Origin of the sequence: Kitasatospora sp. NBC_01246 (assembly GCF_036226505.1) — a bacterium.
GTDB lineage: Bacteria > Actinomycetota > Actinomycetes > Streptomycetales > Streptomycetaceae > Kitasatospora.
In genome coordinates, this window is record NZ_CP108484.1 from 5,076,966 (window position 1) to 5,134,636 (window position 57,671).

Below are 57,671 nucleotides of genomic sequence, written 5' to 3' on the forward strand. Positions count from 1 at the left end.
GGTGCGGTCGCGGTCCAGCAGCAGGAAGCCGAACGCGGCGAGGATCCAGAACATCACCACCAGGTCCAGCAGCGCCGCCCGGCTGAGCACGAAGTGCAGGCCGTCCACGGCGAGCAGCAGACCGGCGACGCAGCCCAGCAGGGTCGAGCGGAACAGCCGGCGGGCGATCCGGGCCACCATCAGGATCGACAGCGTGCCGAGCAGCGCCACCGCGAACCGCCAGCCGAAGGGGTTCATCCCGAACAGCTGCTCGCCCGCGCCGATGATCCACTTGCCGACCGGCGGATGGACCACGTAGCTCGGGTCCGGCCGGTACGGCACGGCCGACCCCGCCATGATCTGCTCGTTGGCGCCGTCCGGCCAGCTGATCTCGTAGCCGCCGTGCCAGAGCGCGTACGCGTCCTTGGCGTAGTACGTCTCGTCGAAGATGATCGCGTTCGGCTCGCCGAGGCCGCTGAACCGGAGCAGTCCGCCGAACAGGGCCACCAGGAGCGGGCCGAGCCAGCCGGCCCAGCGGCAGAGCCAGGACCAGAGCGGCGCCGGCACGGCTACGCCGAGCCGCAGCAGGACCGGCGAGGGGGCGACCCGGGCCGGCGTCACGCCCGGGCCGTCCGGCATCGGCGGCACCAGCCGCTCGGCGAGCGTGGCCTTCGGCGGCGGGGTGTAGCCGTGCCGGGCCAGGCGCCGCAGCCAGGACGGATCCGGGCGCTCCTCCTCCCCGGACGCGCGCGGGGCGGGGACGGCGGGGGACGCCTGGTCCGTCAGGACCGGCACGCCGACGCCACCCTGCGCGGTGTGGTCTGTACCAGTGGGCGTCTGCGCCGCCGTGTCGCCGTTCATCCGCCACATCGTAGGGGCGCTTCCCTCGGGGAGGACGGCTCCCTCCGAAGCTGCCCGAATCGTCACCAAAAACACCCGGGGCCCGGTTACTGCAAGGATGGGGCCCGTGACAGGAGTACTCGTTCTCGCAGGCACCCCCATCGGCGACGTCTCGGACGCCCCGCCCCGGCTGCTCACCGAGCTGGCCACCGCGGACGTGATCGCGGCCGAGGACACCCGGCGGCTGCGCCGGCTCACCCAGGCGCTCGGGGTGACCCCGGCCGGGCGGGTGCTCTCCTACTTCGAGGGCAACGAGGTCGGCCGCACCCCCGAGCTGGTCGAGGCGCTGCTGGGCGGCGCCCGGGTGCTGCTGGTGACCGACGCCGGGATGCCGTCCGTCTCCGACCCCGGCTACCGGCTGGTGGCCGCCGCGGTGGCCGCCGACGTCAAGGTCACCGCGGTGCCCGGCCCGTCCGCGGTGCTCACCGCGCTGGCGCTGTCCGGCCTGCCGGTGGACCGCTTCACCTTCGAGGGCTTCCTGCCGCGCAAGACCGGGGACCGGGCGCGCCAGCTGGCCACGGTCGCCGCCGAGCCGCGCACCATGGTCTTCTTCGAGGCCCCGCACCGGATCGCCGAGACGCTGGCCGCGATGGCCCTCGCGTTCGGCGCCGACCGCCCCGCCGCGGTCTGCCGCGAGCTGACGAAGACCTACGAGGAGATCAAGCGGGGCCCGCTCGGCGAGCTGGCGCAGTGGGCCGCCGACGGGGTCCGGGGCGAGATCACCGTGGTGGTCGCGGGCGCCCCGCCGGCCGCCCCGGCCGAGCTGACCCCGGCCGAGCTGGCCCGCCGGGTGGCTGTCCGGGAGGAGGCCGGGGAGCGCCGCAAGGAGGCCATCGCGGCGGTCGCGGCGGAGCTGGCGCTGCCCAAGCGGGAGGTGTTCGACGCGGTGGTGGCGGCCAAGAACACGCCGGCCGGCCCGGCCTGAAAGCCGCAGGTGCCGGGCGTGACGGGGGCGCGTACCTTGGAGTGAAGGCCCCGGTAAACGCCCGCCGAGCTGAAGCTTTGGCCGTGGTTTTCGGTCAGGATCCACCCTTTCGTATAGGGATTCCCAATCCGCGTCCAAGTCTTCACAAGAGGGGCATCGGCCGGGGCGATCCGGGCATTTCCTGGGATGGAAAGACCCAGCCGGGCGAGCGTCCGGCGGGCGCTGGGAGACTGCTATGAGCGAGACGATCGGTAGCCCCCGCGGTGGCAATGCGCTGAGCGACCCCGGCCTGACCGGCCGGCCGCAGACCCCTGTCGAGACCGTCCGGGAGGCCTACTCCTTCGCCTGCCTGAGCTGCGGATACGGCTGGGAGCAGGCGTATGACATCGAGCACCACATGGCCCGGGACGGGCACGTCGTGTTCGAGTACCACGCCAACGGTGTCCGGGTGCCGTCGCCGCTGCTCAAGCCGACCTGCCCGGGCTGCGGCGGCCACACCGTCCGGATCATGCGCGAGGGCCGGGTGGCCAGCGCGGACAAGTCCTGGCAGCACGCCCCGGGCTACTCGGCGCACGCCGAGCCGGCCGGTTCCCAGCCGGTGGCCGCGCCCGCCGCGCCGCGCGGACGCCTGGCCCGGCTCTGGGCGCGCGTGACGGGCTGAGCCCGGGAGGACGGTTCGGCGGCCGGTCGGCGGACCGACGGCCGGACGACCCGGTGGAGCGGGAGCCGACCGGGGACCGGCGCGAGGCGCCGGCGGGCGGGCGGCGCCGGCCCCCGGTGGGCACGGGTCGAGGGCCGCCCCCGTACCCGATTAAGCTTGCCGACCATGGCGGCCACTGCAGAACACAGCACCACCGGGGACGCGACCCCGGCGTACTACGTCACCACCCCGATCTACTACGTCAACGATCGCCCGCACCTGGGCCACGCCTACACCACCGTGGCGGGCGACGTGCTGACCCGCTGGCACCGCCAGCGCGGCGAGAAGGTCTGGTACCTGACCGGCACCGACGAGCACGGTCAGAAGATCCTGCGCACCGCCGAGGCCAACGGCGTCACCCCGCAGGAGTGGTGCGACAAGCTGGTCGAGGAGGCGTGGAAGCCGCTCTGGCAGCACCTGGAGATCGCCAACGACGACTTCATCCGCACCACCCAGGAGCGGCACACCGACCGGGTGCAGGAGTTCGTCCAGGACCTCTACGACAAGGGCGAGATCTACAAGGGCGGCTACTCCGGCCCGTACTGCGTCGGCTGCGAGGAGTACAAGCTCCCCGCCGAGCTGCTGGACGGCGCCACCGAGGGCGAGAAGCTCTGCGCCGTGCACAAGCGGCCGGTCGAGTGGCTGGAGGAGGAGAACTACTTCTTCCGGCTCTCCGCGTACGGCCCGAAGCTGCTGGAGTTCTACGCCGCGAACCCGGACTTCATCCAGCCCGCCACGGCCCGCAACGAGGTGCTGCGCTTCGTCGAGCAGGACCTCAAGGACCTCTCGATCTCCCGCTCGACCTTCAACTGGGGCGTGCCACTGCCCTGGGACGAGAAGCACGTCCTCTACGTCTGGGTCGACGCGCTGCAGAACTACATCACCGCGGCCGGCTACGGCACCGACCCGGAGCGCTTCGCCGAGCTCTGGCCGGTCTCCGTGCACCTGGTCGGCAAGGACATCCTGCGGTTCCACGCGGTGATCTGGCCGGCCATGCTGATGGCCGCCGGACTGCCGCTGCCCAAGCGGGTCGTCGCCAACGGCTGGCTGATGGTCGGCGGCGAGAAGATGTCCAAGTCCAACCTGACCGGCATCGCCCCGCAGGACCTCACCTCGCACTTCGGCGTGGACGCCTACCGCTACTACTTCCTGCGGGCCATCCCGTTCGGCACCGACGGCTCGTTCTCCTGGGAGGATTTCACCGCCCGGTACACCTCCGAGCTGGCCAACGACTTCGGCAACCTGGCCTCCCGGGTGGCGGCCATGGTCGGCAAGTACTTCGACGGGGCGCTGCCGGCCTCGCCGGCCCACGGCCCGGCCGAGCAGGCCGTCGCGGACGGCCTGACGGCGGCGGTCGCGACCGCCGACCGGAAGATCGGCGAGGAGCTGGACTTCGCCGGCGGCCTCGCGGCGGTCTTCGAGTTCGTCAAGCAGGTCAACGGCTACCTCACCGAGCAGGCGCCCTGGAAGGTCGCCAAGGACGAGTCCGAGGAGGGCCGGGCGCGCCTCGCGACCATCCTCTACACCGCCGCCGAGGCGCTGCGGGCCACCGCCGTGCTGCTCAACCCGGTGATGCCGGCCACCGCCGAGAAGCTCTGGGTCTCGCTCGGGGCCGAGGCCGCCGGTCTCGGCGCGCTGTCCGCGCAGACCGTCGCCACCGCGGCGGACTGGGGCCGGCTGCCCGCCGGCGCCACCGTCACCAAGGGCGAGATCCTGTTCCCGCGCCTCGAAGAGAAGCCCGCCGCCTGATGGCGAAGAAGGACGACGACCGGTCGACGCCACCGCCGCTGCCCGCCCCGCTGGCGGTGGCGGTCGCCGACTCGCACACCCACCTGGACATGCAGTCCGGCACCCCCGCCGAGGGCCTGGCGCGCGCCGCCTCCGTCGGCGTCACCACCGTCGTCCAGGTGGGCTGCGACGTGCCCGGCTCGCGCTGGGCCGCCGATCTGGCGGCCGAGTTCGAGCAGGTGCACGCGGCCGTCGCCCTGCACCCCAACGAGGCGCCGCGGATCTTCCTCGGCGACCCGGACGGCTGGTCCGGGCAGCAGCGCCCGGCCGGCGGCGCCGCCGCGCTCGACGCCGCCCTCGCCGAGATCGACGCGCTCGCCGCGCTGCCGCAGGTCCGCGCCGTGGGCGAGACCGGCCTGGACTACTTCCGGACCGGTCCCGAGGGCGTGGAGATCCAGAAGGAGTCGTTCCGCCGGCACATCGAGATGGCCAAGCGGCACGACAAGGCCCTGGTGATCCACGACCGCGACGCCCACGAGGACGTCATCGCGGTGCTGCTGGCGGAGGGCGCCCCCGAGCGGACCGTCTTCCACTGCTACTCCGGCGACGCCGCGATGGCCAGGACCTGCGCCGAGCACGGCTGGTACCTGTCCTTCGCCGGACCGGTCACCTTCAAGGCCAACCAGCCGCTGCGGGACGCCCTCGCCGCCACCCCGCCGGACCGCGTGCTGGTCGAGACCGACGCGCCCTTCCTCACCCCGCACCCGTACCGCGGCCGCCCCAACGCGCCGTACCTGATCCCGGTCACCGTCCGCTCGATGGCCGCGACGCTGGGGCTGCACGAGGACGAGCTGGCCACCGCCATCGCGGCGAACACGGCCAGGGCCTTCGGGTACTGACCCGACCGGACCGGGCGCTCCGCCGGGACATGCGCGCCGCCGCACCCGGTGGTGAGCGCCCCCGCCGCGGTGGCCGAACCCCGGGGGCTCCCCGCGCCCGTATCCTTGGCGCGTGAGCACCACCGATCCCACCTCTGACATCCACCTGCTGGGCGCCGCCGACGTGCGGGAGCTGGCCGCCGCGTTCGGTGTGAAGCCGACCAAGCAGCGCGGCCAGAACTTCGTCATCGACGGCAACACCGTCCGGCGGATCGTCCGGGCGGGCGGGGTGACGGCCGAGGACTCCGTGGTGGAGGTCGGGCCCGGGCTCGGGTCGCTGACGCTGGCCCTGCTGGAGGTCGCGCGGCACGTCACCGCGGTCGAGATCGACCCGGTGTTGGCGCGGCACCTGCCGGACACCGTCGCCGCCCGGCTGCCCGGCAAGGCGGACGCCTTCGACCTGGTACTCAGCGACGCCATGGAGGTCACCGAGCTGCCCGGCCCGCCGCCCACCGCGCTGGTCGCCAACCTGCCCTACAACGTGGCTGTCCCCGTGCTGCTGCACATGCTGGCGACCTTCCCCAGCATCGAGCGCACCCTGGTGATGGTGCAGAGCGAGGTCGCCGACCGGCTCGCCGCCAAGCCCGGCAACAAGGTGTACGGCGTCCCCTCGGTCAAGGCCAACTGGTACGCCGAGGTGAAGCGGGCCGGCGCCATCGGGCGCAACGTGTTCTGGCCCGCGCCGAACGTCGACTCCGGGCTCGTCTCGCTGATCCGCCGCGATCCGCCGCGGACCACCGCGAGCCGCACCGAGGTGTTCGCCGTCGTCGACGCCGCGTTCGCCCAGCGCCGCAAGACCCTGCGCGCCGCCCTCGCCGGCTGGGCCGGCTCCCCGGCCGCGGCCGAGCAGGCGCTCGCCGGCGCCGGCATCGACCACAAGCTGCGCGGCGAGATGCTGACGGTGGAGCAGTTCGCCGCCATCGCCGAGCACAAGCCCGTGAAGCCGGAGTCCGAGTGATCACGGTACGCGTCCCCGCCAAGGTCAACGTCCAGCTGGGAGTCGGCGGGCTGCGCGCCGACGGCTTCCACGACCTGGCCAACGTCTTCTTCGCGGTCGCCCTCGGCGACGAGGTGACGGCGAGCGCCGCCGGGCCGGGCGAGGGCGTCACCCTCACCTGCTCCGGCCCCGACGCGGCCGCCGTCCCGCTCGACGACAGCAACCTCGCCGCCCGCGCGGCCCGGCTGCTCGCCGCCCGGCACGGCCTCGGCGACCCGGACGTGCGGCTGCACATCGCCAAGGCCATCCCGGTGGCCGGCGGGATGGCCGGCGGCAGCGCCGACGGCGCCGCCGCCCTGGTGGCCTGCGACGCGCTGTGGGAGCTCGGCACCCCCGCCGGGACGCTGCTGGAACTGGCCGCCGAACTCGGCTCCGACGTGCCCTTCGCCCTCCTCGGCGGCGTCGCCCTGGGCCGGGGACGCGGCGAGATCCTGGACCCGCTGCCCGTCACCGGGACCTTCCACTGGGTCTTCGCCGTCGCCGACGGCGGACTCTCCACCCCCGCCGTCTTCCGCGAGTGCGACCGCCTCCGGGAGGAGGCCGGCACCGGCTCCGGCGACACCGAGGTGCCCACCCCCGACGCCGACCCCGCCCTGCTCGCCGCCCTCGCCGACGGTGACCCCGTCGCGCTGGCCGGTGCGCTCGCCAACGACCTCCAGTCGGCCGCCCTCTCGCTGCGCCCGTCGCTCGCCGCGACCCTGCGGGCCGGCACCGAGGCCGGCGCCCTCGGCGCCCTGGTCTCCGGCTCCGGCCCCACCTGCGCCTTCCTGGCCAAGGACGCCGAGGCGGCGGCCGCCGTCGCCGAGGCCCTGCGCGCGTCCGGCACCTGCCGCACCGCGCACGCGACGTACGGCCCGGTCCCGGGGGCTGGCGCACTGCCGTAGCGGGCCCCGCCGGCTTCCCCGTTAGGCTGGGGAGATCGGGGCGACCCCGAATGGGGTGCGTACCGGGAGATCGGCGCGGCCCCGACCGCCGAATCCAGGAGCGCAGCACACGTGGCCGTCAACCTCGCCACCATCGAGTCCGTCACGAAGGTCTACGGCACCCGGGCCCTTCTGGACGGGGTCAGCCTCGGCGTCAGTGAAGGGGACCGGATCGGCGTCGTCGGCCGCAACGGGGACGGCAAGACCACCCTGATCCGGATGCTCGCCAAGCTGGAGGAGCCGGACGGCGGGCGGATCACCCACGCCGGCGGGGTGGAGATGGCCGTCCTCACCCAGCACGACTCGCTCGACCCGAAGGCCACCATCCGGCACGAGGTGATCGCCGGCCGGGCCGACCACGAGTGGCTCGGCGACGCGCGGATCCGCGACATCATCGAGGGCCTCTTCGGCGGCCTCGACCTGCCCGGCTTCGCCGAGGGCCTGGACACCGTGATCGGCCCGCTCTCCGGTGGCGAGCGTCGCCGGATCGCCCTCGCCAGGCTGCTGCTCGGCTCGCCGGACCTGATCGTCCTGGACGAGCCCACCAACCACCTCGACGTCGAGGGCATCGCCTGGCTCGCCAAGCACCTCCAGAACCGCCGTTCCGCGCTCGTCTGCGTCACCCACGACCGCTGGTTCCTGGACCAGGTCTGCACCCGGATGTGGGACGTCCAGCACGGCGCGGTGCACGAGTACGAGGGCGGCTACTCCGACTACGTCTTCGCCCGCGCCGAGCGCACCCGGATCGAGGCCACCGAGGAGCAGAAGCGCCAGAACCTCGCCCGCAAGGAGCTGGCCTGGCTGCGCCGCGGCGCCCCCGCCCGGACCTCCAAGCCGCGCTACCGGATCGAGGCCGCCAACGCCCTGATCGCCGACGTGCCGGACCCGCGGGACAAGAGCGAGCTGATGAAGTTCGCCAACGCGCGGCTCGGCCGCACCGTGTTCGAGCTGGAGGGCGTGACCGTCACGGCCGGCCCGAAGCTGCTCCTGGAGAACCTGACCTGGCAGCTCGGCCCCGGCGACCGGATCGGCCTGCTCGGCGTCAACGGCGCCGGCAAGACCTCCCTGCTGCGGGCGATGCGCGACGCGTACGCCTCGGAGGGCGACGTGCAGCCCGCCTCCGGTGTGATCAAGGTCGGCAAGACGGTCCGGCTGGCCTACCTCTCGCAGGAGGTCGCCGAGCTGGAGCCGGAGACCCGGGTGCTGCAGGCGGTCGAGCAGGTGCGCTCCCGGGTGGACCTCGGCAAGGGCCGGGAGATGAGCGCCGGTCAGCTCTGCGAGCAGTTCGGCTTCGGCAAGGACAAGCAGTGGACGCCGGTCGGCGACCTCTCCGGCGGCGAGCGGCGGCGGCTGCAGCTGCTCCGGCTGCTGATGGACGAGCCCAACGTGCTGTTCCTCGACGAGCCCACCAACGACCTCGACATCGAGACGCTGAACCAGCTGGAGGACCTGCTCGACGGCTGGCCCGGCTCGATGGTCGTGATCAGCCACGACCGGTTCTTCATCGAGCGCACCACGGACGTGGTGCACGCGCTGCTCGGTGACAAGAAGCTGCGGATGCTGCCCAACGGCGTCGACGAGTACCTGGAGCGGCGGGCCCGGATGGCGGCCGCCGCTGTGCCGGCGGCCGCGGCCGGCGTCGTGGCGGCGGCGTCGGCCGGCCCGTCCGCCGGGGACGTGCGGGCGGCGAAGAAGGAGATGCAGAAGCTGGAGCGGCAGATCGCCAAGCTGGACCAGAAGGAGGCCAAGCTGCACGCCCAACTGGCCGAGCACGCCGCCGACTTCTCCAAGGTCGCGGAGCTGGACACCGAGCTGCGCGGTGTTCGGGAGGAGAAGGAGGAGCTGGAGATGAACTGGATGGAGCTGGCCGAGCAGGTCTGAGGGCCGGTCGGGCCAACCTGGCGGGCCGGGCTGGCCCAGCCGGTCGGGGACGGGTGGCCGGTCGGCCTGGTCGGCCTGGTCGGCCTGGTCGGCCTGGTCGGCCTGGTCGGCCCGGTCAGCTTGGTCGGCCTCGGTCGCCGAGGAGCGTTTCGAGTTCGTCCGCCGCACGGCCCAGCGCGCTGCGCGCCGGGTCGTGCGGCCGGGTCGGACGGGCCGCCGGCCGGGTCGGCGGCCGGTGCGCGCGGGCGGCCGCGGTGAGGTCGTCCAGGGCCCGCCGGACCCGCTCCACCTCGCCCGGGTCGGGGACCCGGCCGCCGTACCGGATCTGTGCCGCGTACGCCGCCACGGCGCCGCTGAGGCGCTCCAGCGCGGCGGTCGCGGGCAGCCACCGTTCGGCGAGCCGGCCGGTGGGCGGCGGCTCGGTGAGACCCTGCTGCACCTCCCGGCGGGCGTCGGCGAGGGCGCGGTAGGCGGTGCGGCGGAGCCAGACCTCGGCGACCGGCGTGGCGGGGGCTTGTGCGGTGGCGGGGGCGTGCGCGGTGGCGGGGGTTTGGGTGGCGGCGGCCGGGGCCGGCCGGGTCTCTCCGGTGACCGAGGCGAGGTAGGCGTGGAGCGCGGCCGTCGCGTCGACCAGACGGGGCTCGATCCGGTGGCGCGGGCGTTCCGGCCAGAGCAGGTAGCCGAACAGCAGCACGATCGCACTCGCGAGCGCGGTGTCCAGGACCCGGGGCCAGAACTCGGCCGCGCCGCTCTGCCCGCCGAGCTGGAGCAGGATCAGCGCCATGGGGGTGATGGCGACGGTGTTCAGGCCGTAGTGCGCCGCCGTCGCGTACGGCAGCAGGGCCACGCAGAGCGCGGCGATCACGGTCAGCGCCCACGCGTCGGTGGTGAGCAGGAGCACCCCTGCCGTCACCGCCACCCCCAGTACGGTGCCGACCGAGCGGCTGACCGCGCGCAGGAACACCGAGCCGAGGTCCGGCTTGAGCACGAACGCGATCGTCATCGGCACCCAGTAGCTCTTGCTGAGCGGCAACGAGGCGGTGGCGGCCGAGCCGACCGCGATGCAGAGCGCCACCCGCAGGCCGTACCGGACCGACTCCCGGGAGAGCAGCCGCACGCGCAGCCGCCACGGGTCCGGGGGCGGCGGTGGCGCCGTCCCCAGGGCGGCCTCGCGCCCGGCGACGGTCTCGGCGGCCGCCCGCAGGGCCGCGTCCAGCGCCTGCCGGGACGGCGTGTCGGGCTGCCAGTCGGGCACCGCCACCTCGCCGCCGCCGCGCTCCACGGCCCGGGCGAGGAGCCCGGGGACGGCGGCGGCCTCCGGCGGGACGGGCCGCCAGGCCCAGAGCAGTCCGCTCGCCGCCTCGGTGGCCGCCAGCGCCGCCTCGTACATCCGGCGGAGCCGGACGGCGCGGGGGGCCTCGGGCACCCCGGGGCGAGGCGGCGGGAGGAGGTCCTGGAGCTGGTTCAGACGGGCCGTCAGGACCTGGCGCGACGCGGCGCCCCTCGGGGTGCCCAGGTCGGCCAGGGTGGCGCCGAGCGCGTCGTACGCGGCGGCGAGCGCCCGGGTCCGCGGGTCGGCGCGCGGGCGGCGGTGGCTGCGGCCCGGCAGGCCGAGCAGGACCACGAAGGCGGCCCCGGCCAGCATCATCGGCGCGGCCGCCCACCACGGCCGGGCGAGCGGCATTCCGCTCCCCAGCGCGGCGGAGACCAGCAGCAGCATCCCCGCCGCGGACCCGCGCGGCCCGGTGGCGCTCAGCGCCCCGGACACGAACGCCGTGGCGGTGAGCGCCGCACCGATGGCCAGGGCGGTCGACAGGAGCCCCCGGGGGTGGAACTCCTGCAGGGCGGTGCCGATCAGCATGCCGAGCGCGGAGGCGGACACCGCCGAGGCGATCCGCGGGGCGCGCAGCCGGGTGGGCTCGACGCGGTCGTTCATGGTGGCGTGCATCGCGCCGAGACCCGCGAAGACGCCGAGGTCCAGGTGGTGGGTGAGCAGCCCGAGCGCGAGCGGCACCGCCATGCCGACCGCCGCGCGCACCGTCGGCGCGAGCGGCAGCGGGGGCCGGGCCGGGCGGGCGGCCCGCGCCCACCAGGAGGTGCTCCGCCGTACGGGACCGGACGACCGGGACGGCACGTGATCACATCCATTCCGCTGCGAGCCGCCTCGCACGCGGGTGGGCGGGGCGGAGGGTCGCTGCTGTGCGACATTGCGCGGCAGATGAGGTCGTACCCGGCCGAACCGGACCCGGCCAGTCTAGCGGTCGGCCGGGTGGGGGCCGCCGGGACCTGTACGTGTCAAGTTCGTACCGATCGCACGCCCCTGGGGCACCGGCCCTGCCGACCTGACGGAGCGGGTGGCTACGATGGCTCAGGCGACTGCTGTCCGGACGGCGGGCGGTACGCCGAGTACGACTGTAAGACCGAGAAGTTGACGGTGTGTTGCGGTGCGGCGGCCCACGGGCCGCCCCGCACGCGGGGGAGAGGTGGATTTGCGGTGGCTGACGCACCTGTAGGCGGAGAAGCCGGGACGAACGGCGTGACGGCGCCTCCGGACGACAAGCCGTTCACGCTCGGGACCCATGGCGGCGGCTGGTTCGGCGGCATGTTCGGCGTGGTCGACAACGTCGTCCGGGCCGTGGAGACGAACGTCAGCGCCTCGGCGCTGGTGTCCGCCTTCGGAAGCAAGAACGTCAAGATCGAGCTGGACACGCTGACCGCCTTCGCGAAGAAGATCGAGGCGCTGCTCCAGGCGATGGAGGGCTCGGAGGCCGCGCCCTACAAGCTCCAGGAACAGCGGCTGCACGCGGACAACTTCGGCAAGGGCTTCACGCAGTCCACCGACCTGACGGCCGCGTACGGGAAGACCCACGACGCCCTGGTCAAGCTGCACAAGGACTTCGTCTCCCAGATCGAGGCGATGAAGACGGCGGTCGCGCAGACGGCGGGCAACTACGCCGGCAACGAGGAGAACACCACCGCCGCCCAGCAGGCGGTCGCGAAGAACGCCGGTGTGGTCAACCCGGCGGCGGGGCCGAACGGGCCGGGCCCGAAGGTGGCCTTCTGATGCCGGTCAGGGGCAGGAGTTTCGGTAGGACGGGGAGTAAGTAATGGCAGGCGGAACAGACTTCGAAGGCAAGAAGCACGAAGAGCTCAAGGCCATGGTCGCCGGCACCGACCCCGGCAAGGTCCTCAGCCGGGGTACCCAGCTGCAGGCGGCCGGCAAGGTCCTGAAGGAGCTCAGCCAGGCACTCAAGGCGCATGTCGACCAGATCTCCTGGGAGGGGCCGGCCGCCGAGAGCTTCAAGACCTGGGCCGGGAACTTCCACAAGTCGGCGGCGCTGATCGGGGACTACTCCACCGGCGCGGGCGATGCCATGCACCAGGCGGGCGAGGCGCTCAGCACGGCCAAGACCGCGGTGCCCGACGTCCCCAAGGCCGAGGTCGAGACGGTCAACAAGCACAACAGCCAGCCGTGCCCCACCATCACCCCGCTGCTGGAGATCAAGTACGGCGGTGTGGGCAGTTCCGCCGACCAGATCATGAAGAAGGTCGACTCCAACTGGGTCACCGCGACCGAGGCCGCGGCGGCGAAGAAGAAGGTCGACCAGGAGCACCAGGAAGCCATCAACCAGATGGTGAAGCTGGGGCAGGCCTACGAGGCGGCGACCACGAAGCTGAACTCGCTGGAGCTGCCACCCCTGCCGGGGACTCCGGGTGAGGGAGGCGGCGTCGGCAGCAGCGAGGAGGTCGGAACCGGAGGCGGCGGCGGAACGGGCTCCAGCCACTACGCCCCCAACCCCAACGGGGGCGGCGGCGGTGGCGGGAGCTACAGCCCGCCGCCCGGGGGCGGAGGCGGCGGCTCGGTGACCCCCCGTCTGCCCACGCCGGTCCCGACCGGGCCCGGGCACATCGACCCGGTCCCGCCGCGCCCCAGCCCGACGCCGGTGCCGCTGCCGGGTGACCCGGGCATCCCGGGGCCGACGCCCGACCCGTCGTCTCCGGTGATCCACCGACCGGGGACCGGCATCGACAGCGTGCCCACCCTGCCGACCTCTCCCACCGGTCCGGTGGCGCCGACCGGGCCCGGCGGTTTCCCGCCGAACGGCCCGGGAGGTACGCACGGGCTTCCGGTCGGCCCCGGCGGTCAGCCCGGCGGGTCCCTGCCGTTCAACCCCTTCGGTCCCGGTGGCGGTTCGCTCCCCCCGAAGGGGAACAGTCAGACCATTCCGACCTCGGGCCGGACGAACCCGTTCGGTGGCGGTGGCGGTTCGGTCCCCCCCAAGGGAACCCCGTCCGGGCTGCCCGGCGGCGGACAGCCCTTCGGATCCCGCGAGGCCCAGGGCGGCAGCGGCCGGTCCGCGGCCGGCAACGGCATGGGCGGTTCGGGCGGCGGCATGCACCCGGGCATGGGCGGCGGTCACGGTGGCGGAGCCTCCGGTGGCAGCTCGCGCGGTCGAGGCCTGACCTCGACCACTGGTGGCACGGTCGGCGGGACCAAGGGTCCGGCCGCGGGGGGTGCGTTCACCCCCGGAGGCACGGGCCTGCGGAGCCGGGCGGGTGCCACGGGCGGTGCGGGCGGGGAGAACGGGCCGCGCTCGGGCCAGAACGGCATGGCGGGCGGTCCCGGCATGTCGGGTCACGCGGGCAAGAGCGAGCGCGACCGCCGCAAGCGTGCGGACTACCTGCACGAGGACGAGGAGACCTGGACGAGCGGTACGCCGCAGAGCAATCCGGGCGTGATTGAGTAGGACTGTGACGACTGCCCGGCCACTGGGCTCCCCCGGTGGCCGGGCAGACCTGTCCGGGGCATGGTCCTCGGTGACGGGGCGACAACGAGGAGCGGGAATGCGGCGGACGGGCAACGGGACGCGTAGGTGGTGCTTCGCCTCCGCGTTCTTGGCAGCAGGTGTGATCACGGGAGTTGTGGCGGCTCCGGTCGCTGTGGCCGACTCAATCCGGGAACAGCAGTGGCATCTCGATGCCATGAAGGCATCGGAGATGTGGAAGGTCAGCAACGGCCAGGGTGTCACCGTTGCCGTGATCGACAGCGGCTTCAAGCTGGACCACCCCGATCTGGCCGGGCAGTTGCTGCCCGGAAAGGACTTCAGCGGCCTTTCCGGTGGGGTCGGAAGCTACACCGAGAGCCACGGCACCGAGATGGCCGCGCTGGTCGTGGGCTCCGGCAAGGGGATGAACGGCAACGGAGCCTACGGTCTGGCTCCCGGCGCCAAGGTGCTGCCGATCAAGATCAAGAACAATGACAACGCGGCCGGCGTCAGCTCGTCGGAGTTCCTCAACCAGATCGACCAAGGCATCGTCTTCGCGGCCGACCAGGGCGCGAAGGTGATCAGCATCTCGCAGGCGACATCGGCCGGCCGGCTGTCGTCCGACGACATCGCCGGACTCAAGACAGCTGTGGAGCACGCGCGGGCCAAGGGCTCCCTGGTGGTGGCGGGCGTCGGGAACTCGGCGCAGTCGGGCAATCCGCTGCAGTACCCCGCAGCGCTTCCAGGAGTGCTCGGAGTCGGTGCCGTGGACCGCGAGGGGAACGTCACGGCGGAGTCCGAGCAGGGCCCCCAGGTGGACCTCGTCGCACCGGGGATCGACATCTACAACGCCTGTACCGCCAATTCGGGCTACTGCAAGGGGCACGGCACCTCCGACGCGACCGCGCTGGTCTCCGCGTCGGCGGCGCTGGTCTGGGCGGTGCACCCCGACTGGACCGCCAACCAGGTGCTGCGGGTGCTCATCAACACCGCGGGGAAGCCGAGTGACGGGGCCGCCCGGGCCGACAACGTCGGCTACGGCGCGGTCCGGCCCCGGATCGCGCTGACCACGCCGGGGGACCCGGGGCCGGCGGACGTGTCCCCGATCCCCGAGAAGGCCGTCGAGGCCCCCTCGGCTTCGCCGTCGGCCGCCCCGTCGCCCTCGGCGAGCGCGTCCACCGGTGCTTCGGCGGCGGCGAGCGCGCCGCAGACCGCGAACAGTGCCCCCGTGGCGGCCCCGCCGGCCGCGCAGCCGCCCGCCGCCGAGGCGTCCGACTCCGGCAGCGCGCTGCCGATCGTCGTCGCCGTGGTGGTCGGGCTGGTGCTCGTGGCGGGCGTGGTGTTCCTGGTGCTGCGCCGGCGCGGGGCGGCCACCGCCGCGCCGGCCGTCGAGGCGCCGCCCGCTCCGGTGGGGTACCCGCAGGCTCCGCCGCAGGCCGGGCCCGGGGTGCCGCCGGGGCCGCCGTCGTACGGGCCGCCGGCTCCGCCGAGCGACAATCCGTACGCCCGCTAGGGGAGACGGTCCGACTGCCCGGCCGCTGGGGTGAGCCCCGGTGGCCGGGCAGTCGTCGTCGGTGGTGGCCGTGGTGCGGGGCGGGCGTGAGGTGCCGGTTGTGCGCCGTCGTCACCCGGGTGGGCGCTGTCGCGGGGGTGCGGGGGTCGCCAGGGTGGCGGTATGGATACGCAGGAAGCCCGCCGGTCGGCGCAGTTGCGCAGGGCCGCGGCGGCGGCGCTGATCGGTACGGCGATCGAGTTCTACGACTTCTTCATCTACGGGACGGCGGCCGCGCTGGTCTTCGGCGGGGTGTTCTTCCCGGGCCTGGGCACGGTGGGAGCGCTGCTGGCGGCGTTCTCGGTGTACGCGGTGGCGTTCCTGGCCCGGCCGCTGGGGGCGGTGGTGTTCGGGCACTTCGGGGACCGGCTGGGGCGGCGGGCCACGCTGGTGGTGTCGCTGCTGCTGATGGGCCTGTCGACGGCGCTGGTCGGTGTGCTGCCGGGGTACGGGGCGTGGGGGTGGTGGGCGCCGGCCGCGCTGGTGCTGCTGCGGGTCTGCCAGGGCGTCGGGCTCGGCGGGGAGTGGGGCGGGGCCGCGTTGCTGATCGCGGAGAACGCGCCGGCCGGGCGGCGCGGGCGGTACGGGGCGTTCCTGCAACTGGGGCCGACCGTCGGCTTCGCGCTGGCCAACGGCATCTTCCTGGTGCTCCAACTGGCGCTGAGCGAGCGGTCGTTCCACGGCTGGGGCTGGCGGGTGCCGTTCCTGGCGTCGCTGGCGCTGGTGGCGATGGGGCTGTTCGTGCGGCTGCGGATCGAGGAGACGCCGCTGTTCCGGGCCGGTGAGGCGCGGACGCGGCCGCCGGTGCTGGAGGTCCTGCGCGGGCACTGGCGGACGGTGCTGATCGGCTGCGGGGCGATCACCGTCGGGTACGCGCTGTTCTACCTGACCACCACGTACGCCCTGGCGTACGCGACGACCGGGCTCGGGGTGCCCGGCACGGTGGTGCTGTCGATGCTGTTGACGGGCGTCGCGGGTCAGGCCGTGACGGTCTGGGTGAGTGCCCGGCGCAGTGACCGGTGGGGGCGCCGGCGGATGCTGCAGGGGGCGACGGGGCTCGCGGTGTTCTGGTCGCTGCTGCTGTTCCCGCTGCTGGAGACGGTGAGCCGGCCGCTGATGTTCCTGGCCCTGGCCGGGTCGATGGTGGTGCTGGGGTGCCTGCTCGGGCCGCTGGCGGCGTACCTGCCGGAGCTGTTCCCGACCCGGGTGCGGTACACCGGCGCCGCGCTGACGTACAACCTGGGCGGGGTGGTGGGCGGTGCGACGACGCCGCTGATCGCGACCAGGCTGACCGACGTCTACGGGACGGCGGAGCCGGTCGGCTGGTACCTGGCGGCGCTGGGGCTGGTGTCGCTCTGCTGCCTGCGGCTGCTGCCGGAGACCAGCGGTGCGGACCTCGCGCTGGCCGGGGCCGACGGCGGACGCCGCCGGGCGCCCGTCCTGGGGGCGGACCCGGCGGCGTAGCGCGCGGTGGTGCTGCCGGCCCCGGTGGGCGGCTCGGCACCCCCGGTGACTCGGCTCACTGTCAGGCGGCGACGGGGGTCAGGGCGGCGCGGCCGGCCAGCAGGATCGCGGTGTGCTTGGCGACGCGGTCACCGAGGTGCTCGGCGGTGGCGATGTCGGCCAGGTGGACGGCGTCGGTGCCGCCGTCGGACGGGGTGGAGGCGGCGGCGCCGGCGAAGAAGCCGAGGCGGTTGAGGTCGTGCTCGGTGCCGGTCGAGGAGTTCCAGCCCGGCTTGAGGCCCAGGTTGACCCAGTTCATGCCGTGCTGGGCGGCGAGGGTCTGGAAGAAGCCGAGGGTGCCGGACTTGTCGCCGCTCTTGGAGGCGGAGTTGGTGAAGCCGGCGGCGACCTTGTCCAGCCAGGCGTCGCCGAACCAGCGCTTGCTGCTGGCCTCGGCGAAGACGTGGAAGGCGCCGGAGGCGGTGCCCATGTAGGTGGGCGAGCCGAAGACGATCGCGTCCGCGGCGTCCAGCCGGGCCCACTGCTCCTCGGTGATGGTGTCGACGGCGACGGTGACGACCTCGGCACCGCTCGCGGCGGCGCCGCGGGCCACGGCCTCGGCGATGACGGCAGTGTGGCCGTAGCCGGAGTGGTAGGCGATGGCGACGGTGGGGCGGATGGCGGTCATGGCTGGGTGCTCCTCGGTGGGACGCGCGAAAAGGGAACGGCAGGGGAGGCCGGGGACGGCGGCTGGGCGCCGCCCCGTCCAATGGTCTCTAATGTAGACCAGGTCTCCATGAGTTACCAAGAATGGATTGGAGACCAAAGGGCTACCCTGGAGGGCATGACGACGCAGGAGCGGTCCCCGGCCGGGCCGGAGCAGGCCCAGGACCTCGATGTCTTCGCCCAGCTCTGTCCGAGCCGCGCCATGCTCGCGGACCTGGCGGACAAGTGGACGATGCTGATCCTGATGAGCCTCGGCGAGTTCGGTCCGCAGCGGTTCTCCGAGCTGCAGCGCGCGGTGGACGGGGTCAGCCGCAAGATGCTCACCCAGTCGTTGCGCACCCTGGAGCGCAACGGCCTGGTGCGGCGCACGGTGTACCCCGAGACGCCGCCGCGGGTGGTCTACGACCTGCTGCCGCTCGGCCGGGAGCTGTCCGCGCTGCTGGCGCCGGTCGGTCGCTGGACGGAGGAGCGGACCGCGGAGATGCTCGCCGCGCGCGAGGTGTTCGACGGGGCTCACCCCGACGCCTGACCGGCTGTACGACGCCGGTGCGGCACCCTCGGGCGGGGGTCGGCGAGGGGGTCGGATGTCCTCGATCGGGTGGTCGGAGCCGATTTCCCTTCCGGGCCGTCGGCCGTGTAATGTCTTCCTTGTTCGACCGGTTCGCCCCTATAGCTCAGTCGGTAGAGCGTCTCCATGGTAAGGAGAAGGTCTGCGGTTCGATTCCGCATGGGGGCTCAAAGTGAAAGACCCTCGCCCAACGGCGAGGGTCTTTTTCGTGTCCGCCCGCCGTCGCGGGGCCGGAGGCGGGCTAGCGGGCCGGGCGCCGAATGCGCTGTGATGGTGCGTCATCGGCCGCCCGCCCCACCGGGTGCGGGCGCGGGCCGGACCCCGACGGGGAGGGTGTCATGGGCGTTCGACTCGTGGTGGTCGACGACCACCGGCTGCTGGCCGAGGCGCTGGCCACCGCGCTCCAGCTGCGCGGTCACCGGGTGCTCGCGGTCGGCTCGCCGGCCGGGTCCGCCGCCGACCTGGTGGCCGGGCGCCGGCCCGAGGTGTGCCTGCTCGGGGTGGCCGGTCCGGCCGATCCCGGGGCCTTCGACGGGCTGCGCCGGATCCGCCGGGAGCGGCCCGAGGTGGCCGTCATCGTGCTCGGTCCGGTCGGTGAACTGCGGGGCGTGGCCGGTGCGTTCGCGGCGGGCGCGGCGGGCTACGTGCCCAGCGACGAGCGGATCGAGGTGGTCGAGCGGGCCATCGGGCGGGCCCGGGCCGGGGAGGCGGCGGTCGCGGTGGACGTGCTCCGGGGCGCCTTCGACCAGTTGCTGCGCCCGGCCGCGGAGCCGGACGACGAAGCGCTCCGCCTGCTGCGGCTGCTGACCCGCCGTGAGGTGCAGGTGCTGGCCCGGATCGCGGACGGCGAGGACACCGCGGCGATCGCCGCCGGGATGCGGATCGCGGCGAGCACCGCCCGGACGCACGTCCAGCGGGTGCTGATGAAGCTCGGCGCGCGGACCCGGCTGGAGGCGGCGGCGGTGGCCGCCCGGACGGGACTGCTGGAGCGGATGGCGCGGGACTGATCGGGCGGTCCGGCCGGCGGTCCGGAGCACTCCCGCGGCCAGGGACAATAGGCCCCAGTCGTACGTACGTCACCGATGGCCGCCCACCGGCGGACCATCGCCCGCTGGAGGTCTCATCATGAGTAAGTACCTGGTCACGGGTGGCGCCGGCTATGTCGGCAGCGTGGTCGCCGCCCACCTGCTGGAGGCGGGACACCAGGTGACCGTCCTGGACGACCTCTCCACCGGCTTCCGCGAGGGTGTGCCGGCCGGCGCCGAGTTCGTGCGGGGGCGCATCCAGGAGGCGGGCGAGGTCCTCGACGCCTCCTTCGACGGGGTGCTGCACTTCGCGGCCTCCTCGCAGGTCGGCGAGTCGGTCGCGGACCCGGAGAAGTACTGGCGCAACAACGTGGCCGGCTCGCTGGAGCTGATCAGCGCGATGCGCGCGGCGGGCGTGCGCAAGCTGGTGTTCTCCTCCACCGCCGCCACCTACGGCGAGCCGGAGTCGGTGCCGATCGCCGAGACCGCCCGCACCGCGCCCACCAACACCTACGGCGCCACCAAGCTGGCCGTCGACCACCTGATCACCAGCGAGGCCGTCGCGCACGGCCTGGCCGCCGTCTCGCTGCGCTACTTCAACGTGGCCGGCGCGTACGGCGCCTACGGCGAGCGGCACGACCCCGAGTCGCACCTGATCCCGCTGGTCTTCCAGGCCGCGCTCGGGCAGCGCCCGCACATCGCGGTCTACGGCGACGACTACCCGACCGAGGACGGCACCTGCGTCCGGGACTACATCCACGTCGCGGACCTCGCCGACGCCCACCTGCTGGCGCTGGACGCCGCCGAAGCGGGCGAGCACCTGATCTGCAACCTCGGCAACGGCAGCGGCTTCTCGGTCCGCGAGGTCATCGAGTCGGTCAAGCGCGTCACCGGCCGCGAGATCCCGGTGGTCACCGCCGAGCGCCGGGCCGGCGACCCCGCCGTCCTGGTGGCCTCCGCCGAGCGCGCCCACCAGAGGCTCGGCTGGACCCCCAAGCGCCCCAACCTCGACGACATCGTCGCCGACGCCTGGAAGTTCACCCTGGAGAAGAACGGCCTCTAGGCCTCGGCCCGCGGTCGTCGGCCCGCGGTCGTCGGCCCGTGCCGTGAACGAAGCGCCGCTCCCCGCCCCGGGGGCGGCGCTTCGCCGTTCCCGCCGCTCGCCGGTGCGCCCGTCGCGAGCAGTGTGCCGGTCTGTCGGTGGTCAGTGCGCCGGGCGCGCGGCATAGGCGCGCAGGAAGGCCCGCACGCCGGTGGTGACGAGCTCCTCGGTCTCCGCCGGGGCGAGCGGGAACGCCCCCCAGTAGGAACGCTGGGTGATCTCGCTGCCGACGAGCAGGACGAAGTGCTGCGCGGCGCGCTCCGGATCGGGGGCGTCCAGCAGTCCGCGGTCGGCCAACCCACCGAACCGGCAGCCGAGTTCGACCACGGCTCGACGCGGCCCGGCGGCCTGCCAGGCCTCCAGCAGGTCCTTCGGGAGGTGTGCCGCCTCGGCGTTGATCTGCCGGACCAGCGCGAAGTGGTCGGAGAAGGCCGTCAGCGATCCCACCCAGGCCAGGCCCAGCGCGACGAGGTCCGACTCCAGGTCGGTGACCTTGGCCAGGTGGCGGTCGATGACCTCCAGCTGGGCGTTCCCGACCTGTCCGGTGCTCTCCTGGACGACGGTCCGGAAGAGCAGCTCCTTGCCGGCGAAGTGGTTGTAGATGGTGCGGGTGGACACCCCCGCCTCGGCCGCGATGGCGTCGATGCCGGCGCGGGAGTAGCCGTCCCGGCCGAAGACCGTCCGGGCGGCCCGGGTGATGGCCTGTCGCTTCTCGGACAGTCCTCGGCGGGGCGCGGTCGGGGTGTCGTTCTCACCGGTCATCGAGGGGCTCCCGAGAGGTTTGCCATAAGCGTTGTACCTAGTGCCACGAACGTTGTACTTTACCTGACGGGCCGTCCGATCGGGCGGTGACCATGGAGACCAACTCCCGGAGACCGTCATGTCCGAGACCCCGTACCGCGTCGCCGTCATCGTCGGCAGCAACCGCCCGGGCCGCGTCGCGCCCACCGTCGCCGAGTGGTTCGTGCGCACCGCCGGGCAGCGGGCCGATCTCGATCTCGATGTCATCGACCTGGCCGACCATCCGCTGCCGCACCTGGGCGAGGAGCCCACGGCCGAGCAGGCCGAGTGCCTCGCCGCGCTCTCGCCCCGGCTGGCCGCCGCCGACGCGTTCGTGGTGGTCACGCCCGAGTACAACCACAGCTTCCCCGCCGTGCTGAAGAACGCCATCGACTGGCACCGCGCCGAGTGGCAGGCCAAGCCGGTCGGCTTCGTCTCGTACGGCGGCCTCGGCGGCGGGCTGCGCGCGGTCGAGCAGCTCCGGCTGATCTTCGCCGAGCTGCACACCGTCACCGTCCGGGACTCCGTCAGCTTCCACAGCGTCTGGGGCGCCTTCGGGGAGGACGGCGAGCCCGTCGACCCGACCGTCCCGACCGGCGCCGCCAAGGGCATGCTCGACCAGCTCACCTGGTGGGCCCACGCGCTGCGGGACGCCCGCGCCGTCCGCCCCTACGGCGCCTGACCGGCCGCCGGTCGCTGGGACACCCGGGCCGCCCCCTCCGCGGCGTCGCCCGGGCCGCCACCACTTCGGTCACCGCCGCCCGCCGGGAGGCACCGCCGTCGCCGAATCACGCCAAGTCCGCACCTCCTGGCGAAACTTCACCAAACCCCCACCGGGCCGCCCCCCACCCCGTACGCTGATTCCGGTACCGGTGGGGGTCGGTGCTTTGGTCCTCCCGGGAGCCGGGGGGTGGGCGGCGGAGCAGGACCCGGGCCACGGCGGTGGTCCGCGCCGGCGCCCCGGGCGCAGCTCGGCCGAACAGGGGGGAGTGACGATGGGGCGGATCCGCGTCCTGGTGGTCGACGACCACCGGATCTTCGCCGAGGCGCTGGCTGCGGCGCTCGCCGCCGAGCCCGACGTGGAGGTCGGCGCGGCCGGCAGCGCGGCCGCCGCCGAGCGTGCCCTGGAGCGTGCCGCCACCGAGGGCCGGGCCTTCGACGTCGTCCTGATCGATGCCGACCTCGGTGCCGACGCCGACGGAGCGCGCGCACCGCGCCAGCCCGGTGCCGACCCGCCCGAGGCCCTGCGACGGCGCCCGCCGGTGACGCTGCCCGCGCCCCGCCGCCCGGCCGCCGCACCCGGGCCGCCCGCCGGCCCCGGTGTCCCGGCCCGCGGCGCCCCTGCCGCGGCCTGCTCGACCGCCCCGTACCCGCCCGGGCCGTACCCGCCCGACCGGTACCACGCCGCCCCGGCGCCCGACGGGATCACCCTGCTCGCCCGGGTCCGCCGCCACCATCCCGCGCTGCGGGCGATCGTCCTGGCCGCCGCCGACGACCCGCTGCGCGCCGCCCGCGCCCTGCACGCCGGCGCCACCGGGTGGGTGGCCAAGGAGAGTTCGCTGGCCCGCCTGCTGGCCGTGGTCCGGGGCGTGCTGCGCGACGAGACGCACCTGCCGCCCGCCCTGCTGACCGGTGTCATCCGGGAGCTCACCACCGCCCGGCGGGACCGCACCGAGAGCGAGCGCCTGGTCGACACGCTCACCCCCCGGGAGAAGCAGATCCTGCGCTGCATGGTGGCCGGCCTGGGCCGGCAGGCCGTCGCCGAACGGCTCTACCTCTCCCCGCACACCGTGCGCACCCACATGCAGAACGTCCTCGGCAAGCTCGGGGTGCACTCCACCCTGGCCGCCGTCGCGGTCGCCCGGCGGGCGGGCGTCAGCCCCTCCGAGCCGGCCGCGCCCACTGCCCCGCCGTCCGTCGCCTCGACCACAGCTCCCGGCGCCGGCTGATCCGCCCGTCACACCCAGGTACCGGCTCAGGTCCGTCAGGTCAGGGAAATCCGGAGGACAGATGTCGCCGCACAGCACTTCCGCACGCCCGCACGCAGCCCGGTCCGGCCCGAGCGGGGGCGGGGAGGCCCCTTCGCCGGCCGCGGCCACCGCGGCCGCGACACCGCCGACGGGCCTGCGCACGCTGATCGTCGGAGCCGGTGCGGCCGGGACGGCGCTGGTCCGCGACCTCGGCCGGACACCGGAGTTCGGCCTCGACCCGATCGGCCTGCTCGACGACGACCCGGCCAAGGCGGGCCGGGTCGTGGGCGGCGTCCCCGTCCTCGGGACCCTCGCCGAGCTCACCGAGCTCGCCGTCCGCCACCGCGTCCAGGTGGTCGCGCTCGCCATCCCCGGCCTGGCCCCGCAGCGGGTCCGGGCGCTGGCGGCCGCCGCCGCCGCGGCCGGCGCCGCCGTCCGCTACCTGCCGTCCTTCCTGGCCGCGCTGCGCCGCGAGGTGGTCGGCTCGGACATGCGCAGCCTGGACGTCAACCGGCTGATCGGGCGGCGCGAGGTGCACGTGGTCTCCGCCGACGTGCGGGACGTGATCGAGGGCCGCCGGGTGCTGGTGACCGGGGCCGGCGGCTCGATCGGCAGCGAACTCTGCCGCCAGGTCCACGCGTTCAATCCGAGCGCGCTCTACATGCTGGACCACGACGAGTCCAACCTGCACCGGCTCCAGCTGGAGATCTGGGGTGAGGCGCTGCTGACCGACGAGTCCCTGGTGATCGCGGACATCCGGGACCGGCCGCGGATCCAGCAGATCTTCCGCGATCTGAAGCCCGAGGTGGTCTTCCACGCGGCCGCGCACAAGCACCTTCCGCTGCTGGAGCGTCACCCCAGCGAGGCGGTCAAGTCCAACGTGCTGGGCACCGACCACCTGGTGGAGGCGGCGCTGGCCACCGGTGTCGAGCGGTTCGTGCTGATCTCCACCGACAAGGCGGCCGATCCGACCTCGGTGCTCGGCGCCAGCAAGCGGCTGGCCGAGCTGATCGTGCAGGCGAACGCCCGGGACGCGCGCAACCTGGGCACCGGGGTGTTCTCGGCGGTCCGGTTCGGCAACGTGCTGGGCTCGCGTGGTTCGCTGCTGTCGGTGCTGGCCGAGCAGCTGCGCAGCGGCGTCCCGGTGACCATCACCCACCCCGATGTGACGCGGTTCTTCATGACCATCGAGGAGGCCGTCGGTCTGGTGCTGGAGTCCGGCCGGATGGCCCGCGGCGGTGAGGTGTTCGTGCTCGACATGGGCGATCCGGTGCGGATCGTCGACCTGGTCCACAACTTCGCCGAGCAGGTGCAACTGGGCCGGGACGAGGTGGAGATCCGCTTCACCGGGCTGCGGGCGGGCGAGAAGCTGAACGAGGCGCTGTTCTCGGAGGGCGAGGAGCGGCTGCCCACCGCGCACGCCCGGATCTACGCGACCGTGGCCGGGTGCGGCGGCGGCCCCGAGGACCTCGCGGGCGGTCTCACGGGCCTGTACGCGGCGGCGGTCGGCAACAGCGACGGGGAGGTGCGCCGGCGGCTGGCCGAGCTGCTGCCCGGCTACCGCACCGCGGAGGCCGAGCCGGTCCCGGTGCCCGCGCTCAGTTCCCCGTACCCGGACGGCTTCTGACGGCGGACCGGGCGGCGGTCAGCTCGGGATGTTGTCGAAGGGGGCGACCAGCTGCCGCAGCAGTCCGGCGAGTTCGCCCTGCTGGGTGCCGGTGAGCTGGGCCAGCAGCTCGCGTTCGTGGGCCAGCAGCCCGGCGAGCGCCTGGTCGGCCCGGTCGCGGCCGTCCTCGGTGAGCCGGACCAGCACGCCGCGCCGGTCGTCCGGGTCGGGCAGGCGCTTGACCAGGCCCTTGCCGGTGAGCCGGTCGATCCGGTTGGTCATGGTGCCGGAGGTGACCAGGGTCTGGGTGAGCAGCTGGCCGGGGGAGAGCTGGTAGGGGGAGCCGGCGCGCCGCAGCGCGGTCAGGACGTCGAACTCCCAGGGCTCCAGGCCGTGCTCGGCGAAGGCCGTCCGGCGGGCGCGGTCGAGGTGCCGGGCGAGTCGGCTGACCCGGCTGAGCACCTCAAGTGGTTCCACGTCGAGGTCGGGGCGCTCTCGGCGCCATGCTGCGACCAGGCGGTCGACCTCGTCCTCCATGACGATCAGTGTATCGGGGGATGTGTCGATGTGAAGTCTCTTGACATCGAGAAATGTAACGTGGAACCTGCGACTGGATATCTTGATGTCGAGATACTTGCGAGGTCGACCATGAGCACCCCCGTCTGGGACCCGGAGCAGTACCTGCGCTTCGCCGACGAACGGACCCGCCCGCTGCGCGACCTGCTCGCCCGCGTCCCCGTCCTCCCGCACGAACCGGCCGCCAGGATCCTGGACATCGGCTGCGGCCCCGGCAACTCCACCGCCGTCCTGCGCGAACGCTGGCCCGGAGCCCGGATCACCGGCCTCGACAACTCCGCCGAGATGCTCGCCACCGCCCGCGCCGAGGGCGAGCCCACCGCGGACTACCTGCTCGCCGACGCCCGCGGCTACGACCCGGCCCCGGCCGCACCGGACCTGATCGTCTCCAACGCGGCGCTGCAGTGGATCGGCTTCACCCCGGAGCACGGGGCCGCCGGCCCCGCCGGACACCTCGACCTGCTGCCCCGCTGGGCGGCGGCGCTGGAGCCGGGCGGCGTGATCGCCTTCCAGGTGCCCGGCAACTTCGACTCGCCCAGCCACACCCTGCTCGCCGGGCTCCGCCGCAGCCCCCGCTGGCGGGACGCCCTGGGCGAGGGCGCCACCCGGGCCGGCGTCCACGAACCCGGCGCCTACCTGGCGGCCCTGGCCGGGGCCGGCTGCGCCGCCGACGTCTGGGAGACCACCTACAGCACCCTGCTCCCCGGCGCGGACCCGGTCCTGGAGTGGGTCAAGGGCACCGCCCTGCGGCCGGTGCTGACCCGGCTCACCGACCCGGCCGAGCGGGCGGCCTTCCTCGCCGAGTACGGTGCCCTGCTCCGCGAGGCCTACCCCGCCGGCCCGTACGGCACGGTCTTCCCGTTCCGGCGGATCTTCGCCGTCGGGGTGAAGCGGTAGCGGCCGGACGGCGGCGGCCCGGGCCTAGGCCTTGCGGTCGCCGACCAGCTTGGGGTGCCGCTCCATCCCCTCCAGGCCGTGCCAGGCGAGGTTCACCAGATGGGCGGCGACCTCGGCCTTCTGCGGCTTGCGCACCTCCAGCCACCACTGGCCGGTCAGCGCGACCATGCCCACCAGCATCTGCGAGTACATCGGGGCGAGGCGCGCGTCGAAGCCCCGCGCCTTGAACTCCAGGCCCAGGATGTCCTCGACCTGCGTCGCGATGTCGCTGATCAGCGAGGCGAAGGTGCCGGTCGACTGGGCCACCGGGGAGTCCCGGACCAGGATCTTGAAGCCGTCCGTGGACGTGTCGATGTAGTCCATCAGCGCGAACGCCGCCTGCTCCAGCAGCTCCCGCGAGTGCCCGCCGGTCAGCGCCCCCGTCACCATGTCCAGCAGCAGCTGCATCTCGCGGTCCACGACCACCGCGTAGAGCCCCTCCTTGCCGCCGAAGTGCTCGTACACCACCGGCTTGGAGACCCCGGCCCGCTCGGCGATCTCCTCGACCGAGGTGCCGTCGTAGCCGCGCTCCGCGAACACCGACCGGCCGATCTCCAGCAGCTGCTCCCGCCGCTGCTTCCCGGTCATCCGCACCCGGCCGCTGCGGCGGCGGCCCGCGGGCGCGGCGGCGCCCGCCGGGGCAGCGGCACGCGGACGGGCCTGCACCGGATCGGGTGCGGCGTCCGTCCGCGGGCTCTCGTGGCCGCCTGTGCTGTCTGCGCTGCTCCCGTTCACCCCTACATCATGCTGCAGGCGAGCCCTCATGCGGCGCGGCGGGCGGCGATCCGCTGCGCGTCCGGCCAGCGGACGTCCCGGGCCCAGCCGGCCAGCTCGAACCAGCGGATCAGCCGGGCCGAGGAGTCGACCTGCCCGCGCAGCACGCCGTGCCGGGCCGAGGTCGGGTCCGCGTGGTGCAGGTTGTGCCAGGACTCGCCGCAGGAGAGCACCGCCAGCCACCAGACGTTCCCGGAGCGGTCGCGGGAGCGGAACGGGCGGTTGCCGAGCGCGTGGCAGATCGAGTTGATCGACCAGGTGACGTGGTGCAGCAGGGCGACCCGGACCAGTGAACCCCAGAAGAAGGCGGAGAGCGCACCCTGCCAGGAGAGCGTGACCAGCCCGCCGACCAGCGGCGGGATCAGCATCGAGAGCGAGGTCCAGAGCCAGAACAGCCGGGAGATCCGCCTTATGGCCGGATCGTCCACGAGGTCCGGCGCGTACTTGAGCTGCGGGGTCTGCTCCTCGTCGAAGAGCCAGCCCATGTGCGCCCACCAGAGGCCCTTGAGCAGGGCCGGGACGGTCTCGCCGTAGCGCCACGGCGAGTGCGGGTCGCCGTCCTTGTCGCTGTACCGGTGGTGCTTGCGGTGGTCGGCCACCCAGCGGACCAGCGGGCCCTCGATGGCCAGCGACCCGGCCACCGCGAGGGCGATCCGCAGGGCCCGGTTGGCCTTGAAGGAGCCGTGGGTGAAGTAGCGGTGGTAGCCGATCGTGATGCCGTGGCAGGTGAGGAAGTACATGACGGTGGCGATCGCGAGATCGGTCCACCCCAGGCCCCAGCCCCAGGCCACCGGCACGGCCGCCAGCAGGGCGGCGAACGGCACGGCGATGAACAGCCCGAGCGCGACCCGCTCGGCGAGGCCCTGGTTCTCCCCGCCGCGGGTGGCGGAGAGCAGGGTCGGGGCGGGATCGATGGAGTGCGCGGTATCGGCGCGCGCCTCGCCGGCCTGGATGGTCATGGGTGTCCCTTGAGGGCGGGGTGGAGGTTACGTCTGCGTAACCTACGGCATCGTAGGTTGCGTTCGGCCGTCAGGGGAATACGTGGCCGCGGGCGGCTCGGCGTATTTCACCCGACTGGATGGACAACGCCCGGGATCCGCGCGGGCCGGGCCGGCCGCGCCGGGGTGGTGGAGCTATGCGGCCGCAACCCTTAGGCTGTGTCGGAGCGCCTCGGGCGCTGCGAGTTGATGATCGATCCGCCGTGGTGTAATGGCAGCACAGGGCCCTTTGGAGGCCTTTGTCTGGGTTCGAATCCTAGCGGCGGAGCCAGCGGGCGCTCTGTTTCGGGCGCATCCCCCGCCCCCCGGTATTGTCGGGGCTGCTCGGCGGACTGTGCGAAGGCGACCGGCCTGGGTCCCGGCCGGGCTGCACTGCCCTCTCTGTGAACCGACTGAGGAGCCTCCCCCCGTGAGTGCCAATTCGCCTGCCGCCGTTGTCGTGCTTGCCGCCGGTGGCGGGACCAGGATGAAGTCGAACAGCCTGCCCAAGGTGCTGCACGAGGTCTGCGGGCGGTCGCTGGTGGGCCATGCGGTCGCGGCAGCACAGGAGTTGACCCCGCAGCAGCTGGTCGTCGTGGTCGGGCACATGCGGGAGATGGTGCAGGAGCACCTGGGGGCGCACTACCCGGCGGCGCGCGCCGTGGTGCAGGAGGAGCAGAAGGGCACCGGGCACGCCGTCCGCACCGCGTTGGAGGCCCTGGCGGCCGACGGCGTGGAGCTGGACGGCACGGTGATCGTCACCACCGGGGACGCGCCGCTGCTGACCGGCGCGACGCTGGCGGCCCTCGCCGGTGCGCACGCCGAACAGGGCAACGGCGTCACCGTCCTGACGGCCGTCGTCCCGGACCCGTTCGGCTACGGGCGGATCCTGCGGGACGAGGCGGACGGCGCCGTCGCCTCGATCGTCGAGGAGAAGGACGCCTCGGACGCCCAGCGGGCGGTCGACGAGATCAACTCCGGGGTCTTCGCCTTCGACGCCAAGCTGCTGGCCGAGGCGCTGTCCCGGGTCACCACCGACAACGTCCAGGGCGAGGAGTACCTCACCGACACCCTGGAGATCCTGCGGACGGCCGGCCACCGGGTCGGCGCCGTGGTGGCCGCGGACTACCGCGACATCCTCGGCATCAACGACCGGGTGCAGCTGGCCCAGGCCCGGCGCCTGCTGAACGACCGCCTGCTGGAGCGGGCGATGCGCGCCGGCGTCACGGTGGTGGACCCGGCGACCACCTGGTTCGACGTCCAGGTGTCCTACGAGCCGGACGCGGTCGTCCTGCCGGGCACCCAGCTGCAGGGCCTCACCCATCTGGGCGAGGGCTGCGAGGTGGGCCCGAACTCGACGCTCAAGGACACCCGGATCGGCGCCGGCGCGCGTGTGAGCAACACCACGGCGGACGGCGCCGAGGTGGGCGACTTCGCCACCGCCGGCCCGTACGCCTACCTGCGGCCGGGGGCGAGGCTCGGGCGCAAGGCGAAGGTCGGCACCTACGTCGAGGTGAAGAACTCGGAGCTGGGCGAGGGCGCCAAGGTGCCGCACCTGTCCTACATCGGGGACGCCACCATCGGCGAGGGCAGCAACATCGGCGCGGCCTCCGTCACGGTGAACTACGACGGGGTGAACAAGCACCGCACGGTGATCGGGGCGCACTGCCGGACCGGCTCGGACAACATGTTCATCGCCCCGGTGACGGTCGGTGACGGCGCCTACACCGGGGCCGGCTCGGTGATCACCGGCGACGTTCCGCCCGGCGCGCTGGGCGTGAGCCGGGCGCAGCAGCGCAACATCGCGGGCTGGGTGGAGCGCAAGCGCCCCGGGACCGCATCGGCGCAGGCCGCGGCTGCCGCGACGGACGGGGCCGCGGAGGTCTGACGGGCCGGGTGGGAGTCCGAGGGGCGGTCCCGGGGCGGACGGTTTCCGCACGGGCGCGTAACCTTGGGGACATACGTGCGCCACTGGGCTTACCGCCCGTGTCCAGGCGTACCGACATTTCCCCGACCCCTATCGCCAGCGGGCTCGTGCCTGCCTGCGGTGCGGACGGGTTCAGCGTCAGCAACGCGAGGAGACGGTGCAGTGAGCGGGATCACGACGTCGGGTGAGAAGAAACTCAAGCTCTTCTCCGGCCGTGCCCACCCTGAGCTGGCGAGGGAGGTGGCCGAGGCGCTCGGGACCGAGCTGGTCCCGACCAAGGCCCTGGACTTCGCCAACGGTGAGATCTACGTCCGCTTCCTGGACTCCGCGCGCGGTGCGGACTGCTTCGTGATGCAGAGCCACACGGCTCCCATCAACCAGTGGATCATGGAACAGCTGATCATGATCGATGCTCTGAAGCGGGCCTCGGCCCGGAGCATCACCGCGATCCTGCCGTTCTACGGGTACGCCCGCCAGGACAAGAAGCACCTGGGCCGCGAGCCCATCTCGGCCCGCCTGATCGCGGACCTGCTGGCCAGCGCCGGTGCGGACCGGATCATGGCGGTGGACCTGCACACCGCGCAGATCCAGGGCTTCTTCTCCGGTCCGGTGGACCACCTGTTCGCGCTGCCGCTGCTGGCGGACTACGTGGGCGACAAGGTCGACCGCGACCGCCTCACCGTGGTGTCCCCGGACGCCGGCCGGGTGAAGGTCGCCGACCAGTGGTCGGACCGTCTGGGCGCGCCGCTGGCGATCATCCACAAGCGCCGCGACATGACCCAGGCCAACACCATCCTGTCCGCCGAGGTGGTCGGTGACGTCAAGGGCCGGGTCTGCGTCCTGGTCGACGACATGATCGACACCGCCGGCACCATCTGCGCCGCGGCCGACGCGCTGTTCGAGAACGGCGCCGCGGACGTGATCGTGGCCGCCACGCACGGCGTGCTCTCCGGTCCGGCCGCGGACCGTCTGAAGAACTCCCGGGTCAGCGAGTTCGTGTTCACGAACACCCTGCCGACCCCGGCCGAGCTCCAGCTGGACAAGATCACCACGCTGTCGATCGCCCCGTCGATCGCCGCCGCGATCCGCGAGGTGTTCGAGGACGGCTCGGTCACCAGCCTGTTCGAGGGCGTGCACTGACGAAGCCCGCGCAGGCGGCCCCGGTCCTCAAAGGGCCGGGGCCGCCGTCGATTTCGTCGGAGGGCACCGGTGCGGTTAGACTCGTGAAAATGCTCGGCGAGGGATGCCGTGTGCCTGCTCGTCGGGTGCCCGTGCTCCGTGATCGACGCGCTGCTGGGGCCGGTTCTTCCGGCCGTTGGCAGAGGTCGTACGCCGCCGAGTGACCCCCGAACGTACTGTGGGTGTGGTCCCGGCGGTTTTTCGCGTTGCCTGCACCCCCGCGCCAGTTTTCACGAGGAGTGCAGTCGTGTCCGAGATCCGCATCGCCGCTGAGACCCGTTCCGAGTTCGGTAAGGGCGCTGCCCGCCGGGCCCGCCGTGCCGGCCTGGTCCCCGGTGTCGTCTACGGCCACGGCCACGCCCCGGTTCACCTGAACCTGCCCGGCCACGACCTGATGATGGCCCTCAAGACCCCGAACGCCCTGCTGGTCGTTCCGATCGAGGGCAAGGACGAGTACGTCCTGCCGAAGGCCATCCAGCGCCAGGCCATCAAGCGCACCATCGAGCACGTCGACCTGCTCCTCGTGAAGCGCGGCGAGAAGGTCACCGTCGAGATCCCCGTCCTCACCGAGGGCGAGCTGGCCCCCGGCGGCAACCTGCTGGAGCACGTCCTCAACGCGCTGCCGATCGAGGCCGAGGCCACCCACCTGCCCGAGTCCGTGACCGTCTCGGTCGAGGGCCTGGAGGCCGGTGCCTCGATCACCGCCGGTGACATCTCGCTGCCGAAGGGCACCACGCTGGCCGTCGAGGCCGACACCGTCGTGCTGCAGGTCATCGGCGCCCAGGCCTCGCAGGCCGACGCCGACGCCGAGGCCGCCGAGGCCGGCGCCGAGGCCTGAGCCTCCCGCACCGTCTGACCGCTGCCCCGGCCGCTCCGTACTGGAGCGGCCGGGGCAGCGGTGTGTCCGGGATGATGTCGACGAGCGAGAGCACGAGGAGCGATGCGATGAGCGAGGACGCGTACGAGGGCCCCTGGCTGGTGGCCGGGCTGGGCAATCCGGGGGAGCAGTACGCCCGGAACCGGCACAACATCGGCTTCATGGTGGTGGACCTGCTGGCGCAGCGGATGGGTGCCAGGTTCAAGGCGCACAAGAGCCGCGCGCAGGTGGCCGAGGGGCGGCTGGCGGGCCGGCGGGTGGTGCTGGCCAAGCCGATGACCTTCATGAACCTCTCGGGCGGCCCGGTGACCGCCCTGCGGGACTTCTACAAGACGCCGGCCTCGGCCCTGGTGGCCGTCCACGACGAGCTGGACATCGACTACGCGACGCTGCGGCTGAAGCTCGGCGGCGGCGACAACGGCCACAACGGGCTGAAGTCGATCACCAAGTCGCTGGGCCCGGAGTACTACCGGGTGCGCTGCGGGATCGGCCGCCCGCCGGGCCGGATGGAGGTCGCGGACTTCGTCCTGAAGGACTTCTCCGCCACCGAGCGCAAGGAGCTGGAGTGGTTCGTGGACCGCTCGGCGGACGCCGTGGAGGCACTGCTCACCGACGGCCTGGAGCGGGCCCAGGGCGTCTACCACTCCTGATCCGGCGTCAGGACGGTTGTTCGGCAAGGGAGCGGATCCCCGCCCGCCCGCCGCGGTGGGCGGGGCGGCTGGGCAACAGTCGTACAACGCTTGGCCGCCCAAACCTGAATGGGTGTGAGAAACCCGTGCCGGATCGGATAGCGTCGGGCCCGTACGCGAACGGGTCCTGGGGAGTTCTCGATGCGGAGTTTGCGGCCGGTCCGGCGCCTGCGGCGGATTCGGGTGGTACGGCTGAGGAAGCTCGGCCGCAAGGTCGGCACGGCCGGTGCGCTGGGGGCGGCCGGGGTGCTGCTCTCGGGCGGTGGCGTGGCCCACGCGGAGACGGTGGCGGACCCCGATCCCGGTGTGGTGTCCCAGGATCCCGCGGCGGCCCAGTTCGGCCCGGTACTGGGCGGCTCGGTCGGCGGTGACGCGGGCCTGCTGGCCGTCGGCGGCGGCCTGGTCGTGGCGGCGGGCGGCGCGGCCCTCTGGCTGAAGCGCCGGCGCGCGGGCGATCCGGTGGAGTGACGACGGTACGACTGGTGTGACGCGAAGGGCCCGGTGCCGCCCCCTCGGTCGAGGGGGCGGCACCGGGCCCTCGCGGTGCCGGGTGCCGGTCAGCCGGTGTTGCGCAGGCCGGCGGCGATGCCGTTCACGGTCAGCAGCAGGGCGCGGGCCCGCAGCGGGTCCTCCGGGCGGCCGGTGGAGGCCTCCTCGCGCTGGCGGCGCAGCAACGCGACCTGGAGGTAGGAGATCGGGTCGAGGTAGGCGTCGCGGACGGTGAAGGTCTGCTTCAGCACCGGGTTGTGCTCCAGCAGTTCGCTCTCCCCGGTGAGGCGGAGCACCTCGCGCAGGGTCAGCTCGTGCTCGGCGGTGATCTGGTCGAAGATGTGGTGCAGCTCGGCGGGCACCAGCTGCTCGACGTAGTGGCGGGCGATCCGCAGGTCGGTCTTGGCCAGCGTCATGGCGACGTTGGACAGGAAGTTGCGGAAGAAGTGCCACTGGCCGTACATCTCGTCCAGGACGTCCCCGAGACCCGCCTCGCGGGCGGCGGCGAGGCCGGCGCCGACGCCGAACCAGCCGGGCACGATCTGGCGGGACTGGGTCCAGCCGAACACCCACGGGATGGCGCGCAGGCCGTCCAGGCCCGCGCCCGAGTCGGGGCGGCGGGACGGCCGGGAGCCCAGGTGCAGCGAGGCGAGCTGGTCGACCGGGGTGGCCGCGAAGAAGTACTTCGGCAGGTCCTCCTGCTCGACCAGGGCGCGGTACGCGGTGTGCGCGGCCGCCGAGACCTGGTCCATCGCGGCGTCCCAGCGGGCCAGCTCCTCGGGGGCCTGGCGCGGGGCGGTGTGCAGCGCCGAGGCGGACAGGGTGGCCGAGATGGTCAGTTCCAGGTTCTCCCGGGCCAGCGAGGGCAGCAGGTACTTGTCGGAGATCACCTCACCCTGCTCGGTGACCTTGATCTCGCCCTCCAGGGTGCCCCAGGGCTGGGCCAGGATGGCCTCGTGCGAGGGGCCGCCGCCGCGGCCGACGGTGCCGCCGCGGCCGTGGAAGAGCCGCAGCCGGATCCCGTAGCGGTGGGCGACGTCGCGCAGCCGGCGCTGGGCGCGGTGGATCTCCCACTGGGAGGTGGTGATGCCGCCGAACTTGGAGGAGTCGGAGTAGCCGAGCATGACCTCCTGGACGTCGCCGCGCAGCGAGACGAGCAGCCGGTAGGAGGGGTCGGAGAGCATCTCGTCCAGGATCCGGTCGGCCTCCTGGAGTTCGTCGGTGGTCTCCAGCAGCGGCACGATGCCGATCTTGGCGATACCGGCGTGCAGGTCGATCAGACCGGCCTCGCGGGCCAGCACGGTGGCGGCGAACACGTCGTCGGCGCCCTGGCACATCGAGATGATGTAGCTCTCGACGATCTCGTCGCCGAACCGCTCGAAGCCCTCGCGGATGGTGTTGAAGACGCCGAGGGTCTTGGTGCCCGCGGCGTCCAGCGGGGCCGGGGTGGGCGCGAGCGGGCGGCGCGAGCGGAGCTCCTTGGCGAGCAGCTTCTGCCGGTACTCGCGGGGCATGTCCGCGTAGCGCCAGGCCTCCTCGCCGAGCCGGTCGAAGAGCTGGCCGAGCGCGTGGTGGTGGGCCTCGGCGTGCTCGCGGACGTCCATGGTGGCGAGCTGGAGGCCGAAGGCCTCGATGGTGCGGATGGCGCGGGCGAGCCGCCCGTCGGCGATCAGGCCGCCGCGGTGGGAGCGGAGCGACTCCTGGATCAGCCGGAGGTCGGCGACGAGCTCGCGGGTGCCGAGGTAGTCGCGGCCCGCGATGTGCGGGGTGCCCTGGGCGAGCCGCTCGCGGGTGTTCTCCAGCTTGAGCCGGACGCAGGTGGCCTTGAGGCGGTAGGGCTCCTCGGCGTTCATCCGCTTGTAGCGCGGGCTCAGCTCGGGGAGCACGTCCAGGTCGGCGTGGAGCGAGGCGACCAGCTCGGCCGAGGCGCCGGCCAGGCGCTCGGAGGTGGAGAGCGAGTTGCGCAGGTCGTCGACGGCCGCCAGGGCGTCCTTGATGCCGTACTCGTGCTGGAGGTTCAGGACGTCCCAGGTGACCTGCGGGGTGACGTTCGGGTTGCCGTCGCGGTCGCCGCCGATCCAGGTGCCGAAGGTGAGCGGGCGGACGCCGTCGGGCAGGGTGAGGCCGACCCGGGCGAGCTCCTCGTGCAGCTCCTCCAGGACCTCGGGTACGGCCTCGCGGTAGAGCTCGTCCAGGTAGTAGACGGCGTTGCGGGCCTCGTCGGTCGGCTCCGGGCGGGCGATCCGCAGCTCGTCGGTCTGCCAGAGCAGGTCGATGACCTCGGCGAGGCGGCGGTCGGCCTGCCGCTTGGCGGAGGTGGTGCGGGCCTGGTCGGCGTGCGAGAGGCCGGCGGCGATCTGCTCGCGGTGGATCCGGTCGAGCAGCTCGCCGATCCGGCGGAGCTTGTTGAGGACGCTGCGGCGGGCGGCCTCGGTGGGGTGGGCGGTGAAGACCGGGCGGACGGCCAGGTGGGCCAGGGTGTTCGCGAGGTGCTTCGGGTCCGCCTCGCCGAGCTGGTCCGCGGTCTGGGCGAGCAGCGAGCCCTCGCGGGCGCGGCGGGTGGCCAGCTCCCGGCCGCGGTGCACCTGCTCGGTGACGTTGGCGAGGTGGAAGTAGGTGGAGAACGCGCGGACCAGCTTGGCGGCGGTGTCCAGGTCGATGTCGGAGAGCAGTTCGGCGGTGGCCTCGCCGTCGGTGCGGCTCAGCAGGCGGACCTGTTCGACCAGGCCCAGCAGCTGGGGGCCCTCCTGGCGGACCAGCGTCTCGCCGAGGAGGTCGCCGAGGCGGCGGATGTCCGCGCGCAGGGCTGTGTTGTCGGCGTCGGCGCCGGCGGGGCCGACACGGCTGGGGCTGTCCGCCGGGGTGGGGACCGGAGCGGTCACGGCTGGCTCCCTGTGGTGGTGGGGTTCGGCAACGGCTCATCGTCACAGCTCCGCACACGTGTGGCGGGTGTGACGCGTGCGGACCGCGCTGTCCGACGCGACCCAGCATAGGTGTCGGGGCGGTTGCTGTCCGCGAGGTGGCCGGATGGCGGACAAGATCACAGCCGGTTCAGGTGGTCTGGACCACTTGAAGGCCCGCCCGGGTGTCGGGGCGGAACCGGGTGGGGACGGGTCGGGGTTCACGCTTAGGCTGTGGGGCTATGAGCAAGTCGCCTGGGGAGCGCGAGCGGGACCGGTCGTTCTGGTGGTGGGAGCGCCGGCGCAGCGCTCTCCTGGACATCGGGCTGGCGGCGCTGGCGGCGCTGGAGTGCGCGGCCAGCGCGGTCGCCTTCCTGGCGCCCCGGGTCCACCTGGGCGTGGTGGCCATCGTCGGGGTCGCGCTGTTCGGCGCGGCGGCCGGCGCCACGCTGGTGCTGCGGCGGCGCTGGCCGGCGGTGCCGGTGCTGGTGGCCCTGGTGGCGATGCCCGGGATGCTGGGCGTGGTGCTGCTGACGGTATCGCTCTACACGCTCGCGGAGACCTGGGAGTGGCCGAGCCGGCGCCGGCGGGTGGTGGCGCTGTCCGCCCTGGCCTTCGCCGAGGCGGTCGGCGTGATGCTGGTGTCCATGCTCACCCCCTCCGACCTGACGGTGGAGCAGCCGCCGCTCTGGGGGCAGGTGCTGCTGTCGGTGCTGGTGGCCGTCGGCCTGACCGTGCCGCCGGTGGTCACCGGCCTGTACGTGGGCGCGCGGCGGCGGCTGATCGAGTCGCTCAAGGACCGCGCGCACGGCCTGGAGACCGAGCTGGACCTGCTGGCCGAGCAGGCCCGCGAGCGTGCCCGCCGGGCCCGGCTGGAGGAGCGGACCAGGATCGCCCGGGAGATGCACGACGTGGTGGCCCACCGGGTGTCGCTGATGGTGGTGCACGCCGGGGCGCTGGAGCGGATCGTGGCGAAGGACCCGGAGAGGGCGGCCCAGAGCGCCAAGCTGATGGGGGAGGTCGGTCGGCAGGCGCTGAACGAACTGCGCGAGATCCTCGGGGTGCTGCGGATGTCGGACGACAGCGCGCCGGAGCCGGACTCGCTGGTCGCGCTGCCCCGGCTGGTCGACCAGTCGAGGGCGGCCGGGATGGCCGTCACCCTGACCGTCAGCGGCAGCCGCCAGGAGTTCACCACCGAGGCCGAGCAGACCGCGTACCGGGTGGTCCAGGAAGGCCTGACCAACGCGCACAAGCACGCCGGTGGCGCGCAGGTCGCCGTGCTGCTCGCCTACGCGCCCAATGGCGTGCGGGTCAGCGTGGTGAACGCCTGTCCGGGCGGCGAGCGGACGGCGGCGGCGCTGCCCAGCGGGGGCAACGGGCTGATCGGGATGCGGGAGCGGGTGGTCGCGCTGGGCGGCACCTTCTCGGCGGGGCCGGAGGCGGACGGGGGCTTCCGGGTCGAGGCGGTGCTGCCGTCCAGGCTGGCCGTCCGGGCCGACCGGCTGGGGTGAGGCCGCCGGCCGGGCGGCGTCCGCCCGGCGCGGCGCGGGCCGGAGCGCTCAGCCCTCGTCGGCGGTGCGCAGCCGCTCGGGCGCGGTACCGAGGACGAGGGTGCTGATCGCCTGGTCGACGCCGTGGCCGAGGAACCACTCCCCGGTGTGGTCCAGGCTGTAGACCCGGCCCTCCTCGTCCACCGCCAGCAGGGCCTGGCCGTACGCCTCCTCGCCGAGCGGGGCGAGCCGGGTGTCCAGGGCGCGGCCGAGGTCGGCCAGGGTGCGCGGCTGGTGGAGCCCGCAGAGCGGGTCCACCAGGAAGGGCGTCCGGGCCAGCTGGCGCCCCGGGCCGTCGAGGTCGAAGGCGAGGCCGCCGAACTCGGCCCAGGCCTCCACCGCGGCCGGGAACACCGCGTGACCGACGCCGGCCGGGCCGCCGTACGCCGCCAGGGCGTCGGCCCACTCCTCGGCCTGGCGGATCTGCCAGCGGCCGGGGTGCCAGCCGGCCGCCTTGAGTTCGGCGGCGACATCGGCCGGAAAGCGCGGGCGGCTGCGCAGGGCGGACCCGCCGGACGTGCTCGGCGGGGGCAGCGGCGGACTGGGCGGGTTCAGGGCGGGCTCCGGCGGCTCGGGGACGGGGGGCGTACGCGGGTGCGCGGTCAGCGGGCGGGCGGCCCGACCGCGACGCTCCGCACGGCGAAGTGCTCCAGCAGCGGTACGCAGGAGCGGCAGGGCGGGGCGTGGGTGCCGTGCGCCGGGTCGTGCTCCTCGCGGATCCGTACGGTGGTCAGCCGCGAGCCCTTGAGCGCCTTGCGGGCCTCGGGCAGGCCCAGCGGCTTGCGGGCGGCGCGCTTGGAGCGCTTGGCGTCCACGACGGCCAGGTACTGGGAGAGCAGGACGGCCTCCGGGCAGCGGCCGGTGAAGCGCTCGCGGTGCTCCAGCGGCAGCGCGTCCAGGAAGTCGGCCACCAGGGGATGCAGGGCCGGGCGCCGGGCGGGCTTGTCGCCCGCCAGGGTGTGCACCTCGCCGCCCTTCAGCGACAGGGCGGCGGCGACGGCGGGCAGCAGGCTGTCGCGGAAGTGGCGCAGCACGGGCGGGCCGGCCGGTTCGCCGGTGGTCATACGTCGTCCTCCTCCTGTTCGTCCGCCGGTGACGGGACCGTGTGGGGTCAGTCCGGGGCAAGCCTGTCAAATGGCACCGACATCCGTACAACCGGGGGGCGACGGCCGGCCACCGGCGGGCCGGTGGGTACGCCGTGTCGGCCGGATCCGCACGCCGTCGTCACGACTCGTCCCCGGGTTTCCCGAATCCGCCTCCGGCCGGGGGCGGCGGCCGGTAGCGTTCCAGCAGCGAGCCAAGGGGGCGGCCGGTCCCTGGGGGGTTGATCGGCCGGTGCGGCAACTCCTCTGCTCGGTCTGGCCGTTGAGGCCGTCGGGGCAAGGGCGCCCCGGCGTCGAGCAAGGGGGGTCTTGCGATGACGGAGACGGAAACCGCGAACGAGGCGCCCGGCGAGCACGTGCCCACCCCGGGCGCGCCGCCGCAGCCCGCGCCCGCGCACCCGGTCGGGATCGCGGTGGTCGGCGCCGGCTACTGGGGCCCGAACCTGGTCCGCAACGCGCAGCAGACGCCGGCGCTGCGCCTGCACTGGCTCTGCGACCTGGACGAGGCCAGGTCCCGCCGGGTGCTGGGCGAGTACAGCACCGTCCGGTCCACCACCTCGTTCGCCCAGGTGCTCGCGGACGAGCGGGTCGGCGCGGTCGCGGTCGCCACCCCGGCCGCCGCGCACTACCGGCTGGCCCGGGCCGCGCTGGAGGCGGGCAAGCACGTCCTGGTGGAGAAGCCGATCACCACCTCCGCCGCGGAGGCCGCCGAGCTGGTGGCGCTCGCCGAGGAGCGCGGCCTGGTGCTGATGTGCGACCACACCTTCTGCTACACGCCCGTGGTGCGCCGGATCCGCGAGCTGGTGCACGGCGGGGAGATCGGCGACGTCCAGTTCTTCGACTCGGTGCGGATCAACCTCGGGCTGGTCCAGCCGGACGTGGACGTGCTCTGGGACCTCGCCCCGCACGACCTGTCCATCCTGGACTTCGTCCTGCCACCGGGCGTCGAACCGATCGGGGTCTCCGCCCAGGGCGCCGACCCGATCGGGGCCGGCCGGGCCTGCGTGGCCTATCTGACGGTCCGGCTGAGCAACGGCGCGCTGGCGCACTGCCACGTCAACTGGCTCTCCCCGACGAAGGTCCGCACGACGCTCATCGGCGGCTCGCGGCGCACCCTGGTCTGGGACGACCTCAACCCGCAGGCCCGGCTCGCGGTGCACGACCGCGGCGTGGACCTCACCCCGCCCGACGAGCTGACCGACGCGATCCGCCACCAGACGCTGATCTCCTACCGGGTGGGCGAGATGGTCGCGCCCGCGCTGGTCGAGCAGGAGGCGCTGCGCAACGTGATGGCCGAGTTCGCCGCCGCCATCACCGAGGGCCGGGCCCCGCTCACCGACGGCCGGGCCGGACTGCGCGTGCTGCAGCTGCTGGAGGCCGCCTCGCTCAGCCTGGAGCTCGGTGGCGCCACCGTCCCGGTCGGCGCCGGTCCCGACGAACTGTCCGACGCGAACGAGAGGGCCGCCGCGCGGTGAACGCTGTACAGATCGAGGGCTCCCGCTGCCTGGTCACGGGCGGGGCCGGCACCATCGGCTCCACCGTGGTCGACCAGCTGATCGCGGCGGGCGCCCGCGAGGTGGTCGTGCTCGACAACTTCGTCCGCGGCCGGGCGGCCAACCTGGCGTACGCCCGCGAGATCGCCGCACCCGGGCAGCTGCGGGTGGTGGACGGCGACATCCGCGACCGCGGCCTGCTGCGCGAGCTGCTGGGCCCCGGCACCGACCTGCTGTTCCACCTGGCCGCGATCCGGATCACCCAGTGCGCCACCGAGCCCAGGCTGGCCCTGGAGATCATGGTGGACGGCACCTTCGACGTGGTCGAGGCCGCCGCGGAGGTCGGCGTCGGCAAGGTGATCGCCTCCTCCACCGCCTCCGTCTACGGCCTCGCCGACGTCTTCCCGACGCCGGAGACCCAGCACCCGTACCACAACGACACCCTGTACGGGGCGGCCAAGGTCTTCAACGAGGGGCTGCTGCGCAGCTTCCACGCGATGGCCGGCCTGGACTACGTCGCGCTCCGGTACTTCAACGTGTACGGGCCCCGGATGGACGTCCACGGCAAGTACACCGAGGTGTTCATCCGCTGGATGGAGCGGATCGCCGCCGGGCAGCCGCCGCTGATCTTCGGCGACGGCGCGCAGACCATGGACTTCGTCTACACCGAGGACATCGCCCGGGCCAACCTGCTGGCCGCCGCGGCGCCCGTCAGCGACCGGGTCTACAACATCGCCAGCAGCACCGAGGTCTCGCTGCGAGGGCTGGCCGACGCCCTGCTCACCGCGATGGACCGCACCGACCTCGACGTCGAGCACGGCCCCGCCCGGGGCACCGCCGGCGGCGTGGTCCGGCGCCTGGCGGACATCACCGCCGCCGAACGCGACCTCGCCTGGAAGCCCGAACTGGGCCTCGACGACGGCCTGCGCAGGCTGGTCGCCTGGTGGCGCGAGCAGTAGTCCCCTCGTCTGCACGGCAGTTCGGAGTACACCTGTGTCCACCATCCCCGTCATGATCCCCTGGCTCGGCGAGGAGGAGGCCCTCGCCGCCGCCGAGGCCGTCCGCTCCGGCTGGGTGGCCCAGGGCCCCCGGGTCGCCGAGTTCGAGCGGGCCTTCGCCGAGCACCTCGGGGTACCGCACGCCGTCGCGGTCTCCTCCTGCACCACCGCCCTGCACCTGGCGCTGATCGGCGCCGGGGTCGGGCCGGGGGACGAGGTCGTCGTCCCCTCGTTCTCCTTCGTCGCCACCGCCAACGCCGTCACCTACGTCGGCGCCGTCCCGGTCTTCGCCGACGTGGACGTCACCACCGGCAACCTCACCGCCGCCACCGTCGAACCCCTGCTCACCGAGCGGACCAGGGCCGTGATCGCGGTCGACCAGGGCGGCGTCCCGGTCGACCTGGACGGGCTCCGCGCGCTGGTCGAACCGCGCGGGGCCACCGTGGTCGAGGACGCCGCCTGCGCGGCCGGCTCCGTCCACCGGGGCCGGCCGGTGGGCGGCACGGCGGCGCTGGCCGCCTACTCCTTCCACCCGCGCAAGCTGCTCACCACCGGCGAGGGCGGCATGGTCACCTGCCAGGACGGCGCGCTCGCCGCCCGGCTGCGCCGGCTGCGCGAGCACGGGATGAGCGTCTCGGCCGCCGACCGGCACGCCGCGAAGGACGGCGCCGGCCGGCTGGAGACGTACGACGAGATCGGCTTCAACTACCGGATGACCGACATCCAGGCGGCGATCGGCCTGGTGCAGCTGCGCAAGCTGCCGGCCATGGTCGCCCGGCGGCGCGAACTCGCCGAGCGGTACCGGGAGCTGCTGGCCGGCACCGGCGGCCGGCTGGTGGCCGACCCGGCGCACGGCAGCACCAACTACCAGTCCTGCTGGCTGCTGCTCCCGGACACCGCCCCCGACCGCGGGGCGGTGCTCGCCGACCTCGCCGACGCCGGCGTCTCCGCCCGGCGCGGCATCATGGCGGCCCACCTGGAGGCCCCGTACCAGGGCACCGCCCGGGTGCCGCTGCCCGCCACCGAGCTGCTCACCGGCCGCTCGCTGATCCTGCCGCTCTACCACGCGCTCACCGAGCGGCAGCAGGACCGGGTGGTCGGGGCCGTGCGCGCGGCGCTCGGCTGAACCGGCCCGGCCGGCCCCGCCCGTCCACGGCCACGGCCACGTTCACGGCCACGTTCACGGCCCGGGGCCGGGCCGTCGCCGCCGTCCGCCCGCTCCGATCCGCCGAGACACCCAGGGGGAGACCAGGATGAGCACCGATCAGCCCGTCGACGAGCCGGTTCCGCTGGTGGACCTGAAGGCCGCGCACGCCGAGGTGGAGGCCGAGGTCCGGGCCGGCTTCGACCGGGTGCTCGCCACCGGCGGCTACGTCAAGGGCCCCGAGACGGCCGGCTTCGAGGCGGAGTACGCGGCCTTCTCCGGCGCCCGGCACTGCGTCGGCGCCGCCAACGGCACCGACGCGCTCGAACTGGCGCTGCGCGCCCTCGACCTGCCGCCCGGCGGCGGCGTGGTGCTCCCCGCCAACACCTTCGTCGCCACCGCGGAGGCCGTGGTCCGGGCCGGGCTGCGCCCGGTGCTGGTCGACGCCGACCCGGACCACCTGCTGATCGACCCCGAGCGCGTGGCGGACGCGCTGCCCGGCGCCGTCGCGCTGCTGCCCGTCCACCTCAACGGGCAGCTCGCCCCGATGGGCCCGCTGCTGGAGCTGGCCGCCGGCCGGCCGGTGGTGGAGGACGCCGCGCAGTCCCAGGGCGCCCGGCAGCACGGCCGCGCCCTCCACGGGCTGGTCTCCGCCACCAGCTTCTACCCCGGCAAGAACCTCGGCGCGTACGGGGACGCGGGCGCCGTCGTCACCGACGACGACGCCCTGGCGGCCGCCGTCCGGCTGATCGGCGACCACGGCTCGGGCCGCAAGTACGAGCACGAGCGGTTCGGCTTCAACTCCCGGATGGACGCGCTGCAGGCCGTCGTGCTGCGGGCCAAGCTGCGCCGGCTGCCCGCATGGAACGAGGCCCGCCGGGCCGCCGCCGAGCGCTACCACCGGCTGCTGGCCGGGATCGACGGCCTCACCCCGCCGCGGACCGCGCCCGGCAACGAGCACGTCTGGCACCTGTACGCGGTGCGGATCGGGCCCGGCCGGGACCGGGACGCCGTGCTCGCCGCGCTGCAGGCCGCGGGCATCGGCGCCGGCGTCCACTACCCGGTACCCGTCCACCTCCAGCCGGCGTTCCGGCAACTCGGCCACGGCGCGGGCGCGTTCCCGGTCGCTGAGCGGGCCGCCCGGGAGCTTCTCACCCTGCCGCTCCACCCGCACATCACCGCGGCCCAGCAGGAACGCGTCGTGGAGACGCTGGCCGAGGCGCTCGCCGCCTGAGCCCCGGCGGGCCGGCGCGGTCCGGGCCCGCGGCCGCGCTCCCCGCCCGTGGCCCGCGGGCTGTCCGGTGTGCCCGGGCGGGGGGTCGTGGCCCGGGGGGACCCCCTACGCTGGTGTCCAGCAAGCGCACCGAATTTGCAGCAGCCAGTGGGGGCTCCCAGATGACGACAGGTCGGCCCGGCGTCGCCGCCGCGCCCAACGCGGCGTACGCAGGTCAGGTGGTGCAGTTCCCGGACCCGGTCCGCGCGGAGCGGCACCCCGCCGGGGTCAGGGTGGACGAGCACGGTCACCCGGACTTCGGTCCGTACGCGGCGGCCGCGGCCGAGGTGGCCGATCCGCCGGAGGGCTTCGGCGTCGACGAACTGCGGCTGACGGACTACGTCTCGGCCAATGCCGCGCAGTTCACCCAGGGCCATCCGCTCTGGGCCGACCTGGAGACCGCCGTGGCCACCCCGCCCGGCTGGACCTGGCACCACGCGGTCGGCCGGGCCGCGCCCGGCTGGCGGCGGATGGAGCTCGTCCCGGTCGAGGTGAAGGCGCTGCTGCGGCACCACGGCGGCCTGGCCACCTCCACCGCGGACCACACCCGCCGCGGCACCCGCCCCTTGCAGGAGCGCCGGCCGGTGCACTTCTCGCTCGCCCGGGACGGCGGCGACCCGATCGGCGTCCCCGAGGACCTGGTGCAGCGGGCCGAGGAGCGCCTCGGCTACCGGCTGCCCGGCGCGTACCGGACCTTCCTCAAGCTGGCCGGCGGCCGGGCCCCGGTCGGCGTGGCGCTCGACCCCGAGCTGGGGCTGCTGCTCGACCAGCCGTTCCTGACCCTCAGCGAGGAGTACGGGACGGAGGACGTCGTCTACGCCAACAAGTGCCTGCGCGACCACCTCACCAAGGACTACCTGGGCATCGCCTACGCCCAGGGCGGCATCGTGGCGCTCAAGGTGCGCGGCGACCGGGCCGGCTCGGTCTGGTTCTGCCTCTACGACGACGCCCGTGACGGCGGCGCCCCCGAGGCGCCCGAGGAGCGGGTCGCCCGGCTGCTGCTGCCCTGCGGCGAGGACTTCGACGACTTCCTGCTCCGGCTGGCCGGCAGTCCGCCGGAACTGGAGACGGTCGCGGAGCTGATGGTGGACGGCGGGTTCGCCCGCGCCGTGCCGGTGGGCTGACGTGGCCCGTACGGCTGCGGCGACGGTGGTAGCGGAACAAGCGGGGACGAAGGGGACAGGGGTGAACCGGGCGTGGTGACGTACACGCAGGCGCAGGAGCTCGCCGACGAGTGGATCAACGGCGGGGTGCCGCGTCCGCAGCAGCGCGAGGTACGGGTCCGGGAGTTCGACCTGGGCTTCGTCTGCTGGGCGGTGCAGCCCGCGGAGGGCGCGGCCGGTGGCTCCGGCGGCCCGGCGGACGGCTCCGAGGGCTCGGCGGCCCCGGGCGGCTCGGCGGGTGAGGCGCGGCTGGTGATCGCCCGGGACTCCGGCGCCAGCACGCTCTGGCCGGCGCTGCCGGTCAACGAGGTGGTCCGGCAGTACGAGGAGGTCTACGGACGGCCGGTCGCGGCCAATCCGGCCGGGGCGGCCAGGCCCGCGCCCGGGCCGGTGGAGGCGACGTCCTTCCTGCTCAGCCCGCCGCAGTGGCTCCAGGAGGCGGGGGCCGCGGCGATCGCCGCCGAGGCCGAACGGCTCGGCGCCCCGGCGCCCGCGCATCCGGCCCCGCCGGCTCCGGCACCCGCCGCCGCTCCGGCCGCTCCGGCCGCTCCGGTCGGTCCGGGCGGCTCCGAGGCGCCGCCGGTGCCGCCGGCGACCCGCCGTGCTGACCACGCCGCCGGTCTCCGAGCGGCCGGCCGGGGACGCGCCGACCATGCTCGCCCCGCCGCCCGGCCAGGGCGGCCCGCCCCCGGCCGCGCCGGCGGTCGCCCCGCCGGTGCCCGCCACGCCGCTCGCTCCGCCCGCCCCGCCCGTCCCGTCCCCGCCGGCCGCCGGTGCCGAGGCGGCGACCGTGCTGCTGCCCGACGGTCTGCGGACCAACGGCGCCGGTCTGGCCGGCGAGCCGCGGCCCGGCGCCGAGGCGGCCACCGTGCTGCTGCCCGAGGGCGGCTACGGGATGGCCCCGGTGCCCCCCGCTGCCGCTCCGGCGGTCGAGCCCGCCCCGACGGTGCTGGCGCGGCCGGACGCGATGCCCGGCCTGATGGGGCTGCCCGGCGCCCCGGGCCCGGGCGCCCCGGGCCCCGGTGCGCCGGCCGCGCCGGTGCCGCCGTCGGCCGAGCAGGCCCCGACCGTGCTGGCCTCGCCGGACGCGCTGCCCGGCCTGATGGGCCTGCCCGGTGCCCCCGGTCCGGGCGCGCCGGCTCCCGGTGGCCCGGCGATCCCGCCGGGCGGCCCCGGTGTCGAACACGCCGCGACCATGCTGGCCTCGCCGGACGCGCTGCCCGGCCTGATGGGCCTGCCCGGCGCCCCCGGTACCCCCGGCGCGCCCGCTCCGGCGCCCGACGCGTCGCACGGGGCGCGCGGTCGGAGCGCGGCGGCCGCCCCGCCGCCGCCCCCGCGCGGCCGCCCTGCGCGGCGGCACGGCCGCTCCGGGCGGAGCACCGGTCTCGCTCGGCCGGAGCGCGGCCGCCGCCCCGCCGCCGCCCCCGCCGGGCGGCCTGCGGCAGTCCTCGGGCACGGGTGCCCCCGCCGCGGCCGCGGGAGGTCGCGGCGCGGCCGGTGCCCCGCCGCCCCCGCCGCCGGCCGGCCTGCGCGGCCCCGCGGCCCCGCCCGCGCCACCCGCCGCCGGCCCGCCCGCCGCGCGGGGTCGCGTACGAGCGCACCCAGCTGGCGGGAGCGATCGACCCGGCGCTGCTGGGCGGTGCCCCGGCCGATCCCGGTACCCCGCCGTCCGGCGGCCCGGCCGTGCCGCCCCCGCCCGGCCCCGGCGCGGCCGGCTACGGCTACCCCGGCGCGGCCTCGCCGGCCGCCCCGGCTCCCGCCCCGGCTCCCGCCCCGGCCGCCGCCCCGGCGCCGGTCCCCGGTCCGCCGCAGGGCGCCCCGGTGCCGCCCGGTGTGCCGGCCGTCGGCCCCGGCTACTTCGCCGCGCTCAGCTACCGCGGCCCGGACGGCTCGGAGCAGAAGCTGCTGCACCGCAGCGAGCCCGGCACCCCGCACCCGGAGTGGAAGATCCTCCAGGACCTGCGCCGGCTGAACGTCCCGCCGGAGCAGGTCCTGGAGCTCTACACCGAGCTGGAGTCCTGCGACCTGCCGGGCGGCTACTGCAACCGGATGATCGCCGCCTCCTGGCCGAACGTCCGGCTCACCCACACCGCCGACTACGGCCGGGACCACCACTCCCGGCAGGCCGGCATGGCCCAGCTGCTGGACCACCTGGACGAGCTGCACCAGCTGGCCTCCGGCGCCCAGCGGGTCCGCCCGTTCCGGGTGCCGCCGCCCGCCCCGGGCAGCGTTCCGGTGCTGCCGCCGATCGCACCGCAGCAGCTCGGCCAGGAGGTGAGCCAGGCCTTCGGCCCGAACGTGTTCCACTTCGAGCAGCGCGCCGTCTCCCGCCAGGGCGTGCCCGAGCCGGTGGCGCAGACCCTGATGTGGGGGGGCCTGCCGCGCGAGTTCGGACCCTTCTTCTGGGCGCAGGCCCAGGAGGGCCGCCCGATCCCGACGCTCGCCGAGCTGGCCGCCGAGCGCGGACTGACCGGCGGCCCGGACTTCGGCGGCTACCTGGTGCTCGGCAACGACTACGGCCGCCAGCTCTGCGTGCAGTACGGCACGGCGCACGTGGTCGCGGTGGACATCGACGGAACCGGCGAGCCGCCCCGGTTCGTCAACAGTGGTGTACCGGAGTTCGTTCGCGCCCTGGCCCTGCTGGGCCGGATGTGGCGGCTGCGGTACGGGCTGACCCCGGACCAGGCCGGTCGCTGGACGACCGACTTCCAGGCTCAGCTCGCCGCGATCGACCCCGCGGCCCTGCAGTCGGCGGACACCTGGTGGGCCGTCCTCCTGGAGCAGTTCTGGGACGGCCTGCTGTAGCGGGCCGACGCGGATCCGTGCAGGTGGAAGGGGTCGTTCCGGTGTCCGGAACGACCCCTTCGGCGTGCCGTCGCGGCTCTGCCTCGTTGGGGTTTCGCCCTGATCTGCGCAAAATAGGTCAAGAGGATGGGTCTATTCGTCCATTCCTCGCCGCGTTCCGATCCGTACGGCGTCCGATTCCGGACCGCCTGCCGGATCCGGTTCCGGATCCGTCCGTTCCGTCCGATCATGGGCTCCGCAGCCCGCGACACGAGGGGAAGAGCCCATGAGCGATGCCGTCCCCCAGCACGGCTTCACCGCTGCCCGGCGCGGTTACGCGCCCGAGCAGGTCGACCGAGCCCTGACCGTTTTCACCGCCCAACGGGACGAGGCGTGGGAACGGCTGAGCGTGCTGGGCGCCGGAATCCGGGAGATGGAGCGGCGGCTGGCCGAGATCCGGCAGGCCGCCGCCGACGCTCCGGACCCGGACTACCAGGTGCTCAGCGAGCAGGCCGCCGGACTGGCCACGATGGCCGCGAACGAGGCCCGGGCGGTCCGGGAGGCCGCCGAGCGGTTCGCCGAGGACCTCCGCGACGAGGTCTACGAGGCCGGTCAGGCGCTCGGCCAGGCCGCCAAGGAGTACGCCGCCACCACCCGCGCCGAGGCCGACCAGGCCGCCCGGCGCACCGAGGAGCGGACCCGCGCCGAGGCCGAGGCGATCCGGGCCGATGCCGACCGCGAGAGCCGGGCCGTGCGGGACGCCGCCACCGGCCACGCCGCCAAGGTGCGGGTCGCCGCGGCCGAGGCCTCCGAGCTGGCCGAGGCCAAGCTCGCCGAGCTGCGCCGGGAGGCCGACGAGACCTTCGCGGCGACCGAGGCCCGGGCCGACGCCGAGGACGCCCGGATCTCGGCGACCGCGGAGCGCCGGGTCAAGGAGGCCGAGCAGTACCGGGAGACCGTGCTCGGGCAGATCAAGCAGTCCGACGCCGAGGCGCAGGCCCGGGCGGACCAGCTGATCGAGCAGGCCCGGCGCGAGGCCGAGCGGATCAACGCGGAGAGCGAGCGCGAGCAGCGCGAGTTCGCGGCCCGGCAGGAGACGGTGCAGCAGCACCTGGACCACATCAAGGGCACCCTCGCCTCGCTCACCGGCGCGGCGGTGGGCGCGATCGAGCCCGACCTGGCGGCCGAGACCCCCGCCGGGCCCGCGCCGGCGGTCGACTCCGAGGCGGACACCGGCGAGATCGCGGTGGCGAACCTGCGCAAGACCGTCGCGGTGGGCGGCGGGCAGCGGGCCGTCACCGAGGCGGCCACCGCGGTGCTGCCGGTCACTCCCGGCCCGGTGGGTCCCTTCGACGCCGCTCCCGACGATGCTGCCCCGGCCGCGGACTCCGCTCCGGCCGACTCCGCTCCGGCCGTCGCCGGCGCGGTCGCCACCGGGCCGGTCAGCCCCGGACCGGTCGCGCCCGGTCCGGTGGCGCCCGCCGCCCCGGCGGGGGTGCCGCCCCGGCCGAGCACGCCGCCGAGCACGCCGCCGAGCGGGTCGGCCGCGACCGCCGCCGACGAGGTGGCCGACGACGAGGCGGCCGACGCGCCGGGCCGGCCCGCCGAGGACGAGACCCGGATCATTCCGAAGATCGTGATCGTCGACGACGGCAGCGACTACGCCACCCCGAACACGGTGGGCCTCAACCGGCGGCGCTGAGGCACCGCGAGCGCCGGTCCCGGCACCGGGTGGCCCGGCGGCTCGTGACCCCGTGAGGGCCTCACGAGCCGCCGGTCACCAGCCGGGTGAGTTTCGCGTCCTGGGCCCTGACCGCCTCCTGCTGGGCGGTCAGGGCCTGCGCGTTCCGGTCGATCTGCTGCCGCTGGTAGCCGGCCAGCACGGCGAACCAGATCCCCGCCAGATTGCTCCGGGCCGTGCAGTCGGCGTCGGCGCGGGCCGTCGCCAGCTCGCCCGGGGTGATCTCCGCGACCGCCCGGTACCGCTCCGGCAGGGCCGCCGGGTCGTCGACGCGGAAGCCGGCGGCGGCCATGCAGGTGGACCACTCGCCGGTCGCCGCGGCCACCCGGGCGTCGCGGCCGGTCGCCCCGATCGATTCGTCGAAGAGCCGGCCGACCAGCTCGGCCCCGGGCCCCGGCGGCGAGCCGATCCGTTCCGCCGCCTGCCGATCGCAGTCGACCCGGGCCGCGTCGTAGGCCTCGGCCGGGCCGGCCGCCGGCGCGACGGGCCGGGGCAGCGCCCGCTTCGGGGGGTGGAACCCCTGGACGGCGGCGGCCTCGGCCCCGAGGTACCCCCAGGCGCCGGCCGGCAGGGCCGTCGCGTTGTCCGGGGCCTGCGCCGCCTGGAGGCCGTCGCCGCCGAAACCGGTGAATCCGGCCCGCTGCATGCAGGAGACGACCAGCATATTCCTGGCCTGAATCTCTTTCACGGCCACCTGGTCATTGGCCTGATAAGCGGAAAGCGGCAGTCCGGTCATTCCGGCGCGGCCGGATTCCGGGGGTTCAGGGGCGCCGATCGCGGGGGGCGTCGGCGCGGATTTCACCGAGTTCCCCCCGGTATCCTCGGCGCAGCCTGCGGAAATGGCCGACAGCACGGCCGCCAGGGTGATGGCGGCGAATCGTCCGAAATGTGGTGGACGTGCCAATCGTCTGCTCCGATCCTCGGGCACGGCAAGCTTGTTCGGACCCTAGCGCATTCCGCTCGACCCCGGCCCGGCGGCCCGTCCCGGGGGTTTCGGCTTGGCCGGAAATCAGCTGTTCGGCGACAGGCCCCCATGTAAATCTCTGGAGTCGCAACCGCTGTCGATGGAGGGGTTTCATGATTCGCCGCACAAATCCCGCAAATCCCCGCAGGGATCGCCGCACCGGAAATGTCCTGGCCCGCCGGATCGGTGCCCTCGCCGTTCTCACCGCCGCTGCCGCCGCACTGCTGCCGACGACCGGCGCGAACGCGGTGAGCCAGGTCGAATGCGGAAACCGCACCGATTTCGCGAAGGTGTACAACTACGGCTACAGCGGCCGGCTCTGCTTCGCGAATGACGGCTGGATGTCCGTCCGGGTCTACAACGTGGACCGGATCGACGCGGGCAACAACCGGGTCATCACCTATCTGGGGGGTGGCCTCGGCTCCTGGACCGTCTTCAACTGGGAGCAGTACGACTTCAACGGCAACCAGGGCCACCAGGTGACGATGTACGACATCAACCTGTCCCGCTGGTAGTCACCGGGGCCGGGGCGGGCCGGATCCCTTGTGCGCGGTGCCGGGCGGGTGCGGACGCCCGGCACCGCGTTCGCGCGGGCCGACCGGTCCTACAGCACCTCGACCGTCGCGCCCGAGAGCCGGCGGCGGCAGTCCAGCACGTACCGGGCGTGCGCGGTGACGGCCTCGTAGTCGAACTCGTCGTGGTCGGCGAGCAGCACCACCGCGTCGGCCCCGGCCAGCTCCTCCGGAGTCGCCTCGACCCGGCGGACGGCGGCGAACGGGTCGCCGTGCGGGTCCAGCTCGGCCGCCCGCTGCCCGGGGATCACCGGCTCGGGGACGTGCACCCCGACGACCACGTGCGGGTCGGCGGCCCGGACCTCGGCGCCCATCCGGGTCAGCAGCTCGGCGACCCGGGCGGCCGGGGTCTCCCGGGCGTCGCCGGTGTTCTTCTTGTAGGCGAGCCCGAGCAGCAGCACCCGGGAGCCCTTGACCGAGCGCTGCCGCTCGTTCAGCGCCTCGGCGAGCCGGCGCACCACGTAGTCGGGCATGTGGCTGTTCACGTCGTTGGCCAGCTCGACGAAGCGGAACGACTGGCCGAGCGCCCGCTCCACCCGCCAGGACAGGTAGGAGGGGTCGATCGGCAGGCAGTGCCCGCCGACCCCCGGCCCGGGGGTGAAGCGCAGATAGCCGAACGGCTTGGTGGAGGCGGCGTCGATCGCCTCCCAGACGTCGATGCCGAGGTCGTGGGCGAACATCGCCAGCTCGTTGACCAGCGCGATGTTCACATGGCGGAAGGTGTTCTCCAGCAGCTTGGTCAGCTCGGCCTCCTTGCAGGAGGAGACCGGGACGGTTCGCTCGACCAGCCGTCCGTAGAAGCCGTCGACCGCCGCCAGCGCCGCCGGGTCGATGCCGGAGACCACTTTCGGGGTGTTCTCCAGTCGCCAGGTCGGGTTGCCCGGGTCGATCCGCTCGGGGCTGTAGCCGAGGTGGAAGTCCCGGCCGGCGGTCAGTCCGGACCCCTCTTCCAACAGGGGCGCGAGCAGCTCCTCGGTGGTGCCCGGGTAGGTGGTGGACTCCAGCACGACGGTGGCGCCCGGGCGCAGGTGCTGGGCGAGCAGCCGGGCCGAGGCCTCGATGTAGGAGAGGTCCGGCACCCCGTCGCGCAGCGGCGTCGGGACCGTGATCACCGCGATGTCGAAGCCGGCCACGTCGGCCGGCTCGGCGGACGGCAGGTAGCTGCCGTTCTCCAGCAGCGGCCGCAGCCGGGGGGCCGGGATGTCCTCGACGTAGGACTCGCCGACGGCCAGCCGTTTGATCCGGCGCTCGTCCACGTCGTAGCCGACCACCTGATAGCCGACTTCGGCCGCCCGGACCGCCAGCGGCAGCCCCACATACCCCTGACCTGCGATGACAACGCGCATGACGAAGAACCCCCTCCATCGCGACGCCCCCTGGTCCCCGCCGGGGCATCCCCACACGGCCTTCACCACAGGGTAGGGAGCGGCGCCGGGCCGCGTGGCCTTTCGGCGAAGTGGGCGGAGCCGTGCCGCGCGGGCGGGCGGCGGCCGTTCAGGTGGTGGTGGCCGGGGTGGTGGTCGCGCGGGCGCGGAGGTCCGGTGGGTGGTGGCCGGGGGCGCGGTGCGGCGGCGGCGTGGCCGGGGTGCGCGGTGCGGCGAGGGCGCGGAAGGGGGGTGCGCGGCGGGGAACGGGCGCGCGGAGCGGGTGCCCGCGCACCACGAAAGAGGCCGAGACCCGTGGCGCCCTCCAGGAAAGGGCGCCACGGTTCCCGGCGCTTGGGCGGGCGCCCCCACCCAGGGTCGCCCGGCCTCGCACCCCCGACCCCCATCGGGTGTGCGACTGTGCCCTCCGCAGCCATCCCCCACGGTTGGGTGCGGCGGGCACAGTCACCATGGTGCGCGATCTCCATGGACGGCCAGTGACAGGAGTATGTCCAGTTCGTGGCGGATCGCGGAGGCGGAGCCGCAGCGTGCGGCCGGTGCTTCGTCCCCGTCCGGGCGCCGGCCCGGTCCGGCCCCGTGCCCGCCGCACCCGTCCCGCGGCCCCGCCGGGCCCGTGCGCCGCGTGCGTGTCGGCCCTGCGGCGTAGGCTGGAGACCCCCGGCCGCTCGGCGCGCCGGGCCGTTCGCGTTGCCCCGGCAGGCTGGTGCCGCCCGGGCGGCACCAGCCACGGCACGAAGAAGAGACTCCTGATGAGCCTGACCGGACTGCTCGATGTCGTCGCGCGGGACGCGGCGCTCGCCGAGGCGATCGAGGCCGCGACCGCGACCGGTACCGCGGCCGGCGCTCGCCACCACCTGGACCTGGTCGGCCCGCCCGCCGCCAGGCCGTTCGCCATCGCCGCGCTGGCCCGCGCGATGGCCGCGCAGTCGGCCGGGGAGCGCGGCCGCCCGGTGCTGGCCGTCACGGCGACCGGCCGGGAGGCCGAGGACCTCGCCGCCTCGCTCCGCTCGCTGCTGCCGCCCGACACGGTCGCCGAGTACCCGGCCTGGGAGACGCTCCCGCACGAGCGGCTCTCGCCGCGCTCGGACACGGTCGGCCGCCGGCTGGCGGTGCTGCGCCGGATCGTGCACCCGCGGGCGGACGACCCGGCCGCCGGACCGGTGCAGGTGATCGTGGCCCCCGTCCGCTCGGTGCTCCAGCCGCAGGTCAAGGGGCTGGCCGAGCTGGAGCCGGTGGCCGTCCTGCGCGGTGAGTCGCACGATCTGGAGGCGGTGGCCCGGCGGTTGTCGGCAGCCGCCTACGCCCGGGTCGAACTGGTCGAGAAGCGCGGCGAGTTCGCCGTCCGCGGCGGCATCCTGGACGTCTTCCCGCCGACCGAGGAGCACCCGCTGCGGGTGGAGTTCTGGGGCGACGACGTCGAGGAGATCCGGTACTTCAAGGTCGCCGACCAGCGCTCGCTGGAGATCGCCGAGCACGGCCTCTGGGCGCCGCCCTGCCGTGAGCTGCTGCTGACCGACGAGGTGCGGGCGCGGGCCGCCGAGCTGTCCGCCCAGCAGCCCGGGCTGGCCGAGATCCTGGACAAGATCGCCGAGGGCATCGCGGTCGAGGGCATGGAGTCGCTGGCGCCCGTCCTGGTGGACGACATGGAACTGCTGATGGACGTGCTCCCGCTCGGATCGGTGGCCGTGGTCTGCGACCCGGAGCGGGTCCGCACCCGGGCGGCCGACCTGGTGGCGACCAGCCAGGAGTTCCTGCACGCCTCCTGGGTGGCGGCCGCCGCCGGCGGGGACCGGCCGATCGACCTGGAGACGATCGACGTCTCGGCCGCCTCGCTGCGCTCGCTCGCGGAGGTGCGCGAGCACGCCGCCGAGATCGGGCTCCCCTGGTGGTCGGTCAGCCCCTTCGCGACCAGCGAGTCCAGCATCAGCGAGGTGCTGGAGTTCGACGTCAACACCCTGACCCTGGGCATGCACGCGGTGGAGGCGTACCGGGGCGACACCGCCCGGGCCATCGCCGACGCCAAGGAGCGGCTGGCCGCCGACTGGCGGGTGGTCATGGTGACGGAGGGCCACGGCCCGGCCTCCCGGCTCGCGGAGGTGCTGGGCAACGAGGGCATCCCGGCCCGGCTGGTCGCCGACCTCGGCGAGGCGCCGACCAGGGACGTCGTCTACGTCTCCTGCGGCTCGATCGAGCACGGCTTCGTCGACGAGGCGCTCAAGCTCACCGTCATCACCGAGACGGACCTCTCCGGGCAGAAGTCCTCCACCAAGGACATGCGCCGGATGCCCTCCCGGCGCCGCAACGCGATCGACCCGCTGGCACTGGCGGCCGGCGACTACGTCGTCCACGAGGCGCACGGCGTCGGCCGCTACGTCGAGATGGTGCAGCGCACGGTGCAGGGGGCCACCCGCGAGTACCTGGTGCTGGAGTACGCGCCGGCCAAGCGCGGCCACCCCGGCGACCGGCTGTTCGTGCCGACCGACCAGCTGGACCAGGTCACCAAGTACGTCGGCGGCGAGGCCCCCACGCTGCACCGCCTCGGCGGCGCGGACTGGGCGAAGACCAAGCAGCGGGCCAAGAAGGCGGTCAAGGAGATCGCCGCCGACCTGATCAAGCTGTACTCCGCCCGGATGGCCGCGCCCGGCCACACCTTCGGCCCGGACACCCCGTGGCAGCGCGAGCTGGAGGACGCCTTCCCCTACGCGGAGACGCCCGACCAGCTGACCACCATCGCCGAGGTCAAGTCGGACATGGAGAAGTCCGTCCCGATGGACCGGCTGATCTGCGGCGACGTCGGCTACGGCAAGACCGAGATCGCGGTGCGGGCGGCTTTCAAGGCCGTCCAGGACGGCAAGCAGGTGGCGGTGCTGGTGCCGACCACGCTGCTGGTGCAGCAGCACTTCTCCACCTTCGCCGAGCGGTACGCCAACTTCCCCGTGACGGTGAAGGCGCTCTCCCGCTTCCAGACCGACAGCGAGGCGAAGGCCGTGCTGGAGGGCCTGTTCGAGGGCTCGGTGGACGTCGTCATCGGCACCCACCGGCTGTTCTCCTCGGAGACCCGCTTCAAGGACCTCGGCCTGGTCATCGTCGACGAGGAGCAGCGCTTCGGCGTCGAGCACAAGGAGCAGCTGAAGAAGCTGCGGGCCAACGTGGACGTGCTGACGATGTCCGCCACGCCGATCCCGCGCACCCTGGAGATGGCGGTCACCGGCATCCGGGAGATGTCCACCATCACCACCCCGCCGGAGGAGCGGCACCCGGTGCTGACCTTCGTCGGCCCCTACGACGAGAAGCAGATCTCGGCCGCCATCCGGCGTGAACTCCTGCGCGAGGGCCAGGTCTTCTACATCCACAACCGGGTCGAGTCGATCGACAAGGCGGCGGCCCGGCTGAGGGACCTCGTCCCCGAGGCGCGGATCGCCACCGCGCACGGGCAGATGGGGGAGACCGCGCTGGAGAAGGTGGTCGTCGACTTCTGGGAGAAGGAGTTCGACGTCCTGGTGTCGACCACGATCGTCGAGTCGGGCATCGACATCTCCAACGCCAACACCCTGATCGTCGAGCGCGGTGACACCTTCGGGCTCTCCCAGCTGCACCAGCTGCGCGGCCGGGTCGGCCGTGGGCGCGAGCGCGGCTACGCGTACATGCTGTACCCGCCGGAGAAGCCGCTGACCGAGACGGCGCACGAGCGGCTGGCCACCATCGCCCAGCACACCGAGATGGGCGCGGGTATGTACGTGGCGATGAAGGACCTGGAGATCCGCGGCGCCGGCAACCTGCTCGGCGGCGAGCAGTCCGGGCACATCGCGGGCGTCGGCTTCGACCTCTACATGCGGATGGTCGGCGAGGCGGTGGCCGAGTTCCGGGAGTCGCTGTCCGGCGGCGGCGAGCCGGAGGAGGAGCCGCTGGAGGTCAAGATCGAGCTGCCGGTGGACGCCCACGTGCCGCACGACTACGCGCCGGGCGAGCGGCTGCGGCTGCAGGCGTACCGCTCGATCGCGGCGGTCAACTCGGAGCAGGACATCCAGCAGGTCCGGGACGAACTGGTCGACCGGTACGGCAAGTTGCCCGAGCCGGTGGAGAACCTGCTGCTGGTGGCCGCGCTGCGGCTGTACGCCCGCCGGTGCGGCATCGCGGACATCACGCTGGCCGGCGCCAACGTCCGGTTCGGGCCGGTGGAACTGCGCGAGTCGCAGCAGCTGCGGCTGAACCGGCTCTACCCGCGCAGCCAGGTGAAGGCGGCCGCCCAGCAGTTGCTGGTGCCCCGGCCGTCCACCGGGCGGATCGGCGGCAAGCCGCTGGTCGGGCGGGAACTGCTCGGCTGGTGCCGTGAGTTCCTGTCCGCGATGTTCGACGACCTGGCGGGGTCGAAGAAGTAGCGGCTTGCTCCGGCGGGTGTGCGGCGGCGGTCCCGGCGATGCGCCGGGGGCCGCCGCTCCCTGCTGTGCCCCGTCCTCGTTCCTGACTCCTCGCCCTGGGACCGGGGCCCGCGAAGCCCGCCGGCGGGTCGGTGCTGGACGGTACGGTGTGCGGGGTTCGTCCGTGCCGGGCCGACCGCCGTCCTCACCCGCTCAGGAGCGCACATGTCAGGGCAGTACCCCGGGCAGTTCGGACCACCGCCCGGCGGCGCGTTCCCCGGTGGCCTGCCCCACGGCGGGGCGCCGGGCACGGTGCCGTACCCCGCTCCGCCGCCGCCCGGTCCGGCCCGGCGGCCCGGGGAGGCGGCCGGGCCCTACGGGGTGCTCGGCCGGGTGCTGTGCGTCCTCACGCCGCTGGTGACGGTCGGCCTGCTCGGCATGATCCCCTCGCTGCTGCTGGCGGTCCGCCGCCGCCGGGCGTACGACATCCTCGGTGCGGCGGTGTTCGCCGCCCTCTTCCTCACCTACCTGGTCTGCGCGGGTGTGGCCGGCGGCACCGGCGACGCGCCCACCGCGGACACCGTCGGCATGGTGGCCATGGTGCTGATGTGGCTCGGCGCACCGCTGCACTTCCTGGCGATGGACCTGCGCGCGGTCTGGGAGGCGGGCCGGCCGAAGGCGCCCGCCGCGGCGGCGTACTACCCGCCGCCCGCCGCACCGTACGGACCGCCCGTGTCCGAGCCGGCCTACCCGCAGGCACCGGTCTCCGGGTACGGCCCGCCCTTCGGGACCCCGACCCCGCCGCCCGCGCCCGGCTACGGGTACCCGGCCCCGTAGTCGACCCCGGTCCGGCTGGTCACCGTCTTCGACGCCGGGGAGGACGACGGCGAGCCGTACCTGGTGATGCAGCGCCTACCGGGTGTCAGCCTGGCCGACCTGATCGCCGAGGACGCGCGGTGCCCGCCGGAGCGCGCGGCCGCCGTGGCGGCCCGGCGCTGCGCGGCGCCGGCCACGCGGTACCCGTGGCCAACCGCGACCTGCAGCCCCAGCAATGTAACGTTCCGTGACGACGGCCGCACGATCCTGTTGGCCCCGAGGCGCACGCCGCGTACCGGGCCCTGCTCGGCGCTGCCCCGGGCCCCGACCCGGAGCGGGCGTTCGACGTGAGGGAGTGGATCGGCCCGCTGCTCGCGGCGGGCGGTGACGCCGCGGATGCCTGGCAGTGGCTGCTCCAGCTCCTGTTCTACCGCGAATGCCGTGACGGCCCGCACCACCCGGCCGTCCGCCGACTGCGGCAGACCCTGGACACC

The 57,671-nt window shown here is 74.3% G+C and carries 46 protein-coding genes and 2 tRNA genes (1 of these 48 only partly in view); 36 read left to right on the forward strand and 12 right to left on the reverse strand.

Annotation, left to right across the window (positions count from 1 at the left end; genetic code table 11):
• Window positions 1-840, reverse strand: partial view of a dolichyl-phosphate-mannose--protein mannosyltransferase gene (locus OG618_RS22270; RefSeq protein WP_329489293.1) — the 5' end (the start) only. The gene continues 981 nt to the left of window position 1, outside the view; the window shows 840 of its 1,821 coding nt (coding positions 1-840); the start codon lies at window positions 838-840; its stop codon lies beyond the left edge, outside the window.
• Between the two features lie 106 nt (window positions 841-946).
• Here OG618_RS22270 and rsmI point away from each other — a divergent pair, with 106 nt between their 5' ends.
• From rsmI to OG618_RS22305, 7 genes are all read left to right on the forward strand, one after another.
• On the forward strand, window positions 947-1,804 hold the full coding sequence (gene rsmI, locus OG618_RS22275; RefSeq protein WP_396488731.1) for a 16S rRNA (cytidine(1402)-2'-O)-methyltransferase: 858 nt from the start codon (window positions 947-949) through the stop codon (window positions 1,802-1,804).
• A 235-nt stretch (window positions 1,805-2,039) separates the two neighbouring features.
• Window positions 2,040-2,465: a hypothetical protein gene (locus OG618_RS22280; protein WP_329489295.1), complete on the forward strand. Its 426-nt coding sequence runs from the start codon at window positions 2,040-2,042 to the stop codon at window positions 2,463-2,465.
• A 165-nt stretch (window positions 2,466-2,630) separates the two neighbouring features.
• On the forward strand, window positions 2,631-4,253 hold the full coding sequence (gene metG, locus OG618_RS22285; RefSeq protein WP_329489296.1) for a methionine--tRNA ligase: 1,623 nt from the start codon (window positions 2,631-2,633) through the stop codon (window positions 4,251-4,253).
• Complete coding sequence (locus OG618_RS22290; RefSeq protein WP_329489297.1) at window positions 4,253-5,131, forward strand: TatD family hydrolase; 879 nt, start codon at window positions 4,253-4,255, stop codon at window positions 5,129-5,131. The genes metG and OG618_RS22290 overlap by 1 nt, the downstream gene beginning before the upstream one ends.
• Before the next feature lie 112 nt (window positions 5,132-5,243).
• Window positions 5,244-6,128, forward strand: coding sequence for a 16S rRNA (adenine(1518)-N(6)/adenine(1519)-N(6))-dimethyltransferase RsmA (rsmA, locus tag OG618_RS22295; RefSeq protein WP_329489298.1), 885 nt, complete (start codon window positions 5,244-5,246; stop codon window positions 6,126-6,128).
• Window positions 6,125-7,051, forward strand: coding sequence for a 4-(cytidine 5'-diphospho)-2-C-methyl-D-erythritol kinase (locus OG618_RS22300; RefSeq protein WP_329489299.1), 927 nt, complete (start codon window positions 6,125-6,127; stop codon window positions 7,049-7,051). The genes rsmA and OG618_RS22300 overlap by 4 nt, the downstream gene beginning before the upstream one ends.
• Window positions 7,052-7,162: 111 nt before the next feature.
• Window positions 7,163-8,971, forward strand: a complete 1,809-nt coding sequence (locus OG618_RS22305) for an ABC-F family ATP-binding cassette domain-containing protein (RefSeq protein ID WP_329489300.1) — start codon at window positions 7,163-7,165, stop codon at window positions 8,969-8,971.
• 115 nt (window positions 8,972-9,086) lie between these two features.
• Here the strand turns inward: OG618_RS22305 and OG618_RS22310 are convergent, their stop codons facing one another.
• Complete coding sequence (locus OG618_RS22310; RefSeq protein ID WP_329489301.1) at window positions 9,087-11,105, reverse strand: FUSC family protein; 2,019 nt, start codon at window positions 11,103-11,105, stop codon at window positions 9,087-9,089.
• A gap of 402 nt (window positions 11,106-11,507) precedes the next feature.
• Between OG618_RS22310 and OG618_RS22315 the strand changes: the two genes are divergently transcribed.
• From OG618_RS22315 to OG618_RS22330, 4 genes are all read left to right on the forward strand, one after another.
• Window positions 11,508-12,035, forward strand: coding sequence for a hypothetical protein (locus OG618_RS22315; RefSeq protein ID WP_329489302.1), 528 nt, complete (start codon window positions 11,508-11,510; stop codon window positions 12,033-12,035).
• Between the two features lie 43 nt (window positions 12,036-12,078).
• A complete protein-coding gene (locus OG618_RS22320; RefSeq protein WP_329489303.1) occupies window positions 12,079-13,719 on the forward strand; it encodes a WXG100 family type VII secretion target in 1,641 nt (546 codons plus the stop codon).
• A 235-nt stretch (window positions 13,720-13,954) separates the two neighbouring features.
• A complete protein-coding gene (mycP, locus tag OG618_RS22325; protein ID WP_329489304.1) occupies window positions 13,955-15,250 on the forward strand; it encodes a type VII secretion-associated serine protease mycosin in 1,296 nt (431 codons plus the stop codon).
• Window positions 15,251-15,412: 162 nt separating this feature from the next.
• Entirely contained in the window at window positions 15,413-16,753 is a 1,341-nt protein-coding gene (locus OG618_RS22330; RefSeq protein ID WP_329489305.1) for an MFS transporter, read from the forward strand.
• A 61-nt stretch (window positions 16,754-16,814) separates the two neighbouring features.
• Here OG618_RS22330 and OG618_RS22335 read toward each other — a convergent pair whose 3' ends face one another.
• Window positions 16,815-17,420: a flavodoxin family protein gene (locus tag OG618_RS22335; protein WP_329489306.1), complete on the reverse strand. Its 606-nt coding sequence runs from the start codon at window positions 17,418-17,420 to the stop codon at window positions 16,815-16,817.
• A gap of 156 nt (window positions 17,421-17,576) precedes the next feature.
• On the opposite strand from OG618_RS22335, the gene OG618_RS22340 reads away from it, so the two are divergent.
• The 4 genes from OG618_RS22340 (at window position 17,577) to galE (ending at window position 20,114) form a co-directional block, all read left to right on the forward strand.
• A complete protein-coding gene (locus OG618_RS22340) occupies window positions 17,577-17,987 on the forward strand; it encodes a winged helix-turn-helix transcriptional regulator (protein WP_329489307.1) in 411 nt (136 codons plus the stop codon).
• Window positions 17,988-18,121: 134 nt separating this feature from the next.
• Window positions 18,122-18,194, forward strand: a tRNA-Thr gene (locus tag OG618_RS22345).
• A gap of 170 nt (window positions 18,195-18,364) precedes the next feature.
• Window positions 18,365-19,033 carry a LuxR C-terminal-related transcriptional regulator gene (locus OG618_RS22350; RefSeq protein WP_329489308.1) on the forward strand — a complete coding sequence of 223 codons (669 nt, stop codon included), beginning with the start codon at window positions 18,365-18,367 and terminating at the stop codon, window positions 19,031-19,033.
• Between the two features lie 118 nt (window positions 19,034-19,151).
• On the forward strand, window positions 19,152-20,114 hold the full coding sequence (galE, locus tag OG618_RS22355; protein ID WP_329489309.1) for a UDP-glucose 4-epimerase GalE: 963 nt from the start codon (window positions 19,152-19,154) through the stop codon (window positions 20,112-20,114).
• A gap of 141 nt (window positions 20,115-20,255) precedes the next feature.
• Here the strand turns inward: galE and OG618_RS22360 are convergent, their stop codons facing one another.
• Window positions 20,256-20,915 (reverse strand): TetR/AcrR family transcriptional regulator, encoded by a 660-nt coding sequence (locus OG618_RS22360; protein WP_329489310.1) that lies wholly within the window; start codon window positions 20,913-20,915, stop codon window positions 20,256-20,258.
• A 118-nt stretch (window positions 20,916-21,033) separates the two neighbouring features.
• Here OG618_RS22360 and OG618_RS22365 point away from each other — a divergent pair, with 118 nt between their 5' ends.
• From OG618_RS22365 to OG618_RS22375, 3 genes are all read left to right on the forward strand, one after another.
• Window positions 21,034-21,615, forward strand: a complete 582-nt coding sequence (locus OG618_RS22365; protein WP_329489311.1) for an NADPH-dependent FMN reductase — start codon at window positions 21,034-21,036, stop codon at window positions 21,613-21,615.
• 313 nt (window positions 21,616-21,928) lie between these two features.
• Window positions 21,929-22,882, forward strand: a complete 954-nt coding sequence (locus OG618_RS22370) for a response regulator transcription factor (RefSeq protein ID WP_329489312.1) — start codon at window positions 21,929-21,931, stop codon at window positions 22,880-22,882.
• A 61-nt stretch (window positions 22,883-22,943) separates the two neighbouring features.
• Entirely contained in the window at window positions 22,944-24,530 is a 1,587-nt protein-coding gene (locus OG618_RS22375) for a polysaccharide biosynthesis protein (protein ID WP_329489313.1), read from the forward strand.
• Window positions 24,531-24,548: 18 nt separating this feature from the next.
• Here the strand turns inward: OG618_RS22375 and OG618_RS22380 are convergent, their stop codons facing one another.
• Window positions 24,549-25,046, reverse strand: a complete 498-nt coding sequence (locus tag OG618_RS22380; protein ID WP_329489314.1) for a MarR family winged helix-turn-helix transcriptional regulator — start codon at window positions 25,044-25,046, stop codon at window positions 24,549-24,551.
• Between the two features lie 111 nt (window positions 25,047-25,157).
• Between OG618_RS22380 and OG618_RS22385 the strand changes: the two genes are divergently transcribed.
• On the forward strand, window positions 25,158-25,982 hold the full coding sequence (locus tag OG618_RS22385) for a methyltransferase domain-containing protein (protein ID WP_329489315.1): 825 nt from the start codon (window positions 25,158-25,160) through the stop codon (window positions 25,980-25,982).
• 24 nt (window positions 25,983-26,006) lie between these two features.
• Here OG618_RS22385 and OG618_RS22390 read toward each other — a convergent pair whose 3' ends face one another.
• Both OG618_RS22390 and OG618_RS22395 read right to left on the reverse strand, forming a co-directional pair.
• The gene (locus OG618_RS22390; protein WP_329492224.1) at window positions 26,007-26,687 is read right to left on the reverse strand and encodes a TetR/AcrR family transcriptional regulator; all 681 of its coding nucleotides are present in this window, start codon (window positions 26,685-26,687) and stop codon (window positions 26,007-26,009) included.
• Between the two features lie 95 nt (window positions 26,688-26,782).
• A complete protein-coding gene (locus OG618_RS22395; protein WP_329489316.1) occupies window positions 26,783-27,754 on the reverse strand; it encodes an acyl-CoA desaturase in 972 nt (323 codons plus the stop codon).
• 236 nt (window positions 27,755-27,990) lie between these two features.
• Here OG618_RS22395 and OG618_RS22400 point away from each other — a divergent pair.
• From OG618_RS22400 to OG618_RS22425, 6 genes are all read left to right on the forward strand, one after another.
• Window positions 27,991-28,064: transfer RNA gene (locus OG618_RS22400), tRNA-Gln, on the forward strand.
• Window positions 28,065-28,202: 138 nt separating this feature from the next.
• On the forward strand, window positions 28,203-29,660 hold the full coding sequence (gene glmU, locus OG618_RS22405; protein WP_329489317.1) for a bifunctional UDP-N-acetylglucosamine diphosphorylase/glucosamine-1-phosphate N-acetyltransferase GlmU: 1,458 nt from the start codon (window positions 28,203-28,205) through the stop codon (window positions 29,658-29,660).
• A gap of 201 nt (window positions 29,661-29,861) precedes the next feature.
• Complete coding sequence (locus OG618_RS22410; protein ID WP_329489318.1) at window positions 29,862-30,839, forward strand: ribose-phosphate diphosphokinase; 978 nt, start codon at window positions 29,862-29,864, stop codon at window positions 30,837-30,839.
• Between the two features lie 286 nt (window positions 30,840-31,125).
• Complete coding sequence (locus OG618_RS22415) at window positions 31,126-31,716, forward strand: 50S ribosomal protein L25/general stress protein Ctc (RefSeq protein ID WP_329489319.1); 591 nt, start codon at window positions 31,126-31,128, stop codon at window positions 31,714-31,716.
• A gap of 107 nt (window positions 31,717-31,823) precedes the next feature.
• Entirely contained in the window at window positions 31,824-32,405 is a 582-nt protein-coding gene (gene pth / locus OG618_RS22420; protein WP_329489320.1) for an aminoacyl-tRNA hydrolase, read from the forward strand.
• Window positions 32,406-32,585: 180 nt separating this feature from the next.
• Window positions 32,586-32,912 (forward strand): hypothetical protein, encoded by a 327-nt coding sequence (locus tag OG618_RS22425; protein ID WP_329489321.1) that lies wholly within the window; start codon window positions 32,586-32,588, stop codon window positions 32,910-32,912.
• An 89-nt stretch (window positions 32,913-33,001) separates the two neighbouring features.
• Here OG618_RS22425 and ppc read toward each other — a convergent pair whose 3' ends face one another.
• Window positions 33,002-35,815 carry a phosphoenolpyruvate carboxylase gene (gene ppc, locus OG618_RS22430; RefSeq protein ID WP_380390979.1) on the reverse strand — a complete coding sequence of 938 codons (2,814 nt, stop codon included), beginning with the start codon at window positions 35,813-35,815 and terminating at the stop codon, window positions 33,002-33,004.
• 260 nt (window positions 35,816-36,075) lie between these two features.
• On the opposite strand from ppc, the gene OG618_RS22435 reads away from it, so the two are divergent.
• Window positions 36,076-37,344, forward strand: a complete 1,269-nt coding sequence (locus tag OG618_RS22435; protein WP_329489322.1) for a sensor histidine kinase — start codon at window positions 36,076-36,078, stop codon at window positions 37,342-37,344.
• A 48-nt stretch (window positions 37,345-37,392) separates the two neighbouring features.
• Here the strand turns inward: OG618_RS22435 and OG618_RS22440 are convergent, their stop codons facing one another.
• Window positions 37,393-37,917: an SUKH-3 domain-containing protein gene (locus OG618_RS22440; RefSeq protein ID WP_380390990.1), complete on the reverse strand. Its 525-nt coding sequence runs from the start codon at window positions 37,915-37,917 to the stop codon at window positions 37,393-37,395.
• A 68-nt stretch (window positions 37,918-37,985) separates the two neighbouring features.
• Window positions 37,986-38,447 (reverse strand): YwqJ-related putative deaminase, encoded by a 462-nt coding sequence (locus OG618_RS22445; protein WP_329489323.1) that lies wholly within the window; start codon window positions 38,445-38,447, stop codon window positions 37,986-37,988.
• Between the two features lie 353 nt (window positions 38,448-38,800).
• Between OG618_RS22445 and OG618_RS22450 the strand changes: the two genes are divergently transcribed.
• The 7 genes from OG618_RS22450 to OG618_RS22480 all read left to right on the forward strand — a co-directional run bounded on the left by OG618_RS22450 (window position 38,801) and on the right by OG618_RS22480 (window position 49,043).
• Complete coding sequence (locus OG618_RS22450; RefSeq protein WP_329489324.1) at window positions 38,801-39,961, forward strand: Gfo/Idh/MocA family protein; 1,161 nt, start codon at window positions 38,801-38,803, stop codon at window positions 39,959-39,961.
• The gene (locus OG618_RS22455) at window positions 39,958-40,938 is read left to right on the forward strand and encodes an NAD-dependent epimerase/dehydratase family protein (RefSeq protein WP_329489325.1); all 981 of its coding nucleotides are present in this window, start codon (window positions 39,958-39,960) and stop codon (window positions 40,936-40,938) included. The genes OG618_RS22450 and OG618_RS22455 overlap by 4 nt, the downstream gene beginning before the upstream one ends.
• Before the next feature lie 34 nt (window positions 40,939-40,972).
• Window positions 40,973-42,103 (forward strand): DegT/DnrJ/EryC1/StrS family aminotransferase, encoded by a 1,131-nt coding sequence (locus OG618_RS22460; RefSeq protein WP_329489326.1) that lies wholly within the window; start codon window positions 40,973-40,975, stop codon window positions 42,101-42,103.
• 127 nt (window positions 42,104-42,230) lie between these two features.
• Entirely contained in the window at window positions 42,231-43,355 is a 1,125-nt protein-coding gene (locus tag OG618_RS22465; protein ID WP_329489327.1) for a DegT/DnrJ/EryC1/StrS family aminotransferase, read from the forward strand.
• 161 nt (window positions 43,356-43,516) lie between these two features.
• Window positions 43,517-44,518 carry an SMI1/KNR4 family protein gene (locus tag OG618_RS22470; RefSeq protein WP_329489328.1) on the forward strand — a complete coding sequence of 334 codons (1,002 nt, stop codon included), beginning with the start codon at window positions 43,517-43,519 and terminating at the stop codon, window positions 44,516-44,518.
• Window positions 44,519-46,054: 1,536 nt separating this feature from the next.
• Entirely contained in the window at window positions 46,055-47,362 is a 1,308-nt protein-coding gene (locus tag OG618_RS22475) for an SUKH-4 family immunity protein (protein ID WP_329489329.1), read from the forward strand.
• A 265-nt stretch (window positions 47,363-47,627) separates the two neighbouring features.
• Window positions 47,628-49,043 carry a cell envelope integrity protein TolA gene (locus OG618_RS22480; RefSeq protein WP_329489330.1) on the forward strand — a complete coding sequence of 472 codons (1,416 nt, stop codon included), beginning with the start codon at window positions 47,628-47,630 and terminating at the stop codon, window positions 49,041-49,043.
• A gap of 61 nt (window positions 49,044-49,104) precedes the next feature.
• Here the strand turns inward: OG618_RS22480 and OG618_RS22485 are convergent, their stop codons facing one another.
• Window positions 49,105-49,770 (reverse strand): hypothetical protein, encoded by a 666-nt coding sequence (locus OG618_RS22485; protein ID WP_329489331.1) that lies wholly within the window; start codon window positions 49,768-49,770, stop codon window positions 49,105-49,107.
• 389 nt (window positions 49,771-50,159) lie between these two features.
• Here OG618_RS22485 and OG618_RS22490 point away from each other — a divergent pair, with 389 nt between their 5' ends.
• Complete coding sequence (locus OG618_RS22490; protein ID WP_329489332.1) at window positions 50,160-50,561, forward strand: beta/gamma crystallin domain-containing protein; 402 nt, start codon at window positions 50,160-50,162, stop codon at window positions 50,559-50,561.
• Between the two features lie 89 nt (window positions 50,562-50,650).
• Here the strand turns inward: OG618_RS22490 and OG618_RS22495 are convergent, their stop codons facing one another.
• Window positions 50,651-51,964, reverse strand: a complete 1,314-nt coding sequence (locus tag OG618_RS22495) for a nucleotide sugar dehydrogenase (RefSeq protein WP_329489333.1) — start codon at window positions 51,962-51,964, stop codon at window positions 50,651-50,653.
• Window positions 51,965-52,752: 788 nt separating this feature from the next.
• Here OG618_RS22495 and mfd point away from each other — a divergent pair.
• On the forward strand, window positions 52,753-56,382 hold the full coding sequence (mfd, locus tag OG618_RS22500) for a transcription-repair coupling factor (RefSeq protein ID WP_329489334.1): 3,630 nt from the start codon (window positions 52,753-52,755) through the stop codon (window positions 56,380-56,382).
• A gap of 204 nt (window positions 56,383-56,586) precedes the next feature.
• Window positions 56,587-57,198, forward strand: coding sequence for a hypothetical protein (locus OG618_RS22505; RefSeq protein WP_329489335.1), 612 nt, complete (start codon window positions 56,587-56,589; stop codon window positions 57,196-57,198).
• Window positions 57,199-57,671: the final 473 nt, after the last annotated feature.

Coding starts and splice junctions, on each gene's coding strand:
- galE (WP_329489309.1), top strand. CDS start 19,152: ATGAGTAAGTACCTGGTCACGGGTGGCGCCGGCTATGTCGGCAGCGTG.
- OG618_RS22380 (WP_329489314.1), bottom strand. CDS start 25,046: ATGGAGGACGAGGTCGACCGCCTGGTCGCAGCATGGCGCCGAGAGCGC.
- pth (WP_329489320.1), top strand. CDS start 31,824: ATGAGCGAGGACGCGTACGAGGGCCCCTGGCTGGTGGCCGGGCTGGGC.
- OG618_RS22425 (WP_329489321.1), top strand. CDS start 32,586: ATGCGGAGTTTGCGGCCGGTCCGGCGCCTGCGGCGGATTCGGGTGGTA.
- OG618_RS22450 (WP_329489324.1), top strand. CDS start 38,801: ATGACGGAGACGGAAACCGCGAACGAGGCGCCCGGCGAGCACGTGCCC.
- OG618_RS22490 (WP_329489332.1), top strand. CDS start 50,160: ATGATTCGCCGCACAAATCCCGCAAATCCCCGCAGGGATCGCCGCACC.
- OG618_RS22280 (WP_329489295.1), top strand. CDS start 2,040: ATGAGCGAGACGATCGGTAGCCCCCGCGGTGGCAATGCGCTGAGCGAC.
- OG618_RS22330 (WP_329489305.1), top strand. CDS start 15,413: ATGGATACGCAGGAAGCCCGCCGGTCGGCGCAGTTGCGCAGGGCCGCG.
- mycP (WP_329489304.1), top strand. CDS start 13,955: ATGAAGGCATCGGAGATGTGGAAGGTCAGCAACGGCCAGGGTGTCACC.
- OG618_RS22335 (WP_329489306.1), bottom strand. CDS start 17,420: ATGACCGCCATCCGCCCCACCGTCGCCATCGCCTACCACTCCGGCTAC.
- OG618_RS22340 (WP_329489307.1), top strand. CDS start 17,577: ATGACGACGCAGGAGCGGTCCCCGGCCGGGCCGGAGCAGGCCCAGGAC.
- OG618_RS22290 (WP_329489297.1), top strand. CDS start 4,253: ATGGCGAAGAAGGACGACGACCGGTCGACGCCACCGCCGCTGCCCGCC.
- OG618_RS22370 (WP_329489312.1), top strand. CDS start 21,929: ATGGGGCGGATCCGCGTCCTGGTGGTCGACGACCACCGGATCTTCGCC.
- OG618_RS22480 (WP_329489330.1), top strand. CDS start 47,628: ATGAGCGATGCCGTCCCCCAGCACGGCTTCACCGCTGCCCGGCGCGGT.
- OG618_RS22375 (WP_329489313.1), top strand. CDS start 22,944: ATGTCGCCGCACAGCACTTCCGCACGCCCGCACGCAGCCCGGTCCGGC.
- OG618_RS22445 (WP_329489323.1), bottom strand. CDS start 38,447: ATGACCACCGGCGAACCGGCCGGCCCGCCCGTGCTGCGCCACTTCCGC.
- OG618_RS22320 (WP_329489303.1), top strand. CDS start 12,079: ATGGCAGGCGGAACAGACTTCGAAGGCAAGAAGCACGAAGAGCTCAAG.
- OG618_RS22470 (WP_329489328.1), top strand. CDS start 43,517: ATGACGACAGGTCGGCCCGGCGTCGCCGCCGCGCCCAACGCGGCGTAC.
- OG618_RS22385 (WP_329489315.1), top strand. CDS start 25,158: ATGAGCACCCCCGTCTGGGACCCGGAGCAGTACCTGCGCTTCGCCGAC.
- OG618_RS22465 (WP_329489327.1), top strand. CDS start 42,231: ATGAGCACCGATCAGCCCGTCGACGAGCCGGTTCCGCTGGTGGACCTG.
- OG618_RS22360 (WP_329489310.1), bottom strand. CDS start 20,915: ATGACCGGTGAGAACGACACCCCGACCGCGCCCCGCCGAGGACTGTCC.
- OG618_RS22395 (WP_329489316.1), bottom strand. CDS start 27,754: ATGACCATCCAGGCCGGCGAGGCGCGCGCCGATACCGCGCACTCCATC.
- OG618_RS22495 (WP_329489333.1), bottom strand. CDS start 51,964: ATGCGCGTTGTCATCGCAGGTCAGGGGTATGTGGGGCTGCCGCTGGCG.
- OG618_RS22365 (WP_329489311.1), top strand. CDS start 21,034: ATGTCCGAGACCCCGTACCGCGTCGCCGTCATCGTCGGCAGCAACCGC.
- OG618_RS22505 (WP_329489335.1), top strand. CDS start 56,587: ATGTCAGGGCAGTACCCCGGGCAGTTCGGACCACCGCCCGGCGGCGCG.
- mfd (WP_329489334.1), top strand. CDS start 52,753: ATGAGCCTGACCGGACTGCTCGATGTCGTCGCGCGGGACGCGGCGCTC.
- metG (WP_329489296.1), top strand. CDS start 2,631: ATGGCGGCCACTGCAGAACACAGCACCACCGGGGACGCGACCCCGGCG.
- OG618_RS22350 (WP_329489308.1), top strand. CDS start 18,365: ATGGGCGTTCGACTCGTGGTGGTCGACGACCACCGGCTGCTGGCCGAG.
- OG618_RS22435 (WP_329489322.1), top strand. CDS start 36,076: ATGAGCAAGTCGCCTGGGGAGCGCGAGCGGGACCGGTCGTTCTGGTGG.